The organism is Luteimonas sp. 3794 (assembly GCF_031456825.1).
Lineage (GTDB): Bacteria > Pseudomonadota > Gammaproteobacteria > Xanthomonadales > Xanthomonadaceae > Luteimonas.
The window spans coordinates 1-56,050 of the sequence record NZ_JAVDVJ010000012.1 but is presented as its reverse complement, the minus strand read 5'-3'; the positions used below and the strand labels follow the sequence as shown (position 1 = coordinate 56,050).

The window sequence follows — 56,050 nt, the reverse complement described above, 5'->3', positions numbered from 1 at the left end:
ACTACACCAATGCGGACGAGGTGCTCGGCGCACTGCTCGCTGCGGGCGGGTGGCGCGACCGCTGCTTCCTGGCGACCAAGATCGCCGCCGATGACCGTCCCACGATGGAAGCGCAGTGGACTGAGAGCCAGCGTCGCCTGCAGACCGATCACGTCGAACTGCTGCAGATCCATAATCTGCGCGCGCTCGACATCGCCTGGCCGTACGCGCAGCAGCTGAAAGAAGCCGGCGCGACGAAGTACATCGGCCTCACCCACTATCTGGAAAGCGGCCACGCCGCGCTGGTCGAGGCGATGCGCAGGCTGCGCCCCGACTTCGTGCAGGTGAACTACTCGGTGAATGCACCGCAGGCCGCACGCACGGTGCTGCCTGTCGCCCAGGAACTCGGGATCGCGGTGCTGATCAACCGCGCATTCGACGACGGCAAACTTTTCGCGCGCGTCAGCGATACCGTGCTGCCGGACTGGGCCGAGGCTGTCGGCGTGACCTCTTGGTCGCAGATGTTCCTGAAGTTCGCGATCAGCCATCCGGCCGTGACCGCAGTGATTCCGGCCACCGGCCGCCCCGACCGCCAGGCCGACCAACTGCGCGCTGGCACGGGCCCATTGCTGAGCGAGGCGCAGCAGGCCGAGCTCGTCGCGCAGTTCGCCTGACGGCCGGCCACGATGACCGCCGACAAGATCGCAGACCTGTTCAACCTGCGCCGCGGCGAGGCCGCGCCGGTGCTCGTTGCCGGCCTGTTCTTCTTCTGCATCCTGACCGCGCTGATGATGCTGCGACCGGCGCGCGACGCGTTGGGCATGGAGCGCGGTCTCGACAGCGTGCGCTGGCTGTTCATCGGTACGGCGGTGGTCACGCTGCTGGTCAATCCGGTGTTCGGCTGGCTGGTCGCGCGGCTGCGGCGACTGCAGTTCATCGCGGCGACCTACGCGTTCTTCGCGCTGAGCCTGGTCGGCTTCTGGGCGTTTCTGATGTTCGCGCCCGGCGCGGTCGGCGCGCGCAGCGGCCAGGTGTTCTACGTCTGGTTCAGCGTCTTCAACCTGTTCGTAACGATGGTGTTCTGGGCCCTGCTGGCCGATCGCTTCAGCAGTGACCAGGCCAAGCGCCTGTTCGCACTGATCGCGGTCGGCGGCACGCTCGGGGCGATCTTCGGCCCCTGGCTGGCAGCGCGATTGGCCGAGCCGCTGGGCACGCCGGCGTTGCTGCTGGTCGCGGCCGCGTTTCTGGGCGCAGCGATCGTGCTCGCCTGGTGGCTGGTGCAGCTGCGCAGCGACGGACCGCGCGACGCGCGGGCACGACCCCAGGGCGACATCCGCATCGGCGGTAGCGCGCTGGCTGGCATTCGCGCGGTGTTCGCCTCGCGCTATCTGATGGGCATCGCCGGCTACGTGATGATCATGACGATCGTCGCGACCTTCCTGTATTTCACCCGGCTGCAGATGGTGGCCGCGGCCGAGACCGACCTCGATGCGCGCACCGGCCTGCTCGGCAACATCGACATGTGGACCCAGATCGCGGTGCTGGCACTGCAGGTCACGCTGACCGGGCACATCATCCGCCGGCTCGGGCTGGCATTCGCGCTGGCGTTGTTGCCGATCGCGATGGCGATCGGCTTCATCGGGCTGGCGATTTACGGTTCCTTCCTGGTGCTGATCCTGCTCGAAGCGATGAACAAGGCGATCCAGCGCGGCCTGACCCGACCCGCGCGCGAGACCCTGTTCACCGTGGTCCCCCGCGAGGACAAGTACAAAGCCAAGGCCTTCATCGACACCTTCGTCTATCGCGTCGGCGACGTGGTCGGCGCGCAGACCGAGGGTGTGCTCGGGCGTCTGGGGATGGCGCTCGGGGGACTGGTCAGCGTGGTCGTGCCGCTGGCACTGGTGTGGGCCGCGCTGGGCATCTGGCTGGGCCGGGCGCAGCAACGGCAGGCGGACCTGGAATCGTCCCCCTCGGACACGGAGCGGACCGCCACACCACGCTGACCGGCGCCCGCCCGCAGCGGGCACCGGCGATGGATAATGCGCGCCCTTGCCGGCGCCCTCTCCGATGCAGCCCACGACGAAAGCCCACTGGCAGATCCACTTCTGCGTCCTGCTGTGGGGCTTCACCGCCATCCTCGGCAAGCTGATCACCCTGCCCGCGTTGCCGCTGGTGTGGTGGCGGATGCTGCTGGTCGCCGGCACGCTGATGCTGCTGCCGCGCGTCTGGCGCGGCGTGCGCGCCTTGCCACCGCGCCTGCTATTGGCTTACGCCGGCGTCGGCGCGCTGGTCGCGCTGCACTGGCTCACCTTTTACGGCGCGGTGAAGCTCGCCAATGCATCGGTCGCGGCGACCTGCATGGCGCTGGCGACGGTGTTCATCGCGCTGATCGAGCCGCTGGTCGCGCGCAGCCGGTTTTCCTGGCGCGAACTCGCGCTCGGCGTCGCCGTGCTGCCGGGCGTGGCGCTGGTGGTCGGCGGCATTCCGGACGGCATGCGCATCGGGGTGGCGGTCGGCGCCCTGTCGGCGCTGTTCGTCGCCTGCTTCGGTTCGTTGAACAAGCGCCTGGTCGAGCGCGCCGATCCGCTGACCGTCACCGCACTCGAACTCGGCGCCGGCACGCTGACGCTGACCCTGCTCGCGCCGCTGATGCCGCTGCTGTTTCCGGCTTTCGCCGGCAGCCTGCTGACCCTGCCGAGCCCGCACGACGGCGCGTATCTGCTGCTGCTCGCCTTCGCCTGCACCTTGCTGCCGTTCGCGCTGTCGTTGGTGGCGCTGCGGTACATGAGCGCGTTCGCCGCGCAGCTGGCGGTGAATCTTGAACCCGTCTACGCGATCGCACTCGCCATCGTGCTGCTCGGCGAGCAACACGAGCTCACCCCGCGCTTCTACGCGGGCGTGGCGATCATCCTGGCCGCGGTGCTGGTCTATCCACTGCTGTCGCGGCCGCGACGCATCGCCCACCCAGAGAACCTTGCAGGCGAATCGAAGCAGATCGCGGACTGACCTCCGGCTGCGGGATGGGGCGCGGTGAGAGGCGCCAAACTCCATGGTGTAGCCGCGTGCAATAGGCCGTCGCGCCTGCGTGTATCGATGGCCGACAACGACGGGGCGAAACGCCACGCCGGCACGCTCTGGCGATGCGCACACGCCACCGACTCAGGGCAGCGCGCAGACGCGATCCCGCCCCTCGTGCTTGGCCTTGTACAGCGCCTGGTCGGCGCGCGCGAGCAGCGAGGATGCGTCCTCGGCGGGCTGCAGCGTCGCCACGCCGATGCTGATCGTCACCGGCAGCCCGGTCGGCATCGCCGCCACCGCTTCGCGCAGGTATTCCGACTCGCGCGCGGCGTCTGTCAGGCTGCGATCCGGCAATAAACGCACGAACTCCTCACCGCCGAACCGCGCCACCCGGCCACGCGCCGCCTCGCCGGTGAGCAACATGGCGCCCAGCGCCTGCAGCACGCGGTCGCCTTCGGCGTGGCCGTGGAGATCGTTGATCGACTTGAAGTGATCAATGTCGACGATCGCCACCGACAAGGGCTCACCTGCCGTATGTGCCCGCGTGATCGCCGCCTCGAGCGTGCGCGAGAACGCGCGCCGGTTGGCCAGACCGGTCAGCGGATCGGTCGAGGACTGTTCTTCGAGATCCGCATTCTGGTGTTCGAGTTCGCGCTGGTAATGCAGCAGTTGCTGCTCGTACCAGCCGCGTTCTTCCAGCTGCAGACGCAAGGCCCGGCTCACACTGTGCAGTTCCATCAGGCGCGAAGCCTGCCGCGACAGGGCCTCCAGCGCGATGCGCTGGGGTGGTTCGAGCTGGCGCGGCCGGTCGTCGAGCACGCATACCGTGCCCATCGGCTGACCATTGGACGCACGCATCGGCGCGCCGGCGTAGAAGCGGACCCGCGGACCGCCGACCACCAGCGGATTGCCGCTGAAGCGCGGATCCTCGCGGGCATCGTTGACCACCATGGTCTCGCTCGGATCGAGGATGGCGTAGGCGCAGAACGCCATCTCACGCGAAGTTCCGCTGCCGTCGATGCCTCGCGCCGCCTTGAACCACTGGCGATCGCGGTCGACCAGCGAGATCACCGCGATCGGCACGTTGCAGATGGAGGCGGCGATCGCGACGAGATCGTCGTAGGCCTCCTCACGCTGGGTGTCGAGGATCCGATAGGCATCGAGCGTGGCCTGTCGGACATCTTCGTCGGCCGGCATCGGCGGGCGGATCATGGACGCAGGTCGCCTGATCGGGTTCGGCTTGCAGCCATCGCTGTGCTCCTCAATGGTCAGCGCTTACGTTAGCGCACCCCACCTGACCGCGCCCGCCACGGGATACACCGCTGACTCAAGGGCGCGTCGCCGATGCACGCAGTCCGGAACTCACGATCGCGGATAATGCCGGTCCGTATCACGAGACAGACCGATGCCCGCGCCAATCGATTTCCCGCTGGAACGCGACCACGTCGAACTCAACCAGTTGCTCAAGCTCGCCGGTCTCTGCGACAGCGGCGGCGCCGGCAAGGCGATCGTCGCCAGTGGTGCGGTGTTCGTCGACGGCGTCGTCGAGCTGCGCAAGACCTGCAAGATCCGCGCGGACCAGACCGTCGAACTCGACGGACAGGTGATCCGTGTCGTCGCGGCAGGCTGATTCAACGACGTAGACACACGAACGGCGCCCGAAGGCGCCGTCGGCAGTCCGATGCGGCGCCCGGCTCAGCGGACGCTGTAGCCCGATACGCGCCAGGTGCGGTCGTCGTCGAGGCGGAACGACACCAGCTCGCGCACCGGCTCGGGCTGGCTGGCGAACGTGGTGGGTGAGGCGACATTGATGTAGATGCCCGCGGGCACCGCTTCACCGGCCTGGAACTGCGAGCGGCTGACCACGGGCGAATCGCGTCTGGTCGGCGCGCCGAGGCGGTTGCGGTCGATGTTGAGCTGGCGTACGAACTCGTCGCGGGTCACCGCGCTCTTCATCGTCGCCGAAGCGCCGTCCCAGACTTCACCGGCGCGGTTGCTGTCGATCATCTGCATGATCTGCAGCGCCGCTGCGCCCATCTCGGCATCCTGGCGCGCGACCTGCGCCTGCTGCTCCGGCGTAAGCGTCGGCTGGGCGGCGGCCGGAGGCTGCGGGGCGGGCGACGGCGCAGGCTGCTGCGCATTCGCGGCGGACGCAAACGCGACCAGCAGAGCGGTCGACATCGACAGGCGTAGCGCGTTCATCATCATGACGTTCCTCGCAGAACTGCTTGAAGTGGACCGAGTGTACGCATTGCATCGTGCCCGGCAAGCGCCCTCGGGGGCGGCCGCGGCGCCCATGGCCATGTCGCGCGGTGGGGGTATCCTCAGTCGTTTCACTGCCTGCGTGGGCTGCATGGATCGAACCCCTGACTCTGCAGACCGCCGTCAATGACGTCTCTGTTCATTGCCGCGCTGCTCATGGCCGTGCTGCTCGTGTGGGCAGTGCGCGTGTTCAATCGTCTGGTGCGCTTGCGCAACCAAGTGCGCACGGCCTGGGCCGATATCGACGTCCAACTGGTGCGCCGCCACGACCTGGTGCCACAACTGGTCAGCGCGGTGCAGGCCTACGCTGCGCATGAGCGCGCCACGCTCGATGCGGTGACTGCTCTTCGCGCGCGCGCGATGGCCACCGCGGACGCGGCGACGCTGTCGGATCTCGAACAGCGCCTCGGCGCAGGTATCCAGCGCCTGATCGCGCTGCAGGAGGCGTATCCGGTCCTCGCGGCGAGCGACAACTTCGCGCAGTTGCAGGCCGACCTCGTCGAGGTCGAAACCCAGTTGCAATACGCGCGTCGCTTCTACAACGGCGCGGTGCGCGACCTCAACGATGCAGTGCAACGCGTGCCCGACACGCTCATCGCGCGGCTGACGGGCGTCGGCCAGGCCGGGTACTTCCAGGCCGCCGATGACAGCCGGCGACCCGCAGCCGTGGAGCTGAAGCGCTGATGCGGGGCGCGCTCCTGCTGCTCCTCGTCTGTATCGCGCTGCCCGCGTGGACGCAGGAGCGGATCCTCCGCCACGACGTCGATGTGCGGGTGCTGGCCGACGGCCGACTCGACGTGACCGAGCGCATTGAGGTGCGTGCCGAAGGCCGTACGTTCCGCCACGGCCTCGTCCGGGATTTCCCGGTCCGCTACCGCGATCCACAGGGCGATGTCGTGGTCACCGAACTGCAGGTGCAGGACGTGCGGCGCGATGGCCGTGTCGAACCCTGGCGCATCGAGCGTGCCGGGGGCGTGCTGAGGCTGTCCACCGGCGACGCCGGACATCTGAAGACGCCCTCGCAACCGGTCTACATGCTGCACTACCGCACCACGCGGCAACCCCTGTTCGGCGAGATGCAGGATGTGCTGTCGCTGGATGCCATCGGCGCCGATCAGGCAGTTCCCGTCGAACAGGGCTCGGTCACGGTCACCCTGCCGCGCGCGGTCGCCGTCGACACCCTGCACGCCCACGGCGTGACCGGCGCAGCCGGTCGCGACTTCCATGTTGCCCTGTCGGCTGCGGGGACCGCCCGCTGGACACTGGCGCGACCGCTGCAGCCGCACGAAGGCCTGCATGTGAGACTGGCGTTTCCCAAAGGCGTGATCGCGCCACCGACGCTGCGCCAGCGCAGCCTTTGGTGGATGCACGATCACGCCGGCCTGCTGGTCGCGCTGACCGGGCTGTTGTTGCTGGCGGGGTACTGCGTCGTGCGCTGGCGGCGTGTCCGGCAACCGCAGGTGCTGGGCGCCGTGCCGGATCTGCACGAACCACCGCCTGGCTTCTCACCAGCTGGCCTGCGCTACCTGCGGCGCATGCGCTACGACGCGCGCTGTTTCGCGGCGGACCTGCTCGCCAGCGCGGTCGACGATCACCTGTGCATCCTTCGCCAGCCACAGGGTACGCGTACCGGCTGGCGGATCCAGCGGACACACGAGGGCGCCCACACCCTGCCGACGATGGAGCAACGCGCGCAGTTGTCCGCGTTGCTGCCCGAGCCTCACGATGCGGTGGACCTGCGCAGTCGCGAGCACACGCGCATCGCACGTGCCTGCAAGGCGCACGAGACTGCCCTGCGCAGACGCTTCGTGCCCGCACTGTTCCGCACACACGGCGGCAGCATTCTCGGCGCTCTGGCCATCGCGATTCCAAGCGCGGCCGTGGCGCTGCGGCTGGCCTGGCATTCGCCTGCGTTGATGGCGACGCTCCTGGCTGTCGTGCTGATGGTGCCGATGCTGCTCGCCTTCGCACTGCTGGTACGCGCGCCGACGGCGGAAGGCCGGCAACTGCTGGCACACGCGGAAGCCCTGCGCCGGTATCTGGTTGGCGCTGCGCGCACCGGGCACCGCCACCAGGACATCCCTGATGTCCCGCCGCTCGACGCCACGCGCTACCTGCGCCTGTTGCCGTACGCGGTGGCCCTCGACGCGGAAGATGCGTGGACCAAAGGTTTCGCAGCGCGGGTCGGCACCCAGCGCGCGGTCGAAGCCGTCGCCGGCACTCCCTGGTACCGCGGACTTGTCGTCACCGACCTGGCGCGTTTCAGCCGCTCGATGGGCGACAGCCTGACCGCGCGCATTGCCGCAACGGCGCGCCCGAAGAAGAAGCGGCTCGCGGCGAAGTCCGCCCAGTCCTGAGCGTGTACGCGCGCGCCGGGTGAAGCGCTTGCGCAGCGCCTCGCGCACAGCCGAGGCCTGCCAGCGTCAGCCTTCGAGATACAGCGCGCCGGGTCCGCGTGCGCCGGCGACGTCGTCCGGGTTGCGCAGCGGACAGGCCTTCAGGGAAAGACAGCCGCAACCGATGCAGCCGTCGAGCTGGTCGCGCAGCCGCGTGAGCTGGTCGATGCGTGCGTCGAGTTCGGCGCGCCAACGGCGTGACAGGCGCGTCCAGTCGGCGGTCGTCGGCGTACGGCCATCAGGCAGCGTATCCAGTGCCTCGCGTATCGAGGCCAGCGGAATGCCGGCGCGCTGCGCGACCTTGATGATCGCTACCCGCCGCAACACCTCGCGGCCATAGCGTCGCTGGTTGCCGGCGTTGCGACCGCCGTGGATCAGCCCCTGACGCTCATAGAAATGCAGCGCCGAGACCGCCACGCCACTGCGCGCCGCCAGTTCGCCGACCGACAGTATTTCATCCCCGCGCCGTGCACGCGTCGCCATGGCTTGACCTCAACATTGGTTGAGGTCATAGCCTGCGCGCCAATCTTCCTGCTGTCCACGGCCGCCCGATGACCTTCGACGATCCCACACTTCACCCCGCCCCCGGTTCCGAAGACTTCAGCGTGACCGGGGCGGCGCTGGACGAGACCATGCTCGCCCTCGCCTTCGAGCGCTTCGGGGGGCCCGAGGTGCTGTCCCTGGTCGAACGACCGATTCCGCTGCCCGGCGCGGGGCAAGTGCTTGTACGCGTGCTGTCGGCGGGCTTCGGTCCCTGGGATGTGCTGGAGCGCGAAGGCGCGCTGGCGCCATTCGCCAGCAGCGCGCCGGTGTTCCCCTACGTGCCCGGTGCCGAAGGTGCGGGCACGGTGGTGGACGTGGGCGCTGGCGTGCAGCGTCTGCGCGAGGGCGACCGGGTGTGCGGCCTGCTGCCGCTGCGCAGCCCAAAGCAGGGCTTCCACGCACAGTTCGTCGTCGTCGACGCGGACCATCTGTGGCCGGTGCCGCCGCGCCTCACGTTGCCGCAGGCGGCCGCACTGCCGGTCGACGGCGGCCTGGCGATGCACGCGGTCGCGGTCGCATTGGCGCTGGGTCCGGGGGATACCGCGCTGGTGTTCGGCGCCAGCGGCGGCATCGGCCACATGGCACTGCAGTTCGCGCGGCAGCGTGGCGCACGCGTGCTGGCGGTGGCGTCGGGCGCAGACGGCGTGGCACTGGCCGAACGGCTCGGCGCGGACATGGCCATCGACGGCCGACGCCACGCACTGGCACCGGCCCTGCGGATCTTCGCGCCGGATGGTCTCGACGCTGCACTGCTGACCGCGAGCACGCCGGACGCCGGCACCATCGTCGATGCGCTTCGCCCCGGCGGTCGCATTGCCTGGCCGCGTGGCGTCTCGGCGCCGCCGGCGCGCGACGACATTGCCGCCTCGGCATTCGGCGCCGGCGCCGGCGCGCGCCAGGTCCATGCAGCCTGCCGCGCTGCAGCGCGCGGGCCGTTCCATCTGCACATCGAAGCGCGCTTCCCGCTGGCCGACGCCGCCGCGGCCGCAGCCGCGATCGGGCGCCATCACCTAGGCCGCATCGTGCTCGACGTGCCCTGATCGCACGCAGCGTTCGACGCGCATCGCGTCAACGGCGACCGCCATCGCCGACAATAGACAGTCTGTTCCCGCGCGCCTGCCGCGCCGCCACTGGATTCCCCATGCTTCGCTGGTTCGAAAACCGCATCGATCCCTTCCCGCCGTCGATCCCGACCCAGCCGCCAACCACGCTGTTCGCGTTCTGCATGCACTACGTGCGTGGCAGCGGCCGCTGGCTGCTGCTGATGGCCGCGTTCACCGCATTGATCGCGGTCGCCGAGGTCGTGCTCTACGCCTACGTCGGTTCACTCGTCGACCGGCTGACCTCGCATACGCCTGAGACCTTCATGGCGGCCGAGGGCGGGCGACTGGTCCTGATGGCCGTGCTGGTGCTGATCGGCCTGCCCCTGCTGACCTGGTTCAACACCATGGTCATCCACCAGACCCTACTCGGGAACTTCCCGATGCGGATCCGCTGGAACGTGCATCGCTATCTGCTGCGGCAGTCGATGAGCTACTTCCAGGAAGAGTTCGCCGGCCGCATCGCCACCAAGCTGATGCAGACCTCGCTGGCCGTGCGCGAAACGGTGATCAAACTGCTGGATGTCGGCAACTACGTCATCGTCTACTTCACCGGCGCGATCATCGTCGCCGCCGCGGCCGACTGGCGGATGATGCTGCCGTTCATTGGTTGGTTGCTGCTCTACGGCGCGCTGATGTGGCGCTTCGTGCCGCAGCTGAGCCGCATCTCGGAGAAGCAGGCCGACGCGCGCTCGGTGATGACCGGACGCATCGTCGACAGCTACACCAACATCGCAACCGTCAAGCTGTTCTCGCATTCGCAGCGCGAGCAGGCCTACGCACGCGAGGCGATGGACGGTTTCCTGCAGACCGTGCACCGGCAGATGCGCCTGGTGACGATCGTCAACGTCTGCAACTACGTGCTGAACATGTTGCTGGTCGCCTCCGTCGCAGGCCTGGGCCTGTGGCTGTGGCTCGGTGGTGCGATCAGCACCGGCTCGATCGCCGTGGGTCTGGCGCTGGCGCTGCGCATGCTCGGCATGTCGCAATGGATCATGTGGGAGCTGTCGTCGCTGTTCGAGAACATCGGCACGGTGCGCGACGGCATCAATTCGATCTCGCTGGCGCCGACCGTCGAGGACACACCCGATGCACCGCCGCTGGCGAAGATCGCCGGGGATATCCGCTTCGAACATGTCGACTTCCACTACGGCCAGAACGACCGCAGCGTCATCGAAGATCTCGACCTGCACGTGCGGCCCGGCGAGAAGATCGGCCTGGTCGGGCGTTCGGGCGCCGGCAAGTCCACTCTGGTGAATCTGCTGCTGCGCTTCTACGACCGCGAAGCCGGCAGCATCCGCATCGACGGCACCGACATCGCGACGATCGAACAGGATTCACTGCGCGCGCAGATCGGCATGGTCACCCAGGACACCTCGCTGCTGCACCGCTCGGTACGCGAGAACATCCTCTACGGCCGCCCGGATGCGAGCGAGGCGGAGATGATCGAGGCGGCCAGGCGCGCCGAGGCCCACGAGTTCATCCAGACGTTGAGCGATGCCAAAGGCCGCACCGGCTACGACGCCCACGTGGGCGAGCGCGGCGTCAAACTCTCCGGCGGCCAGCGCCAGCGCATCGCCATCGCTCGCGTACTGCTGAAAAACGCGCCGATCCTGGTGCTCGACGAAGCCACGTCGGCACTGGACTCGGAAGCCGAAGCCGCGATCCAGGAAAACCTCTATCGCCTGATGCAGGGCAAGACGGTCATCGCGATCGCGCATCGCCTGTCGACGATCGCGGCCATGGACCGGTTGATCGTCATGGACCGCGGCCGCATCGTCGAACAGGGCACGCATGAGGCGCTGGTCGCTGGTGACGGCGTGTATGCGCAGCTGTGGAAGCGGCAGTCGGGTGGGTTTCTGGCGGAGGGGTGACGCGTCGCAAATCGCGCTTATCGGCATACAGCGCGAACGTTTCCGAGTACGGGGCCCGAGCCTAGAATCCGAGCCAAAGATTAGAGCCCCTCTCCCTCTGGGGTGAGATGGCGCGCTTGCGAGCCACTGGCTCGCGTGCCGACGAACGCCATCGCGGCAACGCGGGGGCCGGGGCGCGGCGCGGGGGCTGGGGTGAGGGAGACGGGACGCGGAAATCTTCGAGCGCCAGCGCTTTGAGCCCCTCTCCCTCTGGGGTGAGGCGGCACGCATGCGAGCCACTGGCTCGCGTGCCGACGCACGCCATCGCGGCAACGCGAGGGCCGGGGCGCGGAGCGGGGGTTGGGGTGAGGGAAGCAGGTCGTGGATCACCGAAGGCGGCCCTAGGCCTTTTCACGGATGACTGGTCTAACCTCGCCCTCACCCGACGCGCTCCGCGCGTCGCCCCCGGATCAAGTCCGGGGCAGGCTCTTTCCCAAAGGGAGAGGTGCTCAGTTCATGGCGGCCGGTTCGCCCCTGAGCCTGCAGTCTTCAAGCAGTTCTTCGCGGTAGATACCGTTCCCACGGCGTGACTCCACAGCCACGCCTGGATCAGCGCGAACCCCGCGCGCCAATTACGGAACCGGCGCCTCCGCCTCCTCATCCGCCGCCGAATCACCCTCGTCCGCAGGCTCGCTCGCCGCCCCAGCCCGCGACTCGGCAGAGACCGCCGCAGGTGCCGGCGTCGGCGTCGCACGCGTCGGCGTTGCAGGACGTGCAGCAGGCCGCGGTTCGCCCACGGGCACGCCGAGAATGCGCAAGCGGCTGGCATTGCCGGCTGCAGCGGTCAGCGCGCCGACCAGATCGAACTCCGATAGCGGACTCTCGGTCGGGCACTGCTCGTCGGGGAAACCGAACTTGCCGCGCAGCTCGAGGCCACAATTCGCCATCTGTTCGACATCACGATCCGGCGCGTTGCAGGTAGTGTCGAAGGCGCGCGAGTACGCATCGCGGCGGGCGACGAAGTCCTGGCCGCATTTGCGCATCAGACGCAGGCGGTCCAGGTCGTCCTGGGCCGGATTCACGCCGTCGAGGCCATAGAGCTTGAGCTCGTCCGGGGTAAGGATGCGCAGGCTGCGATTGGGCACGGCCATCATCAGATCGGCAACCGCGACCGCTGCGCCATTGCGCTCCAGGTAATCGCGCACCCGGCCGTAGACCGCGCGCAGTTCGCGATTGAGCTCGGCGCGGGTCGAGGCGCTGGAACTCATGCGGATGATGCGGTGGATGCCGACGCGCCCGCCGATCAGACGGGTGTCGCCGCCGGCCAGCAGGAACACGCAGGAGCTGTGACACACCGCGCCTTCGCGCACCCAGATCGTCCAACGCGTTTCGGCGATCACGTCGCCGGCGCGGATGGCCTCCTCAACCATGCCGCCGCTGGAATCGATGTCGAGCACGCGCTTGTTGATCGACAGTTCCTCGGCCACCACGGCCAGCCGCTTCATCAGGCGGGTGAAGTCTTCCGTCACCCGGCCCTTGAAGCGCAGCCGGAACACGCCACGTTCGGCGCAGTCGTCCATCGCCTCGCGCAGCGCGTCCTGATCGAACGCGGTCAGCGGAGCGCCATCACCGGCATTGGCGTAATCGAGTTCGCAGCTGATCGAAGCGGTGGCTCCGGCCAACGTCATCGGCGACCAGTCCACCGCGCCGGTGTCGGGCTCGGCAACGGGCACGGCGGGTACGGCGTCCACATCCACCGGCGCGCTGCTCACCGCACCCCCTTCCTCGGGGCTTGCAACCTCCACCGTCTCGACCGGCGGCGTGGTGTCTTCCACGGTGCGCTGGCAGGCCGCCAATCCCAGACAGGCGATCAGCAACACGGGCAGTGGCAGGCGCCGGATCAGCATCGGAAAACAGGTCCTGTTGGGCGGAGCGCACGACGCGCGGTGTAGTGACCAGTCTAGGGGCTGCGCCCTGCCCCGGACGAATGCGGAATGAATGTCGAATCGGCCATGGCTGCAAGGGTCGGGTGTCGTCAGCGAGGCACGAGTCCGCGCAGCAGGGCCGCATGGAATTCGTGCGGCGCCTCGACCTGCGGGGAATGGCCCAGCGCCGGAAACTCGATCAACTGTGCATCGGGAATGGACTCGGCGGCCTTGCGGCCCAGTGCCGGGTAATCGCCCAGCCGCGCGGCCACCGCTTCGGGCGCGCGATTCGCGCCGGGCGCGGTGCGGTCCTTGCCCCCGATCATCAGCAGCGTGGGCACGCGCAGCGCCGGAAATTCGTGGACGACCGGCTGGGTGAACACCATCTCCGAGGTCTGCGACTGGTTCCAGGCGACGATCCCGCGATCCGGCCCGGCGTACATGCCGGCCAGCATGTCGACCCAGCGGTCGTAGCGCGGCGCCCACTGGCCGTCGTAGTAGAACTTCAGCTGGTAGGCCTTGATGCTGTCGAACGTGGTCTTGCGCTCACCCTCGGCCATCGTGTCGATACTCGCGTACGGCACGCCCTCGGCCTGCCAATCCTCCAGGCCGATCGGATTGACCAGCACCAGTTGCTCGACCGCGTCGGGATACTGCAGCGCGTAGCGCGTGGCCAGCATGCCGCCCATCGAATGCCCGATCAGCACCGCACGCTCGATGCCAAGCGTTTCGAGCAGCCCCTGCGTGTTCGACGCCAACTGGGCGAAGGAGAACTGGTAGCCGCGCGGCTTGGTGGACCCGCAGAAGCCGATCTGGTCCGGCACGATCACCCGCCAGCCGGCTTCGACCAGCACGGTGATCGTGTTGCCCCAGGTCGGCCCGCAGAAGTTCTTGCCGTGCAGCAGTACCGCCGTGCGTCCATTGCCCGCGTCCTCGGGTCGCACGTCCATGTAGGCCATCGACAGTGCCTGCCCCTGCGAATAGAACGCGTGTGCCTGACGCGGGTGCGGATAGTCGAAGCCCTGCAGCTCGCCGCCATAGGGCGATGCGGACACGGATGTGGCCGACAGGGTGGCGAGCGACAGGAGATACGGCGCAATGCGGCTCATCAGGGCGGTCTCTTGCAGGGGGCAGCGATCATGGCATTGCGCCGCCGGCGGACGACCGGCGGCGCGCGCCAGCAGGCAAGCGCAGCAGAACGTTGCGCAGGTGCTCAGCGCTCGGGCACGGTCCACAGGTAGATGCGGGTGCCGTCGATTTCCTGGGTCTGCTCGGGTTTCCACTGGTCGGCCATGTCGAAGGCGTGGCTGACGATACGCGTGCCGGGCTTGAGCTCGGCCAGCAGCTTGGGCCGCAGCTTCACGTTGAGGCTCTGCAGCAGATACAGCGTGACCACGCTGGCCTCGCTGATGTCTTCCTCGAACAGGTCGGCTTCCTTGAACGTGACCAGATCGGTGACACCTGCCGTTTCCGCGTTCGCGTTCGCCTCGCGCACGCGCACCGGATTGATGTCGATGCCGACGCCGCGCACGCCGAAGCGCTGGGCCGCGGCGATCGGGATGCGGCCATCGCCAGAGCCCAGGTCGTAGAGCACATCACCTTCTTTGACGCCGGCGAGGTTGAGCATCGCGTCGACGACAGGTTCGGGCGTCGGCACGTAGATCACATCGGGTTCGCGCGACGGCCTAGGCGCACCCTCGGCATACGGCGAATCGGGACCGATGGCGGCGGTGACGGTGTGCGTGGTGTTCATCGCCGCGTCGTCGTCCACCGCGGCTGGAGTCGTGGCGCTGCCGTCGACCGGTTCATAGGCGTTGACCGCCTGGTCGGCGCAGGCCAGCAGGAACGGGGCACAGATGGCGAGTGCGAGCAGGGTCTTCTTCGACTTCATGACGGTGTCTCCTCGGAAAGCGGGATCGGTTTGAACAGCAACAGCAGCAGGCCGCCCACCGCGAGCACGGCAACGCCGACGAGCGCCCCGCGACCGGTGTAGGCCAGACTGGAATACAGCAGATAGGCGCTGGTCGCGCAGAACAGCAGCGGCAGCAGCGGATACAACGGCACGCGGAACGGCCGCGGCAGATCGGGATCGCGCCGGCGCAGCACGAACAGCGAAATGCCGACCAGCAGGAAGAACAGCCAGAACACCGGCGCGGTGTACTCCACCGCCACCTCGAAGCCGTCGCGCGCGAACGCGCCGAGCGTGACCAGTGCAAGCGCCAGCACCCCCTGCGTCATGATCGCCGCGCGCGGCGTGCCACTGCGCGCGTCCCAGCGCCCGATGAAACCGAGCGCGGGGAAGTCGCGGCCGACGGCGTACACGCTGCGCGCGCCGGTGATCATCGTCGCGTTCGCCGACGTCAGCGCGGCAGCCACGACGATGGCGCTCATCAACACCGCGCCGGTCGGCCCGAACACGCGCCCCATGACCTCGGCCGCAACCGCGTTGTGCTCGGCCATGCCGCCCAGGCCCAGCACCCGCAGGTACGCCAGGTTCACCAGCACGTACAGCGCGGCGATCGCGATCAGGCTCAGGATCAGCACGCGCGGCATCCACTTCTTTGCATCACGCACTTCGGAGGTCACATAGACCGCCTCGTTCCAGCCGCCGTAGGTCAGCAGCACGAACACCAGAATCAGACCGATCGCGCTGTCACCGCCGCTGCCCGGAATCGGCGCGATGTCGGTCGGCGCGAACCACAGTCCGGCTACGATGATCACCAGCACGCCGACAATTTCGGTGATCGTCAGCCATGTCTGCACGGTGGCGCCCTGGCGTGTGCCGATCCAGTTGATCGCAGTCAGGCCGATCACCGCGGCGGCGGCGTAGAGCGCCGACGACCACGGCCCCAGGTCGAACAGCTGCGCCATGTAGTCGCCGACGATAAAGCACAGCAGTGCGATCGAACCGGTCTGGATCACCGACACGCGCGCCCAGGCGAACAGGAACGCGGGGCGCGGCCCATAGGCGCGTCTCAAGTAGTTGTAATCGCCGCCGGCCTGCGGATACGTCGTTGCAAGTTCGGCGTAGCACAGCGCGCCGATGATCGACAGGATGCCGCCGACGACCCAGGCCGCGAGCATGACGAATTCACTTCCGGACGCACCGGCGATCAACGAAGGCGTACGGAAAATGCCGGCACCGACAACGACGCCGATGGTGATCGCGAACGCGTCGCGCGCACGGAGTGTGGCGCGCGGTGGCACTTGGTCGGCCGTCGCAGGCCGGCGTTCGCGTATATCCATGGGGCTCCAGAGTGGCGCGGCACATCACTGCCGGTCGGCGAGCGATTCGGAACTGCTGGGCCTGCCGATTCAAGCATCCTTGCGATGCGGAGCACGTGAACGCGAGATGCGTGGACCCTGTAGGAGCGCGCTTGCGCGCGAAGAGGCATTCCCGGCCAGGCCCTTCGCGCGCAAGCGCGCTCCTACAGGCGCAGATCTGTGCGCCGGCAATCTGTCGCGCGGGTCGACTCAGTCGAAGGCCCAATCCGTCACCGGAGCGTCCACCGCGTCCGGCACGACCACCGTATCGACCGCCGCCTCGTCGCGCATCGCCTCCAGCACGCCGAACAGGCTGCGCAGATCCTGTGCGTTGTGCAGCCCCACGCGGCGCAGCTTGTCCGCGCTGCCGCCGCGCAGATAGTCCAGCCACGCCGCGGGCGCTTCGCTGCCCGGCAGGTCGTCCTCGCGCAGCACGCCGAGCAGTTCGCGTTCGACCGTCGCCAGCTTGCAGTTGGCCCACACGCCGCGATAGCGGCGCCGCACCGGATGCAGCAGGTCGACATGGCGCAGCTCGATCAGCGGATCGCGCAGGCGCGCGAGCCGATAGCGCGTCGTCAGCAAGGGCCGGTCGTAACTGCGGCCGTTGTAGCTGACCAGCACGGTTTCAGGGCGCAGCCATTTCGAGAACGTCTTCAGCATCTCGCGCTCGGCGCCCAGCGTGGTGATGCACAGCTGGCGGATGCGCAACCGCCCCTCGACGAAATCGGCGGCGCCGATCATGAAGGCCCGCGTGCCGGTGCCGCCGGCGAGGCCGGTGGTCTCGGTGTCGAAGGCCAGCAGATCGGTTCGCCGTGCCGGTTCGTGACGGATGTCGTAGAGCGCGAGTTCGCCATCGTCGTGCGGCCACGGCGCGCTCTGCTCGAGATAGCGCAGACCGGGGGCGACTTCCTCGCCGGGCAGCGCGCGATCGACCGGACCGGACGGGCGCTTCGCCGGCGTGGGCACGCGCAGCTTCATCAGTTTGCGCAATTGCGCGACGACCTCCTCCGGTGAACGTGCACCGTCGGCGCGTGGCCACTGCGCGCGTGTTGCAGTCGTCGGCATCGGCGGCGTCGGGGTCACCGACGGCAAGGCCGTCCCGGCCTGGCTGCGCAACAGGCCGAGGCGTTTGGCCAACGCGCTCATGCGGGCAGCTGCGGCGCGTGCGCCAGCAATTCGATCACCCGCGCAGCGAGCTGGCGCGGCGTGCGTTCGGCATCCTCCTCCGACGCGAGAATGGGACCGACGCAGGCCGGACAGCCGGCGCGGCAGCTGCAGGACGCGACCAGCGCCGCGGCCTGGACGAGCAGTTCGTCACGACGTTCGTACAGCGGCGACGACAGGCCCACACCGCCGGGGTAGTTGTCGTAGAGATACAGCGTAGGGGTGAACCGGGCGATGCCCTCGAAATCCAGCGCGGCGCCATCGCCATCGCGCAACTGGCCGCGGCCACGCTGGTCGGCGGTCGCGAACCAGGTGCCGTCGCCACTGCCGACGGCTTTCTGCAGATCGCGGCTCTCGGCCATCACCGCGACCTGCGCAACCAGATGCAGCGCATACGAAGCGCCGAGAAAACCATCGAGCGCCTCGTGGCGCGCATCGAAGGCGCGATCCAGCGCGGCTTGCGGCAACTGCCACCACACCGCACTCGTATGCAGTTCCTGGTCCGGCAGGTTCACCGGCCCGTAGCCGATGTTCTCGTGGGTGTGGAAGCGGATCTTCTTGTAGCCCGACACCCGCCGCACCACATGCACCTCGCCCAGGTGCGCACTACCCTGCCCCGCGTCGGCCTGCTCTTCGTCGTCGAGCACTTTCAGCTTGGTGTAGTCGATCGCGTCGGTGTAGTAGTCGACCTGGGTGCGGGTGACGTAGGCCTTGCGGCCTTCCCAGTCGAGGCGCTCCACCTGGAACGGCTCGGACTGGACCATGTGGATCGCGCCTTCGTACAGCGTGAGCGCGGCGGCGGAGTAATCGACCTCGGCAATGATCGTCTGGCGGCCGTCGGTGCGGTCGACGACGACGAAGTTGCCGTCGGCGACCGAGCGCAGGTTCACCGCCTGCGCCGGATAGCTGTCGGCGATCCACTCCCAGCGGTCGCCCTCGTGATGCAGCACACCGGATTCGGCGAGCACTTCCAGCCACGGCAATGGTGCGACCGGGCCGAAGCCGTCGCCGTCGACGAACGGCAGCTCGAACGCGGCGCAGCGAATGTGGTCGAGCAGGATCAGCGGCTGGTCGGGCTCGATGCGCGCGTGCTCGGGATTGGCGTCGGCGAAGAATTCCGGATGCCGCACGACGTACTGGTCCATCGGCTCGGAGCTGGCCACCAGCACGCCGACCGAGGGTTGCTGCCGGCGACCCGCCCGACCGAAGCGCTGCCAGGTCGCCGAGATGCTGCCCGGATAGCCGTTGAGCACGACGACATCGAGGCTGCCGATGTCGACGCCGAGCTCCAGCGCCGAGGTGCTGACGATGCCGTCGATGTTGCCCGCGCGCATCTCGCGCTCGGCCGCGCGGCGTTCGGTCGGCAGATAGCCACCGCGGTAGGCGCGAATGCGCTTGGGCTTGCGCGGGTCGTGGTCGAAGACTTCCTTCAGATACTTCGTCAGCACTTCGACCATCAGCCGCGTCTGACAGAACACCAGGGTCTTGAGCCCCGCGCGGATCGCCATGCGCGCGATGCGGTTGGACTGCGACCGCGCCGAGGCGCGCAGGCCGAGATCCGGATTGACCACCGGCGGGTTCCACAGCAGCACGTGCTTGTCGCCGCGCGGCGCGCCCGATTCGAGGATGGCGTCGAGCGCATCGTCGTCCACTTCCACCAGCGCCCGGCCGTGCTCGCGGGCATTGCCGATCGTCGCCGAGCACAGGATGAACTGCGGCGTGACGCCGTAGAACGCACACACGCGCTTGAGCCGGCGGATCACGTTGGCGACGTGCGAGCCGAATACACCGCGGTAGGTGTGGATCTCGTCGATCACCACGTAACGCAGGTTCTCGAAGAACTGCGCCCACTTGGTGTGATGCGGCAGGATCGCCTGGTGCAGCATGTCGGGATTGCTGACCACGATGTCGCCGTTGATGCGGATAGCCTGGCGCGCATCCCCGGGCGTGTCACCGTCGAAGGTCGCCGCGCGCAGGCCCAGCTCGCCGGCCTTGTTGAGTTCCAGCAGTTCGGCCACCTGGTCCTGCGCCAGTGCCTTGGTCGGAAACAGGTACAGCGCCTTGCTGCGCGCGGTGATCGCCGCCGACAGCACCGGCAGCGTGTAGCACAAGGATTTTCCCGAAGCGGTCGGGGTCGCGACGACGAGATGGCGACCGGCCTGCGTCGCGGCCCAGGCCTCCGCCTGATGGCGATACAGCCGGTCGATGCCGCGGCTGCGTAGCGCGCGCGCCAGCGCCTCGGGCACGTCGTCGGGCAAGGGCGCGTAGTCGCCGGCCTGGCCGGGCAGCAGCAAGGTGCCGGTCACGCGCCCCGGGTATTTCGCCGCGAGCTTCGTCGCCAGGGCGCTGCCGGACACGGCGTCGCCAGTGGTCGCCAGTGCCTGCACAGGCTTGAGAATCGCGTTCAAGGGCCTGCTCCGGCGCTTTCGATATCGGGGCGCAAGCGTGGCCGCGGCGCGTCTCACCAGACGAGACTGAAGACTCACACGCGGCGAACGGCCGCTTCACGGCAGGGGGACTCGGCCTCGCCCAGCATCGTCGCTCCATTCCCCCGGAGACACCCGATGCAGAACCTCGACGGCAAGAAGATCGCCATCCTCGCCACCGACGGCTTCGAACAGTCCGAACTCGAGCAGCCGCTCAAGGCGCTCAAGGAGGCCGGCGCACATGTCGATGTCATCTCGCCCGGCGATGCCAGCTCGATCAAGGGCTGGGACCAGAAGAACTGGGGCCGCAGCGTCGACGTCGATGTCGCCCTCTCCAAGGCCGACTCCGGCAGCTACGACGCACTGGTGCTGCCCGGCGGCCAGATGAATCCGGATGTGCTGCGCGCCGACACCGACGCCGTGGCATTCGTGCGTGCATTCGGCGATGCCGGCAAGCCGGTCGCGGCGATCTGCCATGGCCCGTGGCTGCTGGTCGAAAGCGGCCTGGCAAAGGGCCGCAAGGTGACATCGTGGCCATCGGTGAAGACCGATCTGGTCAATGCAGGCGCACACTGGGAAGATTCGGAAGTCGTCGTCGATGGCAACCTGATCACCAGCCGCAAGCCGGACGACATCCCGGCGTTCAACGCTGCGATCGCCAAGGCGGTCGCAGGCTGACACCCACCGAAACGGAGCAATGACGATGACGATCGAACTACAGATGCTGGGTTGGGCGATCGTCCTCGGCTTCGTCCACATCGGCATCGCCGCCGCGTTCGCCACCGCGCAACGCGGCGTGCGATGGAATGCGAGCAATCGGGACAGCGCGGACATCCCGCCGCTGACAGGCGCCGCAGTCCGCACTGCGGCAGCGAGCCGCAATTTCCTCGAAACGTTTCCCCTGTTCGCTGCCGCGGTGCTTGCGGTGGTGGTGGCCGGCCGCGCCGATGCCGGCACCGCACTCGGCGCGCAGGTGTACTTCTGGGCCCGCGTCGCTTACCTGCCGATCTACGCTATCGGCATTCCCTATCTGCGCAGCGCGGTGTGGGTGGTGTCGTTGTGGGGCACGATCCAGGTCATCAAGCCGCTGTTCTGAGTGCACTGCAACATTTCGGCCGTCTGAATTGGCGCATGCCGTCCTGTGAGAAGGGTTGCATTTCGCGCAGTGCATCGCGCAATGCAGCGACCCACAGCGCCCGCTGCTGAACACGCACGCCAGATATGTGCGTTGTCATCGAAATCGACAATGTGGTTCACGGGAACGAGACGAAACAGGTCTTAGCCTGCGCGCTCCTAACCGGCAGCATCTCCCCATGAAGCACGACTCGGACCGCACCCTGGTGATCTCGCTCGGCCGCAACGGCCGCGCGTCATATCCGGAACGCCCGTGGGAGGACATCGAGCCGGTGCTGCGTCGCATGTGGGAGTTCGATGGCCGCCTGCGTGCATGGCAGGACGTCCGCGCCGCCGTGCAGGCCGCCTGGCGCGCCAGTGACGATGTTGTGCCTCCGCGCGAGCGGCGGGCGCTCGAGCGCAGCCGCGCTGCCTGAAGCGTTGCGCTTGCGGGATTCCTGTTCACAGTTCGGCTTGCGATGACGGCTGTCAGCGCTGCGAATTCGATTTTTATTCGCGTGACATCGGCCGCACTGTAGACCTCGCAACGATCCACGTAGTGGCGGAGGCCTGCCGTCACCGGACATCGCACAAGGCTCACACCGCTTTGGCGCCGGCATGACGCAAGCGGGTGCAGCCTGCAGTGCCGCCCGAGGAGACCACATATGAGCAAGGCGAACCCCACCCGACCGGCCGCGCCGGAAGACGAAAAGGCGTTGCGCGATCACGAGGACCTGCCTCAGACCGATGGTCCCGCATTGCGCGATCCGCGATCGCAGTCTGCGATCGACAACATCGGACTTGATGATCAGGCCGACCTGCTGGATCCGGAGCTCGACGATCAGCCGGGCGATCGTGACGCAAGTGGCCGGTCATTCGCCGACGATGTCCGCAGCGATACCGGCGTGGAGAACGGCGAGCCCAAGTAAGGCCCCGCCGACCCATACATGCAGAAACGGGCCGGCATTGCCGGCCCGCGCTGTGTCAGCGGCGATACACCGCCGCGTTGATGCAGGCGAAGATGCTGACCACGAACCAGCCGAACGGCAGCAGCGACACCGTGAGCAGCCAGGTGATCACGAACGCGATGCACGCGGCGGCGAACCAGAGGATGGCCGAGAGAATGCGGCCCTGCACCAACTGGCCAAGGCCGGGAACGAAGAAACTGCAGATGGCGGCAATGACGTTGCCAGCCGAACCCTGTGCGCTCATGGCGGTGCTCCGGAGAATCGATGAAGGCGGCGATCCTCTCGCACCTATCTGAATGGGCACGTGAAGGCGTCGCGTACCCGCCGCAACCCCACCTGCAGCGCACGCCCGTTGACGACACCACTCCCCAAGGATGTCGCCATGCCCCGTCTCCGCTCATGCCTGTGCGCCCTGCTCTGCCTGGCTGTCCTGCTGCCGACGATGACGACGGCCCAACGCCTGCCCGATCTCGTCGCGCCGGCGCTGATCGTCGCCGATGCAGGCGAATCTCCAGTGCGGCTCGAGTCCGCTTCGATGCGCGTGGACGCCGGCGCGGGTGTCGCGCGCACGACGATCGATCTGGTCTTACGCAATCCTACGCAACGCGTGCTCGAAGGCAATCTGCAGTTTCCGCTCGCGCCGGGCCAGCAGATCGTCGGCTTCTCGCTGGATATCGACGGCGCGCTGCGCGACGCGGTGCCGGTGCCGAAGGACCGGGGCCGCGAGGTCTTCGAGACCATTGTCCGCGAGGGTGTGGATCCGGGCCTGCTCGAGCACACCGCAGGCGATGCGTTCCGGCTGCGCGTCTATCCGTTCGCCCCCGGCGGCACGCGACATGTGCGACTGGTGTTGATGGCGCCGCTGCAGCGCGAGGGACGCACCGACATGGTGGACCTGCCTCTCGCGTTCGCACGCGGACTCGATCGCATCGAGCTGACGCTCAAGACCACCGGTCGCCCGTCGCTGTCCGGGCTGGTCGGTACACCCCCGATCACGCGGTCCGGCGAAGTGCACCGCGTCACGCTGCACGCTGGCGATGTGGCGGATGCGGGCATTGCGACGCTGCGGGTGCCGTCAGAACGGCGTCCTTTCGTGCAATTGCAACGACGCGACGGCGCGACCTGGTTCGTGGCCGATGTGCCGGTGGACGCGGCCGACGCGCCGCGTGCGCTGCCGCAGCGCATCGGACTGCTGTGGGACAGTTCGATGTCCGGGCGAGAACGCGCGCATGCGCTGGAGTTCGCGCTGCTGGATGCGTATTTCCGCGCCGCCGGCGATATCGAGGTCGAACTGTTGCGCTTGCGGGACGTCGCGGACGCGCCGATGAGATTCCAGGTGCGCGACGGCGACTGGCGGACGCTGCGGCGCGAACTGGAATCGACGGTCTACGACGGCGCGAGTGCAGCCGGTGGCTGGACGCCGTCAGCGGACACCCGCGAATTCCTGCTGTTCGGCGACGGCCTGTTCAACCACGGCGCCCAATCGTTCCCGGCCTTCGACGACGGCCAGCGTCTGTACGCGGTGCAGTCCGCGAACGGTGACGCGACACGACTGGCAGCGCTCGCGCAGGCCCGTGGCGGGCGTGCGATCCCGTTGCGCACTGTCGCTGCATTGCCCGCTGCAACCCGCGCACTGCTACGTGATGCACCCAGGCTCGAAGCGATCGACGGCACCGGTGCGCGCGACCTGGTCGCCGAATCGAACGTGGCGGAGAACGGCATCCTGCGCATCGCCGGCCGACTGGATGCGCCGCATGCCGATCTGACGCTTGTCGTGCATGCAGGAGGCCGCACGCAGCGGATTCCGCTGCCGATCGACGCCGCGCGCACGCCGCAGGGCGAACTGGCCGCGCTGCAATGGGCGCGCTTCCAGTTGGCGGCGCTGCAGGCCGAACCCGAGCGCAACCGCCAGCGCATCGCCGCGCTCGGTCAGCGCTTCGGTCTGGTGACGCCGGGCACCTCGTTGCTGGTGCTCGAACGCATCGAGGACTACGTGCGCTTCGACATCGAAGCGCCGGCTTCGATCGCCGAAGCGGTGGCCTCCGCGCGTGCGCAGGCCGAGAGCACGCAGGAGGATGAGCGGCAGACACGACGCGATGCGGTCGCGCGCGGATGGGCCGAACGGATCGCGTGGTGGGCGCGCGTGTTTCCAAAGGACGCCCCACCGAAACAGATCGCCGCACCGCAGGGCGTGGACGATTCGAGGCGCCCGGCGCCACCCGCACCGGCGCCCATGGCTGCGGCCGCGCCGATGGTGATGGCCGAAGCAGCATCGTCTCCGATGGCGCTCGATCGCACGCAGACGACTGCTTCACGCGCGCGCGCCGGCAATGTGGCCGATGCATCCAGCGACGCGCAGGCGCCCGCCGCAACGATCCGCCTGAACCCCTGGCAGTCCGACGCCCCGCTCGCCCGGCGTCTGCGTGAAGCACCGGATGGCGAAGTCTATGCGCGCTATCTCGATGCACGCGATGCCGAAGTCCAGGGCACCGCGTTCTATCTCGATGCCGCCGATGTGTTGCAACGTCGCGGCGAAACCGCGCTTGCCTTGCGCGTGCTGTCGAACCTCGCGGAGCTGGATCTCGACAATCCGCATGTGCTGCGTGTACTCGCCTATCGCCTGCGCGAACTGCAGCGCGATGATCTCGCGGTACCGGTGCTCGAACGCGTCCTCGCGATGCGGCCGGAGGAGCCGCAGAGCCTGCGTGATCTCGCGCTTGCCTATGCGGCGACCGGCGAACGCCAGCGCGCGGTCAATCTGCTCGCAGACGTCGTGGATGGCGACTGGAACGGCCGCTTCGCCGAGATCGAACTGACTGCGCTGGCCGAGCTCAACGCGCTGGTTGCAACCGCAGCGACGCCGCTCGATACGTCTGCGATCGATCCGAGACTGCTGCGCAATCTGCCGCTGGATCTGCGTGCGGTGCTGAGCTGGGACAGCGACGACAGCGACATGGACCTGTGGGTCACCGATCCGGATGGCGAGAAGGCGTACTACGGCAACCGCCTGACCCGTCAGGGCGCGCGCATGTCGCCGGATTTCACCCGCGGCTACGGCCCGGAGGAATTCGCACTGCGCGATGCCAAGCCGGGCACGTACCGCGTGGAAGCGAACTTCTTCGGCCAGCGCCAGCAAGTGGTGACCGGGGCGACCACACTCACGCTGTGGCTCAGTACCGGCTTCGGCACTGCGGCACAAACCGACCAGCGCGTCACGCTGCGGCTCTCCGATGCACGCGAGACGGTGTTCGTCGGCGCGTTCGAGGTCGAATGACGCGCAGGTCCGCACACGTCCTACATTCCCACGTGCAGGCCCGGCCACAGCGCGGGCGCCAGCAGCATCCAGACCGCCATCGCGACCATCATCAGGTTCTCGGTCAGCGACACGAACCCCAGCGGCACGTTGCTGCCGCCACCAACGCAGGCGCACTTGAGCGTGCGCTTCTCGAGGTAGACCGCCTTGAATACCGAGACCGCGCCGATGCCGCCTATGACCAGCGCCAGTGGCGCGGAGAACCAGGTCAGCGCGCCGGCGACCATGAGCACGCCGGCCAGCCCTTCGGCGAATGGATACAGCGTCGCGTACGGCACCCAGCGCTTCGCCAGCAGGTCGTAGTTGAGGAACATGCTGGAGAAGGTCTGCACGTCCTGCAGTTTCAGCAGCGCCAGCACGCACATGCTCAGGGCGACGAACCACTCCGCTGCGTGCACCGTCAGTACGGACCCGTGCACCGCGTAAGACAGTGCGAGCGCCATCAGCGCGGTCATCGCGAACAGCGCGGCGACCGGTCGATACGTCGTCGCCTTCGGATCGCGCACCTTCAGGCCGAGGAACCTGCGCAGATCGTCATGGCCGCCGATCCGCGCGCCGTCGATGAACACCTGCGGCGTGGTCTTGACGTCGTGGGCGGCCTTGAACGCATCGGTCGCCTCACGTGTTTCCAGCCAGTGGTCCTCGACCTCGTACCCATGGCTGCGCAGCAGATGTCGCGCCTTCAGGCCGAACGGACAGACATGGCCGGTCATCACCATGCGATGGAGCACCGCGCGCGGTCGGGTGGTGGACGTCGTCATCGCAATCTCCTCGGGTGGACGCCTTGCCGGCATCGGATGCCGTCCTGTATACCGGCCGTACCATGGTACGGAGTCAAGCGTGGACACCATGACCATCTCCGCATTGGCGGATGCAGGCGGTGTCGGGGTCGAGACCGTGCGCTTCTACCAGCGCCGGGGCCTGCTGGACACGCCGGCGCGCGGGGCGGGCATCCGTCGCTACGGCGCAGCTGATCTGCGCCGGCTGCGTTTCATTCGCAGCGCGCAGGCGGCCGGCTTCACGCTCGAGGGCATCGCCGAACTGCTGGCCCTCGATGCCACGCATGACCGCGCGCGCGTGCGCAGTCTGGCCACCGAACGCATTGCCGCGCTCGATGCGCGCATCGCCGAACTGCAACAGGCACGCGACGCGCTGGCCACCCTCGCACAGCGCTGCGGCCACGGTGGCCGGGGCCCCTGCCCGATCCTGGGCGCGTTCGATACGCAGATGGGTGACGCCTGAGGGCTTCCGGGCGCAGGAACGACTGAATACGCGGCGGCCGCATGTCGAAACGCGCTGCCCTGCGGCGTCGTTCTCCAGGAAAACTGCAGCACGGTGCTGTAGTGCACCCGCGCATTCGCGCCCCGACAGGAGTTCCGCCATGTCCTACATCGATGGTTTCGTCATCGCCGTGCCGACGGCCAACAAGCAGAAGTTCGTCGACCACGCCGCCAGCGGCGATGCATTCTTCATGGAGCTGGGCGCCACGCGTGTGCTCGAGTGCTGGGCCGACGATGTCCCCGACGGCACGCTCACCGACTTCCGCAAGGCCGTGCAGGCCAAGGACGACGAGACGGCCGTGTTCTCGTGGATCGAATGGCCGGACAAGGCCACGCGCGATGCCGCGTTCGCGAAGATGATGGACGGCAGCGATCCGCGCATGGATCCCGAGAAGAACCCGATGCCCTTCGACGGCAAACGGATGATCTACGGTGGCTTCAAGCCCGTGGTCGAGCTCGGCGGCAAGGGCTGAGGCGCAGCATGCGCACGCATGCCGACATCGCGCGCGCTTGCTTCCAGGCCTATGCAGACGGTGACCGCGCCGCGCTCGACGCGGTACTGGCAGCAGACCTGCACTTCACCAGTCCGCTGGACAACGGGGTCGATCTGAACACCTGTCTCGAGATCGGCTGGCCCAAGCAGGCCAATATCGTCCGCTTCCGCTTCGTGCGCGTCGTCGAGCACGGCGCCACGGTGCTGCTGACTGACGCGCAGACGCGCAGCGACGGCAGCGTGGGCCGGAGCACCGAAGTGCTGACGATCCGCGACGGACGTATACACGCGGTCGAGGTGTATTTCGGTTGGCTGGTGCCCATCCGGCGGCGCCGGGCATGCATCTCGCGGCGGGATGACCAGACCGCACGATGTAGACCCATGCTGCGTTTCCCCAAAGAAAAAGGGCGCGCCAACGGCGCGCCCTCGTCTGCTCTGAAACGAAGCCAACTTCAGCCGACGCGGAACTTGTCCGTATCGTCGCGGCCGCTGTTCTCGCGGATGTAACTGCCGCCGCTGTACCGATCGTGCGAGACGTACGCATCCTGCACGGCCGCCTTCGCGCGGTCCCAGTCCAGCGGCGAATCGCCACGGCGGTTCGCCCAGTCGCTTTCCAACTCGGCCGCCAGGCTGTCGTCCCATGCGCGGTCCGCATGACGCGTACGTGCGTAGGCGCCGTAGCGATAGGCCGGTTGATACTGGGTGTAGTCGGCGTCGGCATCACGGTAGGGCGCGCTTTCGAAGGCGTCGGCGTAGTACGCGTCGCTGCGCTCGTAGAGATCGTAGGTCCGGTCCGTGCGGTCCCAGGCGTCACGCACCGCTGGTTGCGCATCTTCCCAGGCCAGACGTGACTCGCCACGCGCCGACTCCCACTCCTTGCGCAGCGATGCCTCGGATTCGCCCCAGTCGCGGGTGCGATCGGCTTCGCGTGCCTGCAGCCCGAAGCCATAGGCGGGTGCGTAATCGCGATCGTAATCGTGGTCGGTCTTCACGTAATCGCGTTCGCGATGCGCGTCGCGCCAGTATTCGGTTTCACCTGTGGGGTCGATCCGCTCGGCGACGCCCTTGCCGACAGCCGCACCCGCGATCACGCCGATTGCTGCGCCGATCAGTGTGCCAACCGGTCCGAACACGGTGCCTGCCGCAGCGCCTGCCGCCACGCCGCCCGCAGTACCGCCGACGCCGACGCCGACCGGGTGGGCACCGGGCGTCTTGCTGATGGGATCGCGGTTGAGGTCGCGGCCGCCGTCCTGAATGTCGTCTTTCCTGCTCATCTGGAGAATCTCCACGTGCGTTGGGTTCGAACCCACACCGTGCGGGGCATCAGATGAAACCGCCGTCGTTAAAACCCGAATACGCGCCGAAATCATTCAGTCCCGCGCGCACGCCGGCATCACTCATCGGGCTTCATGTCATCAGAGGCGGACAGATCCTTGCGCTGCAGTCTCGGCACTGCGCCGACGACGAGCAGGGCCATCACGGTGGTCGCGAGCGCGACCATCTCCTGACCCATGCCAGCTGCCATGCCGATCGCCGCGGTCATCCAGACACCCGCCGCCGTGGTGAGGCCCTGCACACGTTCGCCCTTGTCGAGCTTGAGGATGGCGCCCGCGCCGAGGAAACCGATGCCGGACACGATGCCCTGCATCACACGCGTTACATCGCCGCCGTCGATGCCGCTGAGCAACGGCGCGAGCACGAACAGTGCCGAACCGATCGACACCAGGATGTGCGTCTTCAGTCCTGCCGCGCGACGCTTGTGCTCGCGCTCCCATCCGACTATTCCGCCCAGGAGCGCGGCGACCAGTACGCGCACCACGATGGTCGTCGTCGTCTCCACGTCCGGCAGGGCGAGCTCCCGCATGACCGCGGCGCCGATCTGGTCGCGCACGCTCATCGCGGTGCCACCGCGGCGCGGCGCAGGGAAACACGGGTGATCGATTGCAGCATCACGGGCCCTCGCAGACAGGTGGCGGGACGCTAACGCCTGCGTGGTTGGGTCACGGTGATGACGGGCAGATGACAGTCCGCACGCATTCGCAACGAAGCATCCCGTGCTCCTTACCGCCGCCGCGCTTGAAAAGCGGACCCGCACCCAGCAGGTCAGGCGCTCACCGATTGGAACCTCCCCCTGATGCCCACCCTGTTCGATCCCCTGACCGCCGGCGCGCTGTCGCTCGCCAATCGCGTCGTGATGGCGCCGCTGACCCGCAACCGCTCGCCCAACGCAATTCCGCCGCCGCGCACCGCGCTCTATTACGCGCAGCGCGCGACGGCCGGCCTGCTGGTCACCGAAGCTACCGCCATCACCCATCAGGGCCAGGGCTACGCCGATGTGCCTGGCCTGTATGCGCCCGAGCAGCTCGAGGGTTGGCGCCGCGTCACCGACGCCGTCCATGCCGAAGGCGGCCGCATCGTGGTGCAGCTGTGGCATGTCGGCCGTATCTCGCACACGTCGCTGCAGCCGGATGGCCAGGCGCCGGTCGCGCCCTCGGCGATTGCCGCCAAGGGCAAGACCTTCATCCATGACGCCGACGGCAACGGCGCCTTCGTCGACACGTCCACGCCGCGCGCGCTCGAACTCAACGAACTGCCCGGCATCGTCGAGGACTATCGACGCGCCGCGCGCGCGGCGATCGATGCCGGTTTCGACGGCGTCGAGGTACATGCCGCGAATGGCTACCTGATCGACCAGTTCCTGCGTAGCGGCAGCAACATGCGCAGCGACGCCTACGGTGGGAGCATCGAAAATCGCGCACGTCTCCTCGGTGATGTCATGCGCGCGGTGGTCGAAGAGATCGGTGGCGATCGCACCGGCATCCGGATCTCACCGGTCACGCCGGCCAACGACGCGCACGACCCGGATCCGCAGCCGCTGTTCTCACACGTGGCCGAGGTGCTGGCACCACTGGGTCTCGCGTTCGTGCACGTCATCGAAGGCGCGACGGGTGGCGAGCGCGACTACACCCAGGGCGATGCACCGTTCGATTACGCCGCGCTGAAGGCGGCGTATGCCGGGGCCGGCGGCCGTGGCGCGTGGATCGTCAACAACGATTACAACAAGGCCGACGCCGAAGCGGCGATCGCGTCGGGTCATGCCGATGCGGTGGCATTCGGCCGCCCCTTCATCGCCAATCCGGATCTGGTGCGACGCCTGCGCGAGGACGCGCCGCTCAACACGCCGGATCAGGCGACGTTCTATGGCGGCGGTGACGCCGGTTATACGGACTACCCGACGCTGGACTGAAGTGCGCATACGCGCCGCCGTTTGCCGGCGGCGCGTCGGACGGACTTAGAGCGGACGCGGTGTCGGCGTCGTCTGGAACTCCTGACCGGTCACCGGATCGCGTGCGCGGCCGGGGACCACTTCCTGCGCGCCCGGCACGATGCGGCCTTGGGCGTCCCGAACCTGGGTCGGCATTGCCCGCGGCGTGACCGGCGCGGTCGCCGGCGTCGCCGGTTCTGGTCGCATCTGCGGTGCGGGGCCGGTGGACGGAATCGTCCCCGGCGGCTGGCCGCGCTGCGAAGGCGTCGCCGGCACTGCGGGGCTGGCAGGCATCGCGGCGGGTTGCGTGGCGGGACGCGCAGGCGTCGTCGGCTGCTGCAGCTGCTGTGCGAACACGGGCGCCGAGGCGAGCGCGAGCAGCATCGGTACACCGAGCTTGAAGATTGGACGGGTCATGACGCCTCCGGGGCGCGAGTGAAGCCCGACCCTATGCCCCGCCTTATGCAGGGCCCATGAAGGTCCCGCGGTCATCGCCCGGCGTCGCGCCGGGCGATGCGCGTCGTTCAGTCGACGCAGATCGTCGAGGCGACGCCGTCACGCACACGCTGCTGGCAGCCGAAGGGATTGGTATCGACGCTGCAGGTGCCGCCGACCTGGGTCCCGTCCACACTGCCTTCGGGGGCAAGACACTGGCCTTCGCACTGCTCCGATTCGGTGCACGCCTTGCCTGCATCTGCGGTCTGGCGCAGGCACTGCTTGACCGGCGCGCGGCCAAGCTGCATCCACTGTCCGCCCACCCTGGTGCACTCGGCTTCGTTGGTGACGGTGGCCCTGTCGGGGCCGCCGGTCGGCATGACAGTGTCAGCGCGCTCGACAGGGGCACTGCAGGCGGCGAGCAGGCCGACGAGAAGAACGGAAGCGAAGCGCTTGATCATGGCGAGAGGTCCGCGGATGGAGTGGCGGCGAGTCTAGCCACGCCGATGTGAACCCATGCGCATGGCCCCGTCGTTGCCCATACCCCCGTGCTGCGCGCGCATACGTCGCAGCGTCGCACATGCGACATGTCGATTTCGAGGAGACGTGGGCGTCGTCATGATGAAAGCGCCGCGCGGCGGCGGCTACGCAACCGGAGACACGCATGCGCAAACTCATTGTGGCCGCGTTCGTCAGCCTCGACGGCGTGATGCAGGCGCCAGGCGGGCCCGAGGAAGACACCACCGGCGGGTTCATCCACGGCGGCTGGACCGTGCCCTTCGCCGACGCGGTCTTCGGCGAGGCGATGGCCGCGCTGTTCGCGCAGCCCTTCGAGCTGCTGCTCGGCCGCCGCACCTACGACATCTTTGCCGCGCACTGGCCGCGCGTGCCTGACAACAATGGCGATGCCGACCTCGCGACGCTGTTCAACGGCGTGACCAAACACGTCGCCACGCACCGACCCGAATCGCTGGACTGGCAACACAGCCGCGCACTCGGCGGCAACATCATCGGCGCGCTGCGCAGCCTGAAAGCACAGGACGGGCCCGACCTGCTGACCCAGGGCAGCGGCGCGCTCGTACGGCAACTGCTGGCCACGGATCTGGTCGACACCCTGCAGCTGATGACCTTCCCGGTGCTGCTGGGTGCCGGCAGAAAGCTGTTCGGCGATGACGCGCAGGCGGCGGCGTTCTCGCTGGACACAACCATCGTGTCGCCGACCGGCCTCGTGGTGTCGCGCTACGTGCGGGTGGGCGAGGTGCAGACCGGATCGTTCGCGCTGGACTAGCGCCGGTATCGGACATGCCGGCCCGGTCGGTCAGCGCGGTAGATCCACCAGCAGGCCGGGCGCCGCGTTCGGATCGATCCACAGCGCGCCGATGCGCGGCGGCTCGGGATCGCCACGCTCGAGTTCCGCCACCAGCGTCGGCAGCGACAGAGTCTCGCGCTGCGCGAGCGCATCGAGCACGAACTGGAACTGGTACCAGCCGTACTGCATCGGATCCCGACCGAGCGCCTCGTAGTTGTCGTTGAAATAGGCAGCTGCCGTGGTTCCTGTCGGCACCGGGTCGGGCAGCATCGCGTGCGCCTTTGCCACGATCGGCGCCATTGCATCGAGAAACGCGACGCCCTCCGACGTGCGCATCCAGTAGGCCACTGCGAACGCGTTGGCCTCGGACTCGTTGCGGTAGTGATCCACCTGGTCGAAGAACGCGTCGTTGTCGCGCAGCCCGGATGCCCGGAACTGCAGCCAGTGAGCGGCTTCGTGTACGACGAAGAACTGCTGGAACAGCAGATCGAACAACTGACGGCCCGCGGCTTCATCGCCGGACAACTGGGCGAACACTGCCTGTGTCGCCGGATCCATGTCGTCCCACCACGGCACGAAGATCGTGCGCCGGTCGAAATCGACGAGGATCAGGCTCGGCGTGGTCTCGACGACAACGGGCACGCCGGTGAAGCCGGGCCGGCCGCTGGCGCGGACCGCGTCGACGAAACCGTCCACCATCGACTGTGCACCGGACTGCAGCGCGGCCTTGTCGGTGTACCGGCACGCGCAGTCGGCAGCGAAGGCCGCAGCGCTCACACCTGCCCACAGCAGCAGCACGATCAACACGCGCGGCAACGCGCGCAGCGGAAATCCGGACATGGGGAATCTCTTTGCGATGCGGCGGGACCAGGCGCCTATTCCTTTCAACGCCAGACAGGCCGTCGGCCGGCCAGCGCCCTTTCAACGCATCGCGAGGAGGCGGCGCTCACCAGACGTCGCAATGACTTCCCACCTATTGACTACAGCTGTAGTCAGGCGCAATCTGCCTACAGTTGTAGTCAACCAGGACCACGCCATGCGCAACAAGACCGTCGGGGATCAAGAATTGGCCCTGCTGCAGCACATCTCCGCACACGACGCCGCCTCGGTCGGCGAGGTCGCGGTCAGCTTCGGCGAACCGCGCGGACTGGCCCGCTCCACGGTGCTGACGATGATGGAGCGCCTGCGCGCGAAGTCGTACCTCAAGCGCAAGCAGGGCGATGGCGGCGTGTACCGCTACTCGGCCACCGCGCGCCAGGACGACGTCGTGCGCAACGCGGTCGGCAGTTTCGTCGAGAAGACCCTGCAGGGCTCGGTGTCGCCGTTCGTCGCGTGGATGTCGGAGCGCAAGGACGTCAGCGCCGACGAACTGGCCGAACTCGAGGCGCTGGTCGCCAATCTGCAATCCAAGCGCAAGGAGCGTTGAGATGGCCCTGGAACTGATCAGTGACCTCCTGCTGCCGCGCCTGCTGGCCGCCAGCGTGCAGTCCACGATTCTGGTCGCCGTGGTCTGGGCGCTGTGCCGGTGCGTACCGCGCCTGTCCGCGGCCACCCGCTGCTGGTTGTGGTGGCTGGTTGCGCTGCAACTACTGGTCGGTCTGGCATGGTCGAGCCCCATGGCGTTGCCGTTGCTGCCCGCAGACGCCGTGCAGCCCGCGCTGCAGGTCGCGCAGGTCGCACCTACCATGGCCGCGGACGCGTCCATCGTGTTCGCGCCGACGCAGGCGTCCGCCGCATCGCCGGCGTGGTCGTGGGCACTGGCGCTGGCCGTCGCGTGGCTGCTGGGCCTCAGCGCGATGGTCACGCGCAGCCTGCGCGGCTACCTCGCAACGCGCCGCCTGCTGCGCATGTCCGCGCCCTGCCGCGACCGCAGCCTGCTGCATGCATTGGCCCTCGCCGCCGAGGCGCACGGCCTGCGTGCGCCGCCGCGGCTCCGCCTGTCGGATGCGATCGATTCGCCGCAGCTGATCGGCCCGTGGCGTCCAGTGCTCCTGCTGCCTGCGCACCACGCTGACGCGATGCAGCCCGATGAACTCGACATGGCGCTGACCCACGAACTGGTGCATCTGCAGCGCCGGGATCTGTGGCTCGGCCTCGTGCCGGCGCTCGCGCAACACCTGTTCTTCTTCCATCCCCTCGTCCATCTGGCCGCGCGCGAATACGGCCTGAGCCGCGAAGCCGCCTGCGATGCCGCCGTGCTCGAAGGCAACCGTCACTGCGCACGCCAGTACGGGCAGCTGTTGCTGCGCCTCGGCGTTGCGCCACGTCCCTGCGCCGGGCTGGCCAGCGCCTCGCCCGACTTCACCCTGCTCAAGCGGAGACTCACTATGCTCCAGACCACATCGTCCCTCCCGCGCGCCGTCGCGGTGCTGATGACCGTCGCGATCGGCGTCGTCGGCGTCATGCCCTATCGCCTGACGGCTGCGACGCCCGTCGCGACGGCGCAGACCGCTGAACCCGCCGCGCGTCCAGCGCCCGCAACGACACCCACACCGCTCTCGACGCAGGCGTCGACGACGACGGCCACCCGCAATGGCGTGGCCGTCGACCCGGCCGACATGCCCGCACCACCCGCACCACCCGCACCGCCTGCACCGCCTGCGCCTCCAGCGGCTGTCGTCCCGCCGGCACCCGTCGCAGCGCCCGAACAACCGGCCGGCGCACTGCGGGGCACGTTCACCCTGGGCACGCAGCCGGTCGAGAACGCATTCGTGCTGATCGACGACGACCACAGCATCGCCGTCAGCGCCACGTCCGATCTGCGCGAAGCCCAGGCGGCACGTCGTGGCGACGCACCGGTGCTGTGGATGCGCCGCGGCGACGCGCGCTATGTGGTCCGCGACCGGGCCACGATCGAGGCGATCCGCGATGCCTACGCTGAAGTCACCGCGCTCGGTGCGGCGCAGGGCGAACTCGGCGCGCGTCAGGGCGCTCTCGGCGGACAGCAGGGCGCGCTGGGCGCACGCCAGGCGCAGATCGCCCTGCAGGCCGCACAACGCGCACTGGCAAACGTCGACGTCCGGGCGCAGGTGGACGCGAACGTGACCGCGGCACTGCAGACCCGGCAGGCCGGCATGCAGGACGAGATGCAGCGCCTCGCGGCCCAGCAGGTCGTGCTGGCCCGCGAACAGACCGCACTGGCGACACGACAGCAGACCGCCAGTGCGCGCGCCGAGCGTGAAGCACGCGCCCTGATGGACGCCGCGATCCGCACCGGCCTGACCGAGCGGCTCTAAGCCGGAGGATGCCTCGCACCGCAGCAGATCGCTGCGATGCGACCCGGCACGCCATACGCCACCGGCCCAACATCGCAGGCCGGTGGTGATCACTTGCGTGCAGGTCGATGGGCCGCGCCATCGGCACGCGCATCGATCTGGTGAGCAGCGCCAGGGAAGGTCTGAACAATTCCGCTTCTGGCCGTCATGCCCGCGGGGCATCAAGCGTCTCTGGTTTTCCAAAGGCTTGAAGTCACTGGATCCCCGCCTGACCGGACATGCGTCCGTTGAAAGCCGCGGGGATGACGGCAGTTATTCAGACCTTCCCTGGAGGTCTCAGCGTTCCGGCCAGTACCACGCCGGCGCGTCCAGCATTCCCTGCCCCTCGATCGTCGTCTGGCTGTCGCGTTTGACCAGCTGGATGGGGTTGCAGTCGGGGCTTTGTTCCAGCGCAGCGATCAACCGCGTTGCATGCGAGACCACCCAGACCTGGGTGCGCTTCGATGCATTCGCGATCAGGCGCGCCAGTGCTGGCAGCAGATCGGGATGCAGGCTGGTCTCGGGCTCGTTGAGCACCATCAGCGGCGGTGGGCGCGGGGTGTGCAGCGCGGCGATCCACAGCAGATAGCGCAGCGTGCCGTCGGACAGTTCGGCGGCCGACAGCGGCCGCAGCAGGCCGTGCTGACGGAACTGCAGCGAGAAGCGTCCGCCTTCCACCAGTACTTGGACGCGCGCGCCGGGAAACGCATCGGCGACCGCAGCATCCAGCGCCTGTACATCGCCGATCTCGCGGATCGTCGCCCAGGCTGCTGCAAGATCGTGGCCGTCGTGACTCAGCACCGGGGTACGTGTGCCCAGTTGCGGCAGCCGCGCCGGCGCATCGGCATCGGCGCGGAAATGATCGTAGAAGCGCCAGCCGCGGATCGTTTCGCGCAGCTGCAGCACTTCCGGCGCGCTGCGTGGATCGGCGATCTGCGCGAACAGGCTCTCGAAAGGATTGAGATGCTCTCCAGCCACGCGCCAGTCGCGGCCGTCGCGCACGCGCACCAGCGCGCCGCGGCGATCGACCAGCGTGTTGCCCTGGCGCAGGAACGGCCCGCCCCAGATCACCTCACGCTTGATCTCGGGATCCTGCGCGAACAGCGACTGCGTCGGCACCGGCAATCCGAGATCGATCGCGTAGCCGAATTCCTCGCCGGCGAATCCGAGTTTTAGCGAAACGGGCTGCTGCCGCGGCCCGCCCTCGATCGGCACCTCGCCGCGACGCATGCGCGCACTGAGGGTTTCCGGCCCGGCCCACAGCGTGGACTGCAGCCCGCCCTCGCGCGCCAGTGCCGGCACCACGCCGCCCTGCGCGGTCTCGGCCAGCAGGCGCAGCGCGCGATAGAGGCTGGACTTGCCGCTGCCGTTGGCACCGGTGACGAGGTTCAAGCGCCCCATCGGCACCACCAGCGTGTGCAGCGAACGGTAGTGGGCAATGGCGAGCGTGGTGAGCATGGAAACAGGACATCCGGGCGCGCCGCGTCTTGTACTACCGCGGCGTCGCAGGCCCTGCGATCTGCAGACGTACGCGCGCAAGGATGCTGTTGGACGTCAGATACAGCGTGCGGCCGTCGTCGCCGAAGCCCACGTTGGCGACCGGGCCACCGGTCTCGATCCGGCCGAGCCGCGTGCCGTCCGGCGCGAACACCAGCACGCCGCCGGGGCCGGTGGCGAAGATCGTGCCGTCGGCGGCCACGGCCATGCCGTCGGGCAGGCCGGGCGCGTCGTCGCCGACCAGATCGCCGGCATCGGCGAACACACGCCGTGACGTCACCGCGCCCTCTGCGTCGAGTGCATAGGCCATCCAGATCGCGCGTTCGGGATCGGAATTGGCGACATACAGCGTGCGCCCGTCGGGCGACAGCGCGATACCGTTGGGGCGCGTCAGGCCGTCATCGAGCAGATGCACGCGGCCGTCGGTGTCGAGCCGGTAGACGCCGTTGAACGGCAGCTCCTTGACCGGCGATGCATCGAAGTCCTTGAGGCCGTACGGCGGGTCGGTGAAGAAGATCACCCCGTCGCTGCGCCGCACGACATCGTTCGGGCTGTTGAAGCGGCGCCCGTCGTATTCGCGCACCAGGGTCGTCTTGCGCTTCGTCGCCAGGTCCAGTCGCTCGACGCTGCGATTGCCGGAATCGGCCAGCAGCACGGTCCCGTCGGGTTCGGCGAACAGCCCGTTCGCACCGGCCTCGCGCAGCACGTCGAGCGGCGGCCCCGCGTAGCCGGACGGCTCGAGGAACACGGAGAGGCCGTCCGTTTCCGACCAGCGATGGATGCGGTTCTCCGGCACGTCGGTGAACAGCACATACCCGCCATCGGCAATCCACGCCGGCCCTTCGGCCCAGGTGAAGCCTTCGGCCAGCTGTTCGATGCGCGCATCGGAGGCGACCACCGCATCGAAGCCGGGCGCGTACTGGCTCAGGCCGCCGATCGCGGGACGCGCCTCACCGGACATGGCGGCGCCACCCGCGCAGCCGCCGAGCAGTGCCGCACACAAGACGGCGGAGAAAGGACGGAAGGACTGCATCGGCGTGCCTCGCATGGACTCGGGCCGTACAGCCTGCCACGAGCCGGCGTGCAGGTCGCGCGTCGATCAGATGCGCAGCACCGATTGCATCGCACGCGCGATCCAGCCGCTGAACTTCATCGGCGCATCGGACGCGAACACGCAGATGCACGGCACGCCCGGACTCGTGACCGGCTGATGTTCGGTATCGAGATCCAGATCGGCCACATCCCCCGGCCCGAAGTGGCCCAGCACGTCGTCGTAGGCGCCACGCAGGATCAGGGTCAACTCGTTGTTGCCATGGCTGTGCTGCGGCATGCGCCGGCCCGGCGCCGTGCGCAGCATCATCAGCTGTGCACCGGGCGCATCGCCCTGCGCACGCAACAGATGGATGCCCGGCCCGACCGTGCGCCAGCGCAGCGTCGAGTAACGGTCGCCGAACCAGGGCCGGAGCGGCGTGGGCAGCAGATCGGGATCGGACTGTGGCTGCGGCTGCGGCGCCGGCGCGCGCGGCGGCTCGATGGCTTCGCCCTCAAGGCGCGCGCGGAAGGCCTCGCGCGCCGGGGACGACAGCGGCGCTCCCTCCTGCTGCTCGATCAAGCGCGCGCCGATTGCATCGGCCACCGCCAGTTGCGCACGGCAGGTCGCGCACAACTCAAGATGACTGGCGACGACTGCGGCGAACGCGACCGGCAATGCACCAGCCGAGTACCCGACCAGGGTCGCGTGGTCGAGATGACGTACCGGTCCGTTCATGCCTCGCCTCCGAGGCCGCGACGCAACTTGGCGAAGGCGCGGCGCAGGGTCGATTTCACCGAGCCCAGCGGCATGCCGAGTTCGTTCGAGATTTCCGAGTGACTCTTCGATTCCAGGTACGACATGCGGATCAGCCGCGCCTGGGCCACCGGCAGCGCATCGATCGCGCGGCCCAGGCCGACGTGGTCGGTGAAGGCTTCAGGCCCGCTCGTGCCCAGCTCGCCGTCCTCATCGTCCTGCAGCAGTTCGACATCGTCGGGCCATGCGGTCGCCGACGCCCCACGGCGCAGGGAATCGATATGCAGGTTGCGCGCGATACGGAACAGCCAGGTACCGAGACTGGCGCGGCTGCCATCGAACGACCGCGCGCGGCGCCACAGCCGCAGCATCGCCTCCTGCACCAGATCCTCGGCCTGCGCCGAGGCGATGCCCTGGCCCAGCAGATAGCGTTTGAGCCGGGGCGCGAAATGGTCGTAGATGCGCATGAAGCAGTCGACATCCGCATCCGCAGCCACCCGGGTCATCTGTTCAGACCAGAACGCCGCGTCGGGAGCCGGATCGGCGAGAAACTTGGACATGCGAAGCGGCCCGTGCAGGGGCGTGACCTTCGTGACGGCGGTAGCGGGCAGCTTGGGCATGGCGCCGTGTTCGAGGTGTGCAGGCGGAGACAGGGGGTGATACGGCGCAGGGGCGCGATTGGATGCCCTGCCGTCGCAAGGATAAGTGGACCGGTCGTGATGCGGCGCGCGGGGTGCCCGTTGCGCAACGATGCTTCGCTGGCGTGGCGGTTTACCGCCGCCGCCGGCAGGCCTAGCCTGTCCGCATCGTGGCCGCGCCCTTCCCCCTGCCGCTTCAGGAACACGCCGATGACCCGCATGCCCGCCCTCTACATCTCGCACGGCTCGCCGATGACCGCGCTGGCGCCCGGTCTGGTCGGCGCGCGCCTGGCCGAACTGGCGCGCGCCCTGCCGCGTCCGCGCGCGATCGTCATCGCCTCCGCGCACTGGCTGGCGCGGGCACCGCTGGTCGGCGGCGCGGCCGTGCCGGAGACCATCCATGACTTCGGCGGCTTTCCCCAGGCCTTGTTCGACATCCGCCACCCGGCACTGGGCGATACCGCACTGAGCGCGCGCGCGGCCGACCTGCTGCAGGCGGCCGGACTGGCGCCGCAGCTCGATCCGCAACGCGGTCTCGATCACGGGGTCTGGGTGCCGCTGCGCCTGCTGTACCCCGACGCCGACATTCCGGTGGTGCCGCTGTCGATCCAGCCCGGCCTCGGCCCGGCGCACCAGTTCCAACTCGGCCGCGCTCTGGCGCCCCTGCGCGACGAAGGCGTGCTGGTGATCGGCTCGGGCAGCATTACCCACAACCTGCACGACTGGCGCAGCTACGACGAGGCCCGTCAGGCACCGTACGTACAACCCTTCATCGATTGGGTGGAGCAGCGGCTTGCGGCGGAGGACGTGGAGGCCTTGCTCGACTACCGGAAACAGGCCCCATTTGCCGAGCGCGCGCATCCGACCGACGAACACCTGTTGCCGCTCTACGTCGCGATGGGCGCCGCCGGCATGCCGATGCGCGCGCAACGCATCGATGCCGGCATCGACATGGGCTTTCTGGCAATGGACATCTACCGGTTCGACGGCGAGCCGTCGAAGGCATGAACCCTCGCGTGCACCCCAGGGAGCACGCGCCAACGTCTCCGCGCAGCCCAAAGAAAAAGCCACCCGCGCCGACGTAGGCGTGGGTGGCTTCAAGGATCACGCCGCAATCAGCCGCGCTTGGCGACCCGCTCGCGCATATGCGCTTCGTCGTCGAGCCAGTTCTGGTCCTTGTTCTTCAGGAAGAAGACGTAGACCACCAGCGAGACCGCGATGATGGCGGTGGCGTACACCGCGAACGTGATCACCTGGTCCGACTTCAGCGCTGCCTGGTAGAGCAGCGGCGCGGTACCGCCGAAGGCCGAGTTCGCCAGCGCATAGCCCAGGCCGACGCCGAGCGCGCGGATGTGCGTCGGGAACAGTTCCGCCTTCACCACCGCGTTGATCGACGTGTAGCCGGTGAGGATGATGAAACCGATGCCCAGGATGATGAAGGCCGACAGCGCGCTGGTCTGCTGCGGCAGCGCCGTCACCAGGAACCAGGTGTAGAGCACGCCGCCGATGCCGAAGAACACCAGCAGGCTCTTGCGGCCCACACTGTCCGACAACCAGCCACCGAGCGGCTGCAGCAGCATCAGGAAGGTCAGCAGGCCCAAGTTGATCAGCGTACCCACCATGACGTCGTCGCCGGCGAACGCGGTCTGGATCATCTTCGGCCCGTTGACCGAATAGGTGTAGAACGCGACCGTGCCGCCGGCAGTGATCAGGAAGCACAGCAGCAGCGGACGCCACTGGTTGACGAACAGCTCGCGAATCGAGCCCGAGGCCTGCGCGCCGCCGGTCTTGGCGGCCTTGATCGAATCCGACTCCAGCGACTCGTCCATCGTGCGACGCAGCCAGAACACCACGATCGCCGCGAGGCCGCCGATGCCGAAGGCCACGCGCCAGCCCCACTCTGAGATCTGCGAGGTGTCGAGCATCAGCAGCATCGCCAGCAGCGTTGCCTGCGCCAGCACGTGGCCGCCGACCAGGGTCACGTAGTGGAACGAGGACAGGAAACCGCGACGGCCGGGAATGGCGGCCTCGGACATGTAGGTCGCACTGGCGCCGTATTCGCCGCCGGTCGCGAAGCCCTGGATCAGACGCGCAATCAGCAGCAGCACCGCGGCCCAGATGCCGATCTGCTCGGCGGTCGGGCTGATCGCGATGAGAAACGAACAGCCGGCCATCACCGACACCGAGACCGTCAACGCCAGGCGCCGGCCGTAGCGGTCGGCGAAGCGGCCGAAGTACCACGCGCCGATCGGGCGCATCAGGAAGGTCGCGGCGAAGATCGCCCACACGTACAGCGTGGAATTCTTGTCGTCGGGCGAGAAGAACTGCGACTCGAAGTACACGGCGAACACCGAGTAGACGTAGACGTCGAACCACTCGACCAGGTTGCCGGCCGAACCTTTGAGGGTGTTCGACACGGACCGGCGCAGGCTGGCCGGCCGGGCCGCGTTGGGCGCGGCGGGTGAAGCGACGGAACTCGAAGCAGTCATCGGGGGGAGCCTGCGTGGGGGCAAGGGTGGCGAGTATAGGCACCGGAGCGGGGAGGATCGGCGTCAATAGCGAAGAGGTATTAGATGGCTGCCGCCTTGCGCACCCGTGTGCCTCCGGCTACCCAGACAGATCCTCCCGCTAACCGGTCTTCTCGCCGGGGCAGTGGCGTGCGTCGGCGCCTGGACAATTCGCGCATATCGGCCTCTGTCGTCGCGTGTTCTCCGCATTCACGAAGGCGCGCATCAGCAATCGATGCGCGGGCCCCGCGCCGCCGCGCTGCTGCGCATCCGCTTCGCATCGCCCCCGACCGCCCCACGGCGCCGACGCCCGCAAGCGCACATCACGCCACGACGATCTCCGCGTCACGTTGCCCTGTCATCGAGCTGCGTCAGATGTGCGCACCCCCATTGCAACAGGACGACACGATGAAAGCGCTCACCTATCACGGCAGCAAGGACGTCCGCGTCGATACCGTGCCCGACCCGGTCCTGCAGGATGCCGACGACATCCTGCTGCGCGTCACCGCCACCGCGATCTGCGGCTCGGACCTGCACCTGTTCCGCGGCAAGATTCCCGAGTTGCACAAGGGCGACATCCTCGGCCATGAGTTCATGGGCGTCGTCGAAGACATCGGCGCAGACGTCAAGAACGTCAAGCGCGGCGACCGCGTCGTGATCCCGTTCGTGATCGCCTGCGGCGACTGCTTCCACTGCCGCCTGGCGGAGTTCTCCGCCTGCGAAACCACCAACGACGGCCCCGGCGGCTCACTCAACGCCAAGGGCATGCGCCCGCCGGCGGCGCTGTTCGGGTTCAGCCATCTGTACGGTGGCGTGCCGGGCGGTCAGGCTGAATTCGTGCGCGTGCCCAAGGGCAATGTTGGCCCTATCGTCGTGCCCGACGCGCTGCCGGACGAGCAGGTGCTGTTCCTGTCCGACATCCTGCCCACCGGCTACCAGGCCGTGCTCAACGCACGCGTGACCAAGGGCTCGACGGTCGCGATCTTCGGCGCTGGCCCGGTCGGCCTGATGGCCGCCGCCTGCGCGAAGATGCTCGGCGCCGAGCGCATCTTCATGGTCGACCGCTACCAGTACCGTCTCGACTTCGCGGTCGCGACCTACGGGGTGATTCCGATCAACTTCGAGGACACCGACGACCCGGCAGAAGAGATCATTTCGCAGACCAACGGCCGCGGCGTGGATGCGACGATCGATGCGGTGGGTTTCGAAGCCAAGGGCAGCAAGGCCGACACCATCGCCACCCAGCTCAAGCTTGAGACCAGCAGCGGCGCCGCGCTGCGCCAGTGCATCGCCGCGACCCGCCGCGCTGGCACCGTCAGCGTGCCGGGCGTGTATTCCGGCTTCATCCACGCCTTCATGTTCGGCGATGCGTTCGACAAGGGCCTGCGCTTCGAGATGGGCCAGACCAATGTGCAGAAGTACATGCCGGAACTGCTGGAGCACATCGGCGAAGGTCGCCTGCAACCCGACGTCATCATCTCGCACCGCATGGCGCTGGCCGACGCGGCCAAGGGCTACGAGATCTTCGACGAGAAGGAAGACGCCTGCCGCAAGGTCGTGCTGACGCCCTGACGTCAGACGGCACTTTTGCTACCCGCACGCCGGCACCTTCATGGGCGTCGGCGTGTCGCATTGTGGTGACAGAAACGTCGACGCGGATCCGCCGCAGCCAGCGGCCGCTGGCGAAAATCGAGGCCTTCGAGACCGACTGACGGCGCGCGCTCAGGCCAGTGGCAGTGCCTGCGCCGCGCACGCGACTGCGTCGTGCATTGCCATCACCTGCCCGGCCTTCGGATCGATGGTGCCTGTGCCAAACGCGCGCAGGTAGCGGCAGGCTGCAAATTCTTTCGACTTCGCTTCGTAGTCCGCGACCCAGTCCAGCCGCTCCGGCAGCCGCGCCTGGCTGCGCGACCACGCCGCGCTGCGCGGCTTGATGCGGCGGTGCATGTCGAGGCGCCAGGGCTTGGGCGTGAGCCGGGCGCGGAAGCAGTGCTGCAGCCGGCACATCGTGGTATAGAGGCTGTCCGCCTGCAGCGCCTGGAACAGCCGGTCCACATCGGGCTCCAGCGGATCGAACGTCCGGTGCATCACCAGCACGCGCAGCCCGGCCGCGGTGCGGTAGGTGCGCAGATGCCAGTCCGGATTGGCCTCGGAGAACGCGGCGACCCGGGCCAGCGCCCGTGCCTCGGCGCCACCGTCGCGGTCGAAACGGTGCCGGCGCCAGCCGAGCATCACCAAATTGGCCACCACCAGCACCGCAATGGCGACCGCCGCCGCCAGACGCCAGTCCATGGCCAGCACCGCCGCCGCGAACGTCGCGCCGCCCACCAGCACGCCGGTCGCCAGCGGCATCACGCAACCCGACGGGCGCGCCTCGAAATCCATGTCGGCGAACAGCACGTCCGGCGTGTTGAGACACAAGGCGCCGTAGCTGTTGCGCGTGATCACCAGATCGCCCGCGCGCTCGACGATTTCCTCGCGGATCGGTACGCCCATCACGCCGTAGTTGGTCAGCGGCTCGCGGCGCGGCAATGCCTCGCCGGCCAGCACCGCGTCGAACGCCGCCTGCACGCGCAGTTCCGCGTGCGCCTGCGCCGCGTCCTCGCTGTCGTCGGACCAGCCGAACCGGCGCACCGTCACGCTGCGCCCGCCATGCCGCGTCTGTCGCCGGGCCTCCGCCCAGTATTCGGGAACGATCACGCAGTCTCCCCATTCCGTGATGAGCGGGGATTGTCACCGACGGCGGCGTTCCCGCCCATCCGCCTGATCGCCGCCCGTCCGGATCAGGCGCGCACTGCGCTTATGCCGGACCCGCTTCCGCACCGCCACGCTGCAGCGGATCAGGCAGATCCTCGTCGGCGTCGACGAAGGACAGCGACACCGAATTGAGGCAATGGCGCTCGAACGTCGGCGCCGGGCCGTCGGGGAAGATGTGGCCCAGATGACTGCCGCAGCGCGCGCAGACTTCTTCCACCCGGATCATCCCGTGGCTGGTATCGCGGATGCGTTCGATATGCGCCTCGTCGTACGGCGCAAAGAAACTCGGCCAGCCGGTCCCCGAGTCGAACTTCGCACTCGACTGGAACAGCGGCAGCCCACACAGGCGGCAGCAGTACGTGCCCTCGCGCTTGTTGTCGAGGAACACGCCGCAGAACGGCGCCTCGGTACCGTGCTGCAGCAGCACCCGGCGCTCGTCGGCGGACAGGTCGGCTTCCAGCGCGGTGCGCTGCTCGGCCGAAGGCGGTGTGAGATCGAAACGGATCATGGGAATTCCGGCAGTGGCGCGGGACCCACAAGATGGCGACGCGAACCGCGCTGCACAACCCGCACGGTCAGGCCGCGGCGGGCCCGCGGGACCGGCGCCAGATGCGGCGTGCAAGCGCATAGACGCCCAGGCGGGCGAACGCCGACAGCATTGCCACGATGCCGCCGATCAGCAGCGGCAGCACCGCACCAAATACGAAGGTCATCCCAAGCACGAAACCCAGCAGGCACTCCGCGCGATACGCCGGCATCAGCAGACCCAAGCCGAACGCGGCCAGCAGCACCGCGGTTGCGGCATCGTCCTGCCCGCTGACGAAGGCGATTGAAAGCGCCACGCCGAGCGCCGCCGCGATGCCGCATCCGGTCCAGGCACCACGCACGGCCCCGCGCCGGTCCGCACGACGCGCGATGCGACGCGTGACACGGCCCGAAACCCACCACGCCATGAGGGGCAGCAGCACCAGCCCCCAGCCATTCCAGACCGCAGGCAGATCGGGCCGCGCCAGCCGGTGGTGGCTGACGATGCCGCCGTGCAGATGCTCCCAGACAAGATGCGCCGCCTCCGCCAGCAGCACCGCGACGGTCAGTGTGATGCGTCAGCCGACTGAGGCGCGCGCGCCGGCGCATGGCATCGGCCAGGGTGACTTCCGGCCGCGACGCCCGACTGGCCTGGCTCAGGCTGCGGGCGCGGCATCCGGCGCGAGGATCGCACCCACGCGCAAAGCCAGCGCATCGACGGTGAACGGCTTGCCGATCAGCTGCACGCCAGGCGCGAGCACGCCGTCCTGGACCAGCGTGTTGCGGCTGTTGCCCGAGGCGAACAGGACCTTGAGATCCGGGCGTCGCTGCAGCGCTGCATCCGCCAGTTGCCGGCCGTTGACCTCGGGCATCACCACGTCGGTGAACAGCAGCACGATGTCCGGGTGCGCATCGAGCAGCTGCAGCGCGTTGGCCGCGCCGTCGGCCGCGAGCACGCGATAGCCCAGTTCGGTCAGCGCATCGGTCGAGAACTGTCGCACCGCCGGCTCGTCGTCGACCACGAGCACCAGCTCCTGCCGACCATGCGGCGCCGCGACGCCCTGGTCCGCCGGCGGCTTTGCTTCGACACCGCCGACCAGTCGCGGCAGATACAGCTTCACCACCGTGCCCCGCGCCACTTCCGACAACATGCGCACGTGGCCCGCCGATTGCCGGACAAACCCGTACACCTGCGACAACCCGAGCCCGGTGCCCTTGCCGACCTTCTTGGTCGTATAGAACGGATCGAAAGCCTTGGTCATCACCTCGGGCGACATGCCGCTGCCGTCGTCGGACACGCTGATCAACACGTACTCGCCGCGCGGCACGCCGTGCAGCGCGACCGCGTCGTCGGCGTCCAGCGTGCAATTGGAGGTGGCGATGGTGAGTCGGCCACCGCCCGGCATCGCGTCGCGCGCATTGACCGCCAGATTGAGGATCACGTTCTCCATCTGGTTGGCATCGACGTGGGTGCACCACACCTCGTCCTGCAACTCGGTGACCAGGCGCACGCTGCTGCCCAGCGAGTGCACCAGCAGATCGCGCATGCCGACGATCAGCCGGTTGGCATCCACGGCAACCGGCTGCAGGGGCTGCTGACGGGAGAACGCGAGCAGCCGCTGGGTGAGCTGCGCGGCGCGGTTCGCGCCGTCGATCGCCATGTCGATGTAGCGCTTCGTGCGCGGATCGGGGTGGTCCTTCAGGCGCGAGGCCAGCAGGTCCAGCGGGCCGATCACCGCCGCGAGCATGTTGTTGAAATCGTGCGCGATGCCCCCGGTCAACTGGCCCACCGCTTCCATTTTCTGGCTCTGGCGCAGCGCCTCTTCCACCCGCGTGCGCTCGGCGACCTCCTCCAGCACGCGGCTTTCCAACTGCTCGTTCAATTCCTGCAACCGCGCGTCGGCGCGCTTGCGCGCGGTCACGTCGATCGCCACGCCGAGCACGCGCACGCAGCGGTCGCCCTCGAACAGCCCCCGTCCCTTCGCCGCGACCCAGCGTTCGATGCCGTCTTCCTTGCCGATGGTCCGGTATTCCACGTCGTAGAGTGCGCGCCGGGCGGGATCAGACGCCGCCTCGAACGCGGCGGCGGTGGCCTCGCGATCCTGCGGGTGCAGGCCGTCGTAGAAATCGCGCATCGTCACCGCGGCCTGGGGCGAAATGCCGAACATCCCCTTGGTGCGCGGCGACCAGATCAACGCGTCGTGCACCAGATCGACATCCCAGAAACCCAGGTCACCGGCGTCGGTCGCCAGCCGCAGCCGTTCCTCGCTCTGCGCCAAAGCCGCCTCGGCAGCCCTGCGCGCCGACAGGTCGAGGATCGCGCCGATCATCCGCACCGGTTCGCCCGCGCTGCCGCGCAGGACAGTGCCGCGATCCAGGACGGTCGCGTAGCTGCCATCGGCACGGCAGAACCGGTACTCGTCCGACCACACCGAGCCGGTGCCCCGGATGACCGCGTGGATGCCGTGCTCGACGCGCTCGCGGTCGTCGGGGTGGATACGGTCGAGCCACCACTGGGCGTCGGTTTCCACCTCGCGATACCCGAACAGCGTGGCCAGTGCCTCGTTCCAGACCACCTGGCCGTCGGCGATGCGCCAGTCCCAGATCGCATCGTTGGTCGCGCGGGCGGCGAGCCGGTAGCGCTCCTCGACTTCCAGATGGCGCGCCTCGGCGGCCTTGCGATCGGTGATGTCGAGCGAGGTGCCGACCAGTCCGATGACATTGCCGTCGGCATCACGCAGCGGCGCCTTGGTCGACAGCCACCACGCACGCCGGCCACCGGGGAAACTGACCGCCTCCTCGACCTGCTCCGACTGGCCGCTGGACATGATGCGCTCGTCGGTCGCCATCACCGCGGCGGCCTGGGCGGGGTCGCCCAAAAACTCGGCATCCGTGCGCCCGACGTAATCCTCCAGCGGCCGCCCGATCAACTCGGTCGTACCGCGATTGCCGATCAGCATCCGGCCCTGCCGGTCCTTGGCGTAGACCACGCCCGGCGCGGCATCGATGAACGAGCGCAACAGCGTCTGTGCCTGGTCACGCTCGGCTTCGATCCGTCGGCGTTGCTCAATGTCGATCAGCACACCGGGAAATCCGACCGCAATGCCGTCCGCGTCCAGATCGACCCGGCCGATCGCTTCGATCCAGCGGTACTGTCGGTCCTTGCCCAGCGTCCGGTAAGCATGCGCATAACGGCCGCCGCGCCCGATGGCATCGGCGATCGCCGCCGACACACCAGGCCGGTCGTCGGGATGCACGTATTCGAGGATTTGCTCCAGCGGCAGATTGTCGCGCGAGACCGACGGATCCAGACCGAAGGCATCGGCCAGCGCGTCGTCGATCGTCACCCGGTTCCGCGGAATGTCCCAGAACCAGGTGCCGACAATAGCGCCGGCGGCCAGGGCCATCTCGACGCGTTCGGCATCACGCACGCGATCGAGGTCGTCGGGTGTCGAAGCATCCAAGAGGGGCTCGGGTGAAATCGGAGAGAGCCGCATTCTCCCAAATTGCCGCGACAGTGGCGTCTACAACCCGCAGAATCTGCCGCGCGGACGAGCTGCCGGCATCCACGCGCGTGGCTTCCATCGACCGCCTCTGGCGGCGCCTTCGAGGTGAAACGGCGTAACGGCTTCGGACGTGCGTGCGCAAAGCACGCGCACCCGGCGACGCGAACACGCAGGGCATGTCGCCGCGCCCGGCATACGCGCAACGGCGCCGGCGCCTGGACACCGGGTCGACACCCCGTGCATGGTGTCGCCCCTCTGCAATCGCCCAAGGACCGTGACCATGCGCCTGATGCCCCTGCTGGCAATGACCGCCGCCCTCGCCGCCTGCGCACCGGATGCCGCGCCGCCCACGCCCGCCGCCGATGCCGGTGATGCGCACGCCCACGCATCCCACGCCACGACGACGGCCGAAGAAGGCACCGCCACCGCCTCCACGCTGGCCTACCAGCGCATCAACGAGACCATGCATGCCGGCATGGGCGCCGGTTTCACCGGCGACGCCGATGTCGACTTCATGCGCGGCATGATTCCGCACCACCAGGGCGCCATCGACATGGCCCACGTCGCGCTCGAGCACGGCACCGACCCGGAGGTGCGCGTCCTCGCGCAACAGGTCATCGACGCGCAGGAAGACGAGATCGCGCAGATGCGGCGCTGGCTGCAGGCGCGCGGCGTCGCCGTCGAGGCGCCCGCAGCAGATGCCGGCGCGCACGACCATCACTGAAGGCACGTGCGTGCGCTGCGTTCTTGAACGACAGGCCTGCAGCTCGTGAATCCAGAAACGCCCATCACGACAGACGGCACGTCATGACCCACGACATCTGCTCAATGCTGCGCGATCGCCTCGGCCTCGCGCCGCCTGTGCCCGTCGCATTCGAACGCGGCGAGGTGACCGGGTTCGATGGCTACACCCGACAGCGCATCGAGTACGGCGGGCTCGAGGGCGACACGATTCCCGCCTTCCTGTTCACGCCGACGGCGCAGCCCGCCCGAGGCGGCGTGGTGGTTTTCCACCAGCACAACGGGGAGGTCCACTTCGGCAAGAGCGAAATCGCCGGCGAGGTCGGCAGCCCGTTCCAGGCCTTCGGCCCAGCGCTCGCGCGTCGCGGACTTGCCGTGCTCGCACCGGACGCCCTCACGTTCGAAGATCGCCGCGGCCAGGTCCACGGCGTGGAACCGCATGACTACGACTGGCTGCAGCACTACAGCGCCATGAGCTACCGCCTGCTCGACGGCGACACGTTGATGCGCAAAGGCCTCGACGACGCCCAGCGTGCAGTGAGCGTGTTGATGGAAGCGGCCGAACTGGACGAACGCCGCGCCGGCATCGCGGGCCATTCGTATGGCGGCTACACCGCGCTCTACCACGCCGCCGTCGACCCGCGCTGCCGCTTCGCCTGCATCAGCGGCGCGGTCTGCAGTTTCGAAACGCGCCGCCGCGAGGAGACCGGCATCACCCTGTTCGAAGCGGTGCCCGGCCTCGCGCAGCTGATCGACACACACGACGTACTGTCGGCCATCGGCCCGCGCCCGACGTTGGTCGTGTCGGGGAGCGAGGACAAGTACTCGCGGGATGCGGATCAGGTCGTGGCCAAGGTCCCCGGGGACTTCATCACCCAGTTGCGCGTCGAGCGTGGACATGCGCTCGACCATGAACGATTCGATGCGATCGTCGAGTGGATTGTTGGGCGCGCAGCCGAGTAGCGTCGCCGATCCTTGTACGCCCGGATGCAGAGAACGCTCGACTGCCGTGCTCGCAATTCAAGAAGATCACGCGCGGCGGGTGACCGTGGCACCGTGATTTCCGCGCTTCTGTCCTGACCGAGCCGACAGCACCGTTCCCCTGCAGGCGAGACCCGAGGCGATACGCCCGGGTTCCGCCTGTTGCGTGTCGGCCCGTCGGACATCCGCACGCCGCCCCTGCGGCGGAGCATGACACCGCGGGTTCCGCTCGGAAACACACGGCGTCGAGTGGATGCGCCGTGCTCGACGCTCGTCACAGGCTGTGACCGGCCAGAATCCATCCACACGACGAAGCGCACGAGGCATGCCCGCGATGCGCGCCGGTGGCCCACGCCTGTGTCCGCTCCGCAGGCGGGTGCGTCGTGTCCGCGGGTGCCGCAGACGGCGCCTCAAGTTCACGACGGCGCTGCCGATAGCGGCTTGAAGCGGCAAAGCCGCCATCGCCGCCGTGCAGGCCGCGGTCCATTGCTGCTCGCCCCACCCCACTGGAGCGTCATGAACGAACGTGTTGCCACCGCGGCGGCCGAGGCCAGCGTCGACGACCATATCCGCTCCGTGGCCGGCATTTCCGATGCGCTGCTGCGCCAGTTGCGCCAGTCCCTGCAGCGCATCGACGACATCAACCGGGTGACGCGGATCATCTCCATGAACGCCCGGATCGAGGCCGTGCGCATCGGCGCCGCCGGGCGCAGCTTCGGGGTGATCGCGCAGGAAATGGACAGCCTGTCGCGCAACGTCAGCGACACCGCCCAGGAGATCGACCGCATGGCTGGCCAGACCAGCCTGGACCTGCAGGCTCGGCTGCAGCAGTTGCAGAACGACGTGCGGCACACGCGACTGACCGAACTCGCGCTCGGCAACATCGACCTGATCGACCGCAACCTCTACGAACGCAGCTGCGACGTGCGCTGGTGGGCGACCGATCCGTCACTGGTCGATGCGGCAGTGCGCCCGGACGCCGACACGCTCGCCCACGCAAGCCGTCGCCTCGCGCAGATCCTGGACTCGTACACGGTGTACTTCGATCTGGTCCTGGCCGGGCTGGACGGCCGCATCATCGCCAACGGGCGGGCCCATCAATACGCCTCGGTCGGCACGAACGCCGCTGAGTCCGACTGGTTCAAGAGCGCGATCCGCACCCGGACGGGCGAGGACTACGGTTTCCAGTCGGTGCACGCCAGCGCGCTCGCAGGCGGCGAACGCGCCCTCGTCTACTCCTGCACGGTGCGTCGTGGCGGCCGTGTCGACGGCGCCCCGCTGGGAGTCCTCGGCATCGTGTTCCGCTGGGATGCCCTGGCCCAGACCATCGTCGAGCGCACGCCACTGTCGGACGCCGAGTGGCAGCGCAGCCGGGTCAGCATCGTTGACGGCAGCGGCCACATTCTCGCCGACTCGGGCATACATGCGGACCGCTGCACCCTCGAGTTCGACGGCCGCGACAGGCTGTTCGCGCTGCCGCGCGGCGCCCTCGAAACATCGCATCTCGGCCGCCCGCATTGCATCGCGCAGGCCGCCTCACCGGGCTACGAGACCTATCGGACCGGTTGGCACAGCGTGATCATGCAGGCGCTCGGCTGACCCCTTCGGCGCGTGGGTCGTCTTCAGCCCGTCCAGTCGCTCACCCGCAGCGACGCCGTGGGCGACGAGTTGCGCGGCAGCCACACTTGGCGCCATTGCCGCGCTGGACGGCGCAACAACGCAGGCCTGCGCCGGGTGCATTGCAAAGCACATGACGAGACACGGGATTGCGAGAACCGCAAAGCCCGCCTGTTTTCCACTTCGGCCGTGCACGATCGACATCAAGGTCTTCATACCTGACTCGGCGACACCGCGCGTGGCGGGGATTCAACTGCACCCATTCAACTAGACCTGGCACCGTGACTCGCTGACCACCCGTTCAATATTCACAGCCATGTCGGGCCATCGAGGCTGCGATCTGCTCGGAACTTTGGGGCGCGCGTGACGCTTCCTGGCGCAGCTCTATGCAGATCAGGCTCTGTGTCACCCGCTGGAGGGTCGCACCGAACGAGCGATCGTGGAACTGGATGCGCATCCTCTGAGGCGGCGCTTCGCGGGCATAGCGTGTCCCCACCTCGTTTGACCGAAACTCTATTGGAGCGGTCGGCAAGGACAGATCGATTTGCCTGTGTCCATCAAGCTCGGGGACATGAGGTGCTGCATCAAGCGCTTCGCCTTGCGGGCGCTGCGGCATCCGCGTCTCCCGACGCACGACTTCAGCCGTGACCCTGGGCTCCGGTACTGGCAGGACCAGCTCGTCGGCATCAGGCGGTTGCTGGCGGTCGATCCAGACAACGCGCATCGGCACGCTCCTTCCGTCTGGCCTTTGTTCCTGTGAGGACTGGATGGACATCAGCCACGACATCACCCAACACACAAGCCCGGCCGCCGCAGCGCCAGCAACGATGCGGTCCAGACGCTCGCCGGCAGGGATGGTGATGGACAGCGCGATCATCCTCGTCAGTCACTCGCGAAACGGCGAGCAGATGATCCGCCCGGCGTCAAGATCTTGTACGTCTGCAGATGCCTCGACACAGGCATCGCTCTGAACGCGGCAACAGCGACGCGCCAATGACAATGACCGTGTCGCACCGAACGCGCTAGGTCCTCTAGCCATGATGCGATCGTCGAATGGCGTGTCGACAGGGCGGCCGAAGACCACGCAATGCAACTGAGCCTGCAACCGTTATCCCTGAGGAACACCGGAACCCGGCACCTGCCCGACTGGGCGTTGCGCTAGAGCGCGGCGCGTGATGCCAGCATCCGCAGCCCGGCGTAACCGAACAGGACCGCCAACGCGCCTTCGAACCAGCGGCGCGTGCGCTGGTAGACACGTCTCGCAGCAGCGGTGGAAAAAACGAGTGCATAGCTGCAGAACACCACCACGCCGATGGGGATGCAACCCGCGACGATGCGCAGCGCCTGGTTACCCTCGGCCCCCGGAGGCAGCGCGAGCGCCACGATCGACAGCCAGACGAAGATCGCCTTGGGATTGGTGAGATGCAGCGCCGCGCCGCGCAGGAAGAGACCGCGGGCAGTAGAGCGCTTCGACGCAACCTGCAGGGTCGGCCGACTGGACCGGCACGCCGACCGCGCAGACTTGAAGGCCAGCCACAGCAGATAGAGCCCGCCCAGCACCTTCATCACCACGAGCGACCTGGAGTATCCAGCCAGCAACGCGCCGAGCCCGAACGCTGCGAGAACGCCCCACAGCGCGGAGCCACACACCACCCCCAACGCCACGACGAGGGCGGCACGTCGTCCCTGGTGCATGGCGGTCGCCATCACCGCCAGATTGCTGGGGCCAGGACTGGCAGTGCCAAGCGCGTAGGCGCCGTACGCCAGGATGACGTTGGTCGTGAGAAAGGCAGGTTCGATCACCGGACGCTCCGCATCGTGCTGCAACACCGGAACCAGGCCGCACCGCGCAACAGCTTCGGCCTGGATGACCGTTGAACCCTATCCCAGATCGGGCGTCCGCCGGACATCGGACACCTCGAGGGATCAGCGCGCGCCGCCTCCATGCGGCCCATCCCTCCATCCGTGGATTACATCTCCACGACTGCGGCGGCGATCTCGCTGCACTGTCCAGCACAGCCCGGTTGGCGTCAGCTGATACAGCAGCCCACTACAGCCACGTCGTCTCGCCCAGCACCACTTTCCTGTAGTAACTGACGTTGGCGCGCACCGCGTACAGAGCAGCGAAACCGTAACCCATCGCACGCGCGAGCTCGCCGAGCCCCATCACTTCGAACAAAACGATCAGCGTCACCGCGCAGATCAGGTACACGACGGACTGCCGCCACAAGCCTTTGATCAGGAAATAGATCGGGCCGAAGAGGAAGCCGAGAATATTAAAGTTCACGCGCAGCCGCTCGCCGGGCCGTAGATTCCGGAACCCCGGCAACTTCGGCCCGCCAGCCTTTTCAATCAGTCGGAACTTGCGTTTCCACGATTCCGAAACATCGAGACCAGCGATCGGATCTGGCTTGGCGCTGGCCGTCAACACCGGATCAGGCCGTGCAGCTGGAGGCGCGTACGGTCCCGCAGAGTTGTAAGGGTCGGTCACGTTGATTCCTTTCAGAGTGTTTGGTTGGACAGCCGCGACGCCAGGCAGGCGCAGTGAATCAGCAACAAGCTGGTAGAAGAAACCGTCGAATTCGGAACACGCAGCACCACCTTCCATCTTCGACCGGGCTGGAGCACTTACATCAGCCAAGTGCACCGGAGGCCGTGCGTCCCCTCAGCCGGAGAGACCCTCAACGCCAGAACGCCCACCAGGGCTTCGTCTGCGGAACGACTGGCGCGGAAGGCAGTGGCGGGGGCGCGAATGGCACGGGCCATGTCGGGCTCGTATTCGCGGTGCCAACGAGTTCGAACGCGTCGTAGGCGCGCATGTCTTCGGACCAGAGTCCGGTGATGTTACGCAGCGCCTTGTCCATCCGCAGTGCGCCCTCGGCAGCGACCTGTTCCAGCTGCTGCAGCGCCTCGCGCAGTTGGGACTCGAGTTCGCCTTCCTCCCCCATGCAGTCCAGCTCTTCGGTCCGGACCAGCACATTCTCGTAGGGCTCATCCGCCATGCGCGTGCACCAGGCCTCGTAGAGCGAGAACTGCGGCCCACCCAGCGAGGCCCGCATCAGAGGCGCACGAGCGTGCAGCCGCGCGACACCGGACGCCCGGTCGCAGATCAGATACGCATAGCTGCGCGCCTCTTCCTCGCCGTCGATCCCGTCATCGTCGAACGTGGCGAACCGGATGTCGTCTGCGGAAAAAAGCATCAGCCAGAAGAGCGGAATGCACGCGCCGGCTTCGTACTCGACACCGGACTGCGCGAAGAACGTATCCCACTCGTCCGACTCCGGTAGGGCCTGAAAACTGGTGCAGTGGAGATAGACGCGACTGGACATGTCAGTGGCCTGATTGGGTCCGCCACCCCATTGGCGCCGGATTGAGCATTGCTGGCGTTGCGATTCGATGCAGCATCCGCTGGACAACAAACAATCTGCCGGAGCAGGAAAACCTGGATCAGCGGGCTCACCTGCCGCACCAGCCTTTCAAGCTACAACATTAGGCCATGCGGCCAATCGCCCTCCAAAGCCAAACCTCCGATCTCCGCGTCCGCTCACAAGAATCAAACCCGGTAAGTGAACGTGGCACCGTTAGCTCCCCTTTCGCGACATCAGCCGAACCGGGCATTGATGTGTGGAAACGGATTAAGTACCTCCGCCCCCTTCGGCTGGCTGCTTGAATTAATTGCTAGGCGTGCAGCTTGGCTTCCGAGCAACCTGCGCCCGCCGAACTTCCATCTGCTTGGTGATCCGGCGATCTAAGCGCTGCAGCTCTTCTCGCATGGTCAGCTCGGCCTCCTCAAATATCATTTCCCTGAAACTTATCTCTTGGATGAAATGCTTTCCCATGCCACTCTCAATCTTTCGCCTGTACATGTTCAGTCGCTGCAGTGCTTTGTAGTCATACTGGTAATCCCCGGCCAGCTTCAATTTTTTGCCCGAGATATCAGCGAACAGATCGTGCACCCGATGCCCGATGTCATTTCTAATATTGATAATGTCTCGCAAGTCATCACTTTCAGCCGTAGTCAGGATGCTCAGCTCGACGAACTGGAGTGGCCCGGCTAATTCGGACACCTGATAACGGGGACAATGGTCCCGGAGGTGTTCCATGGTCAAGCGTCAGCAGTTCACGGCCGAGTTCA

Annotated in this window: 54 protein-coding genes and 1 pseudogene (1 of these 55 cut by a window edge); 25 read left to right on the top strand and 30 right to left on the bottom strand. The window is 67.9% G+C overall.

What is annotated here, in order from left to right; translation table 11 throughout:
* From J2X52_RS14350 to J2X52_RS14340, 3 genes are all read left to right on the top strand, one after another.
* A protein-coding gene (locus J2X52_RS14350; RefSeq protein WP_310154725.1) for an aldo/keto reductase crosses the window boundary here: on the top strand, positions 1-653 show its 3' portion. Its footprint begins 319 nt before the window's first position; 653 of the gene's 972 nt are visible here — the last part of the coding sequence; the start codon falls outside the window, past its left edge; the stop codon is at positions 651-653.
* Between the two features lie 12 nt (positions 654-665).
* A complete protein-coding gene (locus J2X52_RS14345) occupies positions 666-1,982 on the top strand; it encodes an MFS transporter (RefSeq protein ID WP_310154724.1) in 1,317 nt (438 codons plus the stop codon).
* 64 nt (positions 1,983-2,046) lie between these two features.
* Positions 2,047-2,985 (top strand): DMT family transporter, encoded by a 939-nt coding sequence (locus J2X52_RS14340; RefSeq protein ID WP_310154721.1) that lies wholly within the window; start codon positions 2,047-2,049, stop codon positions 2,983-2,985.
* A 153-nt stretch (positions 2,986-3,138) separates the two neighbouring features.
* On the opposite strand, the gene J2X52_RS14335 is transcribed toward J2X52_RS14340, so the two are convergent.
* On the bottom strand, positions 3,139-4,209 hold the full coding sequence (locus J2X52_RS14335; protein ID WP_310154718.1) for a sensor domain-containing diguanylate cyclase: 1,071 nt from the start codon (positions 4,207-4,209) through the stop codon (positions 3,139-3,141).
* Positions 4,210-4,402: 193 nt separating this feature from the next.
* Between J2X52_RS14335 and J2X52_RS14330 the strand changes: the two genes are divergently transcribed.
* Positions 4,403-4,627: an RNA-binding S4 domain-containing protein gene (locus J2X52_RS14330; RefSeq protein WP_310154715.1), complete on the top strand. Its 225-nt coding sequence runs from the start codon at positions 4,403-4,405 to the stop codon at positions 4,625-4,627.
* Between the two features lie 65 nt (positions 4,628-4,692).
* Here J2X52_RS14330 and J2X52_RS14325 read toward each other — a convergent pair whose 3' ends face one another.
* On the bottom strand, positions 4,693-5,202 hold the full coding sequence (locus tag J2X52_RS14325; RefSeq protein WP_310154712.1) for a DUF4019 domain-containing protein: 510 nt from the start codon (positions 5,200-5,202) through the stop codon (positions 4,693-4,695).
* Between the two features lie 183 nt (positions 5,203-5,385).
* Between J2X52_RS14325 and J2X52_RS14320 the strand changes: the two genes are divergently transcribed.
* Positions 5,386-5,943: a LemA family protein gene (locus J2X52_RS14320; protein WP_310154709.1), complete on the top strand. Its 558-nt coding sequence runs from the start codon at positions 5,386-5,388 to the stop codon at positions 5,941-5,943.
* A complete protein-coding gene (locus J2X52_RS14315; protein ID WP_310154706.1) occupies positions 5,943-7,616 on the top strand; it encodes a DUF2207 domain-containing protein in 1,674 nt (557 codons plus the stop codon). The genes J2X52_RS14320 and J2X52_RS14315 overlap by 1 nt, the downstream gene beginning before the upstream one ends.
* A 66-nt stretch (positions 7,617-7,682) precedes the next feature.
* Here J2X52_RS14315 and soxR read toward each other — a convergent pair whose 3' ends face one another.
* Positions 7,683-8,138 carry a redox-sensitive transcriptional activator SoxR gene (gene soxR, locus J2X52_RS14310; RefSeq protein WP_310154703.1) on the bottom strand — a complete coding sequence of 152 codons (456 nt, stop codon included), beginning with the start codon at positions 8,136-8,138 and terminating at the stop codon, positions 7,683-7,685.
* A 68-nt stretch (positions 8,139-8,206) separates the two neighbouring features.
* Between soxR and J2X52_RS14305 the strand changes: the two genes are divergently transcribed.
* Together J2X52_RS14305 and J2X52_RS14300 are read left to right on the top strand one after the other, a co-directional pair.
* Positions 8,207-9,238 carry an NADP-dependent oxidoreductase gene (locus tag J2X52_RS14305; protein ID WP_310154700.1) on the top strand — a complete coding sequence of 344 codons (1,032 nt, stop codon included), beginning with the start codon at positions 8,207-8,209 and terminating at the stop codon, positions 9,236-9,238.
* 101 nt (positions 9,239-9,339) lie between these two features.
* The gene (locus J2X52_RS14300) at positions 9,340-11,172 is read left to right on the top strand and encodes an ABC transporter ATP-binding protein (protein ID WP_310154697.1); all 1,833 of its coding nucleotides are present in this window, start codon (positions 9,340-9,342) and stop codon (positions 11,170-11,172) included.
* Between the two features lie 611 nt (positions 11,173-11,783).
* Here the strand turns inward: J2X52_RS14300 and J2X52_RS14295 are convergent.
* From J2X52_RS14295 to J2X52_RS14270, 6 genes are all read right to left on the bottom strand, one after another.
* Positions 11,784-13,058: a hypothetical protein gene (locus tag J2X52_RS14295; RefSeq protein WP_310154695.1), complete on the bottom strand. Its 1,275-nt coding sequence runs from the start codon at positions 13,056-13,058 to the stop codon at positions 11,784-11,786.
* Between the two features lie 128 nt (positions 13,059-13,186).
* Positions 13,187-14,185: an alpha/beta hydrolase gene (locus J2X52_RS14290; RefSeq protein ID WP_310154693.1), complete on the bottom strand. Its 999-nt coding sequence runs from the start codon at positions 14,183-14,185 to the stop codon at positions 13,187-13,189.
* A gap of 104 nt (positions 14,186-14,289) precedes the next feature.
* Entirely contained in the window at positions 14,290-14,967 is a 678-nt protein-coding gene (locus tag J2X52_RS14285) for a class I SAM-dependent methyltransferase (RefSeq protein WP_310154691.1), read from the bottom strand.
* Positions 14,964-16,322 (bottom strand): amino acid permease, encoded by a 1,359-nt coding sequence (locus tag J2X52_RS14280; RefSeq protein ID WP_310154689.1) that lies wholly within the window; start codon positions 16,320-16,322, stop codon positions 14,964-14,966. Before J2X52_RS14280 ends, J2X52_RS14285 begins: the two co-directional genes overlap by 4 nt.
* Positions 16,323-16,550: 228 nt before the next feature.
* Positions 16,551-17,486 carry a ribonuclease H-like domain-containing protein gene (locus tag J2X52_RS14275; protein ID WP_310154686.1) on the bottom strand — a complete coding sequence of 312 codons (936 nt, stop codon included), beginning with the start codon at positions 17,484-17,486 and terminating at the stop codon, positions 16,551-16,553.
* Positions 17,483-19,903, bottom strand: a complete 2,421-nt coding sequence (locus J2X52_RS14270; RefSeq protein WP_310154825.1) for a DEAD/DEAH box helicase — start codon at positions 19,901-19,903, stop codon at positions 17,483-17,485. The genes J2X52_RS14275 and J2X52_RS14270 overlap by 4 nt, the downstream gene beginning before the upstream one ends.
* Before the next feature lie 165 nt (positions 19,904-20,068).
* On the opposite strand from J2X52_RS14270, the gene J2X52_RS14265 reads away from it, so the two are divergent.
* The 4 genes from J2X52_RS14265 (at position 20,069) to J2X52_RS14250 (ending at position 21,972) form a co-directional block, all read left to right on the top strand.
* Complete coding sequence (locus tag J2X52_RS14265) at positions 20,069-20,608, top strand: type 1 glutamine amidotransferase domain-containing protein (RefSeq protein ID WP_310154683.1); 540 nt, start codon at positions 20,069-20,071, stop codon at positions 20,606-20,608.
* Between the two features lie 19 nt (positions 20,609-20,627).
* Positions 20,628-21,026 carry an MAPEG family protein gene (locus J2X52_RS14260; protein ID WP_310154680.1) on the top strand — a complete coding sequence of 133 codons (399 nt, stop codon included), beginning with the start codon at positions 20,628-20,630 and terminating at the stop codon, positions 21,024-21,026.
* A 217-nt stretch (positions 21,027-21,243) separates the two neighbouring features.
* A complete protein-coding gene (locus J2X52_RS14255) occupies positions 21,244-21,480 on the top strand; it encodes a hypothetical protein (protein ID WP_310154676.1) in 237 nt (78 codons plus the stop codon).
* Between the two features lie 228 nt (positions 21,481-21,708).
* On the top strand, positions 21,709-21,972 hold the full coding sequence (locus tag J2X52_RS14250; RefSeq protein WP_310154673.1) for a hypothetical protein: 264 nt from the start codon (positions 21,709-21,711) through the stop codon (positions 21,970-21,972).
* A gap of 55 nt (positions 21,973-22,027) precedes the next feature.
* Here the strand turns inward: J2X52_RS14250 and J2X52_RS14245 are convergent, their stop codons facing one another.
* Positions 22,028-22,255 (bottom strand): hypothetical protein, encoded by a 228-nt coding sequence (locus J2X52_RS14245; protein WP_232148123.1) that lies wholly within the window; start codon positions 22,253-22,255, stop codon positions 22,028-22,030.
* A gap of 138 nt (positions 22,256-22,393) precedes the next feature.
* Between J2X52_RS14245 and J2X52_RS14240 the strand changes: the two genes are divergently transcribed.
* Positions 22,394-25,285, top strand: a complete 2,892-nt coding sequence (locus tag J2X52_RS14240) for a VIT domain-containing protein (RefSeq protein ID WP_310154669.1) — start codon at positions 22,394-22,396, stop codon at positions 25,283-25,285.
* A gap of 20 nt (positions 25,286-25,305) precedes the next feature.
* Here J2X52_RS14240 and J2X52_RS14235 read toward each other — a convergent pair whose 3' ends face one another.
* Positions 25,306-26,085: a MauE/DoxX family redox-associated membrane protein gene (locus J2X52_RS14235; RefSeq protein ID WP_310154665.1), complete on the bottom strand. Its 780-nt coding sequence runs from the start codon at positions 26,083-26,085 to the stop codon at positions 25,306-25,308.
* Between the two features lie 88 nt (positions 26,086-26,173).
* Between J2X52_RS14235 and J2X52_RS14230 the strand changes: the two genes are divergently transcribed.
* The 3 genes from J2X52_RS14230 to J2X52_RS14220 all read left to right on the top strand — a co-directional run bounded on the left by J2X52_RS14230 (position 26,174) and on the right by J2X52_RS14220 (position 27,604).
* Positions 26,174-26,566, top strand: a complete 393-nt coding sequence (locus J2X52_RS14230; RefSeq protein ID WP_310154821.1) for a MerR family DNA-binding protein — start codon at positions 26,174-26,176, stop codon at positions 26,564-26,566.
* 139 nt (positions 26,567-26,705) lie between these two features.
* Entirely contained in the window at positions 26,706-27,077 is a 372-nt protein-coding gene (locus tag J2X52_RS14225; protein WP_310154663.1) for a DUF1428 domain-containing protein, read from the top strand.
* 8 nt (positions 27,078-27,085) lie between these two features.
* On the top strand, positions 27,086-27,604 hold the full coding sequence (locus J2X52_RS14220; RefSeq protein WP_310154661.1) for a hypothetical protein: 519 nt from the start codon (positions 27,086-27,088) through the stop codon (positions 27,602-27,604).
* Here J2X52_RS14220 and J2X52_RS14215 read toward each other — a convergent pair.
* Together J2X52_RS14215 and J2X52_RS14210 are read right to left on the bottom strand one after the other, a co-directional pair.
* On the bottom strand, positions 27,550-28,371 hold the full coding sequence (locus tag J2X52_RS14215) for a hypothetical protein (RefSeq protein WP_310154658.1): 822 nt from the start codon (positions 28,369-28,371) through the stop codon (positions 27,550-27,552). The genes J2X52_RS14220 and J2X52_RS14215 overlap by 55 nt on opposite strands.
* A gap of 119 nt (positions 28,372-28,490) precedes the next feature.
* Positions 28,491-28,994: an MgtC/SapB family protein gene (locus J2X52_RS14210; protein WP_310154653.1), complete on the bottom strand. Its 504-nt coding sequence runs from the start codon at positions 28,992-28,994 to the stop codon at positions 28,491-28,493.
* 237 nt (positions 28,995-29,231) lie between these two features.
* Here J2X52_RS14210 and J2X52_RS14205 point away from each other — a divergent pair, with 237 nt between their 5' ends.
* On the top strand, positions 29,232-30,344 hold the full coding sequence (locus J2X52_RS14205) for an alkene reductase (protein ID WP_310154650.1): 1,113 nt from the start codon (positions 29,232-29,234) through the stop codon (positions 30,342-30,344).
* 45 nt (positions 30,345-30,389) lie between these two features.
* On the opposite strand, the gene J2X52_RS14200 is transcribed toward J2X52_RS14205, so the two are convergent.
* Positions 30,390-30,779 (bottom strand): hypothetical protein, encoded by a 390-nt coding sequence (locus J2X52_RS14200; protein WP_310154648.1) that lies wholly within the window; start codon positions 30,777-30,779, stop codon positions 30,390-30,392.
* Positions 30,780-30,886: 107 nt separating this feature from the next.
* Positions 30,887-31,258 (bottom strand): hypothetical protein, encoded by a 372-nt coding sequence (locus J2X52_RS14195; RefSeq protein WP_310154646.1) that lies wholly within the window; start codon positions 31,256-31,258, stop codon positions 30,887-30,889.
* A 203-nt stretch (positions 31,259-31,461) separates the two neighbouring features.
* On the opposite strand from J2X52_RS14195, the gene J2X52_RS14190 reads away from it, so the two are divergent.
* On the top strand, positions 31,462-32,085 hold the full coding sequence (locus J2X52_RS14190; protein ID WP_310154643.1) for a dihydrofolate reductase family protein: 624 nt from the start codon (positions 31,462-31,464) through the stop codon (positions 32,083-32,085).
* Between the two features lie 30 nt (positions 32,086-32,115).
* On the opposite strand, the gene J2X52_RS14185 is transcribed toward J2X52_RS14190, so the two are convergent.
* A complete protein-coding gene (locus J2X52_RS14185; protein WP_310154641.1) occupies positions 32,116-32,946 on the bottom strand; it encodes a hypothetical protein in 831 nt (276 codons plus the stop codon).
* A gap of 196 nt (positions 32,947-33,142) precedes the next feature.
* On the opposite strand from J2X52_RS14185, the gene J2X52_RS14180 reads away from it, so the two are divergent.
* Entirely contained in the window at positions 33,143-33,532 is a 390-nt protein-coding gene (locus J2X52_RS14180) for a BlaI/MecI/CopY family transcriptional regulator (protein ID WP_310154638.1), read from the top strand.
* 1 nt (position 33,533) lies between these two features.
* Positions 33,534-35,342, top strand: a complete 1,809-nt coding sequence (locus J2X52_RS14175; protein ID WP_310154635.1) for a M56 family metallopeptidase — start codon at positions 33,534-33,536, stop codon at positions 35,340-35,342.
* Between the two features lie 315 nt (positions 35,343-35,657).
* Here the strand turns inward: J2X52_RS14175 and J2X52_RS14170 are convergent, their stop codons facing one another.
* The 4 genes and pseudogenes from J2X52_RS14170 to J2X52_RS14155 form a co-directional block, all read right to left on the bottom strand.
* Complete coding sequence (locus tag J2X52_RS14170; protein ID WP_310154632.1) at positions 35,658-36,818, bottom strand: AAA family ATPase; 1,161 nt, start codon at positions 36,816-36,818, stop codon at positions 35,658-35,660.
* A 34-nt stretch (positions 36,819-36,852) separates the two neighbouring features.
* A pseudogene (locus tag J2X52_RS14165) lies at positions 36,853-37,755 on the bottom strand (SMP-30/gluconolactonase/LRE family protein); the annotation flags it as partial.
* Between the two features lie 201 nt (positions 37,756-37,956).
* The gene (locus J2X52_RS14160) at positions 37,957-38,625 is read right to left on the bottom strand and encodes a ChrR family anti-sigma-E factor (RefSeq protein ID WP_310154629.1); all 669 of its coding nucleotides are present in this window, start codon (positions 38,623-38,625) and stop codon (positions 37,957-37,959) included.
* Positions 38,622-39,203 carry a sigma-70 family RNA polymerase sigma factor gene (locus tag J2X52_RS14155; protein ID WP_310154625.1) on the bottom strand — a complete coding sequence of 194 codons (582 nt, stop codon included), beginning with the start codon at positions 39,201-39,203 and terminating at the stop codon, positions 38,622-38,624. The genes J2X52_RS14160 and J2X52_RS14155 overlap by 4 nt, the downstream gene beginning before the upstream one ends.
* Before the next feature lie 288 nt (positions 39,204-39,491).
* On the opposite strand from J2X52_RS14155, the gene J2X52_RS14150 reads away from it, so the two are divergent.
* Positions 39,492-40,289 (top strand): class III extradiol ring-cleavage dioxygenase, encoded by a 798-nt coding sequence (locus J2X52_RS14150; protein ID WP_310154622.1) that lies wholly within the window; start codon positions 39,492-39,494, stop codon positions 40,287-40,289.
* A 107-nt stretch (positions 40,290-40,396) separates the two neighbouring features.
* On the opposite strand, the gene J2X52_RS14145 is transcribed toward J2X52_RS14150, so the two are convergent.
* Positions 40,397-41,770 (bottom strand): MFS transporter, encoded by a 1,374-nt coding sequence (locus tag J2X52_RS14145; protein WP_310154620.1) that lies wholly within the window; start codon positions 41,768-41,770, stop codon positions 40,397-40,399.
* A gap of 426 nt (positions 41,771-42,196) precedes the next feature.
* On the opposite strand from J2X52_RS14145, the gene J2X52_RS14140 reads away from it, so the two are divergent.
* Entirely contained in the window at positions 42,197-43,360 is a 1,164-nt protein-coding gene (locus J2X52_RS14140) for a zinc-dependent alcohol dehydrogenase (RefSeq protein WP_310154617.1), read from the top strand.
* Positions 43,361-43,510: 150 nt separating this feature from the next.
* On the opposite strand, the gene J2X52_RS14135 is transcribed toward J2X52_RS14140, so the two are convergent.
* From J2X52_RS14135 to J2X52_RS14120, 4 genes are all read right to left on the bottom strand, one after another.
* The gene (locus tag J2X52_RS14135) at positions 43,511-44,488 is read right to left on the bottom strand and encodes a hypothetical protein (protein ID WP_310154614.1); all 978 of its coding nucleotides are present in this window, start codon (positions 44,486-44,488) and stop codon (positions 43,511-43,513) included.
* A 100-nt stretch (positions 44,489-44,588) separates the two neighbouring features.
* Complete coding sequence (msrB, locus tag J2X52_RS14130) at positions 44,589-45,053, bottom strand: peptide-methionine (R)-S-oxide reductase MsrB (RefSeq protein WP_310154612.1); 465 nt, start codon at positions 45,051-45,053, stop codon at positions 44,589-44,591.
* A gap of 67 nt (positions 45,054-45,120) precedes the next feature.
* Positions 45,121-45,627, bottom strand: coding sequence for a hypothetical protein (locus J2X52_RS14125; RefSeq protein ID WP_310154607.1), 507 nt, complete (start codon positions 45,625-45,627; stop codon positions 45,121-45,123).
* A 99-nt stretch (positions 45,628-45,726) separates the two neighbouring features.
* Positions 45,727-48,534, bottom strand: coding sequence for a PAS domain-containing protein (locus J2X52_RS14120; protein WP_310154603.1), 2,808 nt, complete (start codon positions 48,532-48,534; stop codon positions 45,727-45,729).
* 322 nt (positions 48,535-48,856) lie between these two features.
* Between J2X52_RS14120 and J2X52_RS14115 the strand changes: the two genes are divergently transcribed.
* From J2X52_RS14115 to J2X52_RS14105, 3 genes are all read left to right on the top strand, one after another.
* The gene (locus tag J2X52_RS14115; RefSeq protein ID WP_310154600.1) at positions 48,857-49,300 is read left to right on the top strand and encodes a DUF305 domain-containing protein; all 444 of its coding nucleotides are present in this window, start codon (positions 48,857-48,859) and stop codon (positions 49,298-49,300) included.
* Between the two features lie 83 nt (positions 49,301-49,383).
* Positions 49,384-50,280, top strand: a complete 897-nt coding sequence (locus tag J2X52_RS14110) for a prolyl oligopeptidase family serine peptidase (protein ID WP_310154598.1) — start codon at positions 49,384-49,386, stop codon at positions 50,278-50,280.
* Positions 50,281-50,814: 534 nt separating this feature from the next.
* Positions 50,815-51,897: a methyl-accepting chemotaxis protein gene (locus J2X52_RS14105; protein WP_310154596.1), complete on the top strand. Its 1,083-nt coding sequence runs from the start codon at positions 50,815-50,817 to the stop codon at positions 51,895-51,897.
* Positions 51,898-52,216: 319 nt separating this feature from the next.
* Here the strand turns inward: J2X52_RS14105 and J2X52_RS14100 are convergent, their stop codons facing one another.
* The 5 genes from J2X52_RS14100 to J2X52_RS14080 form a co-directional block, all read right to left on the bottom strand.
* Entirely contained in the window at positions 52,217-52,792 is a 576-nt protein-coding gene (locus tag J2X52_RS14100) for a hypothetical protein (RefSeq protein WP_310154594.1), read from the bottom strand.
* A 281-nt stretch (positions 52,793-53,073) separates the two neighbouring features.
* Complete coding sequence (locus J2X52_RS14095; RefSeq protein ID WP_310154592.1) at positions 53,074-53,718, bottom strand: LysE family transporter; 645 nt, start codon at positions 53,716-53,718, stop codon at positions 53,074-53,076.
* Between the two features lie 247 nt (positions 53,719-53,965).
* The gene (locus J2X52_RS14090; RefSeq protein ID WP_310154590.1) at positions 53,966-54,406 is read right to left on the bottom strand and encodes a DUF2628 domain-containing protein; all 441 of its coding nucleotides are present in this window, start codon (positions 54,404-54,406) and stop codon (positions 53,966-53,968) included.
* A gap of 190 nt (positions 54,407-54,596) precedes the next feature.
* On the bottom strand, positions 54,597-55,244 hold the full coding sequence (locus tag J2X52_RS14085; RefSeq protein ID WP_310154587.1) for a hypothetical protein: 648 nt from the start codon (positions 55,242-55,244) through the stop codon (positions 54,597-54,599).
* A 342-nt stretch (positions 55,245-55,586) separates the two neighbouring features.
* On the bottom strand, positions 55,587-55,982 hold the full coding sequence (locus J2X52_RS14080) for a hypothetical protein (protein WP_310154583.1): 396 nt from the start codon (positions 55,980-55,982) through the stop codon (positions 55,587-55,589).
* Positions 55,983-56,050 lie beyond the last annotated feature (68 nt).

Excerpts from the sequence above, each read along its gene's own strand:
- J2X52_RS14110 (WP_310154598.1), top strand. The coding sequence starts at position 49,384 with ATGACCCACGACATCTGCTCAATGCTGCGCGATCGCCTCGGCCTCGCG.
- J2X52_RS14170 (WP_310154632.1), bottom strand. The coding sequence starts at position 36,818 with ATGCTCACCACGCTCGCCATTGCCCACTACCGTTCGCTGCACACGCTG.
- J2X52_RS14190 (WP_310154643.1), top strand. The coding sequence starts at position 31,462 with ATGCGCAAACTCATTGTGGCCGCGTTCGTCAGCCTCGACGGCGTGATG.
- J2X52_RS14185 (WP_310154641.1), bottom strand. The coding sequence starts at position 32,946 with ATGTCCGGATTTCCGCTGCGCGCGTTGCCGCGCGTGTTGATCGTGCTG.
- J2X52_RS14210 (WP_310154653.1), bottom strand. The coding sequence starts at position 28,994 with ATGAGCGTGCGCGACCAGATCGGCGCCGCGGTCATGCGGGAGCTCGCC.
- J2X52_RS14335 (WP_310154718.1), bottom strand. The coding sequence starts at position 4,209 with ATGATCCGCCCGCCGATGCCGGCCGACGAAGATGTCCGACAGGCCACG.
- J2X52_RS14105 (WP_310154596.1), top strand. The coding sequence starts at position 50,815 with ATGAACGAACGTGTTGCCACCGCGGCGGCCGAGGCCAGCGTCGACGAC.
- J2X52_RS14305 (WP_310154700.1), top strand. The coding sequence starts at position 8,207 with ATGACCTTCGACGATCCCACACTTCACCCCGCCCCCGGTTCCGAAGAC.
- J2X52_RS14215 (WP_310154658.1), bottom strand. The coding sequence starts at position 28,371 with ATGAGCAGGAAAGACGACATTCAGGACGGCGGCCGCGACCTCAACCGC.
- J2X52_RS14180 (WP_310154638.1), top strand. The coding sequence starts at position 33,143 with ATGCGCAACAAGACCGTCGGGGATCAAGAATTGGCCCTGCTGCAGCAC.
- J2X52_RS14340 (WP_310154721.1), top strand. The coding sequence starts at position 2,047 with ATGCAGCCCACGACGAAAGCCCACTGGCAGATCCACTTCTGCGTCCTG.
- J2X52_RS14280 (WP_310154689.1), bottom strand. The coding sequence starts at position 16,322 with ATGGATATACGCGAACGCCGGCCTGCGACGGCCGACCAAGTGCCACCG.
- J2X52_RS14330 (WP_310154715.1), top strand. The coding sequence starts at position 4,403 with ATGCCCGCGCCAATCGATTTCCCGCTGGAACGCGACCACGTCGAACTC.
- J2X52_RS14140 (WP_310154617.1), top strand. The coding sequence starts at position 42,197 with ATGAAAGCGCTCACCTATCACGGCAGCAAGGACGTCCGCGTCGATACC.
- J2X52_RS14275 (WP_310154686.1), bottom strand. The coding sequence starts at position 17,486 with ATGAGCGCGTTGGCCAAACGCCTCGGCCTGTTGCGCAGCCAGGCCGGG.
- J2X52_RS14255 (WP_310154676.1), top strand. The coding sequence starts at position 21,244 with ATGAAGCACGACTCGGACCGCACCCTGGTGATCTCGCTCGGCCGCAAC.
- J2X52_RS14195 (WP_310154646.1), bottom strand. The coding sequence starts at position 31,258 with ATGATCAAGCGCTTCGCTTCCGTTCTTCTCGTCGGCCTGCTCGCCGCC.
- J2X52_RS14260 (WP_310154680.1), top strand. The coding sequence starts at position 20,628 with ATGACGATGACGATCGAACTACAGATGCTGGGTTGGGCGATCGTCCTC.
- J2X52_RS14285 (WP_310154691.1), bottom strand. The coding sequence starts at position 14,967 with ATGAAGTCGAAGAAGACCCTGCTCGCACTCGCCATCTGTGCCCCGTTC.
- J2X52_RS14160 (WP_310154629.1), bottom strand. The coding sequence starts at position 38,625 with ATGAACGGACCGGTACGTCATCTCGACCACGCGACCCTGGTCGGGTAC.
- msrB (WP_310154612.1), bottom strand. The coding sequence starts at position 45,053 with ATGATCCGTTTCGATCTCACACCGCCTTCGGCCGAGCAGCGCACCGCG.
- J2X52_RS14115 (WP_310154600.1), top strand. The coding sequence starts at position 48,857 with ATGCGCCTGATGCCCCTGCTGGCAATGACCGCCGCCCTCGCCGCCTGC.
- J2X52_RS14295 (WP_310154695.1), bottom strand. The coding sequence starts at position 13,058 with ATGCTGATCCGGCGCCTGCCACTGCCCGTGTTGCTGATCGCCTGTCTG.
- J2X52_RS14150 (WP_310154622.1), top strand. The coding sequence starts at position 39,492 with ATGACCCGCATGCCCGCCCTCTACATCTCGCACGGCTCGCCGATGACC.
- J2X52_RS14175 (WP_310154635.1), top strand. The coding sequence starts at position 33,534 with ATGGCCCTGGAACTGATCAGTGACCTCCTGCTGCCGCGCCTGCTGGCC.
- J2X52_RS14230 (WP_310154821.1), top strand. The coding sequence starts at position 26,174 with ATGACCATCTCCGCATTGGCGGATGCAGGCGGTGTCGGGGTCGAGACC.
- J2X52_RS14145 (WP_310154620.1), bottom strand. The coding sequence starts at position 41,770 with ATGACTGCTTCGAGTTCCGTCGCTTCACCCGCCGCGCCCAACGCGGCC.
- J2X52_RS14250 (WP_310154673.1), top strand. The coding sequence starts at position 21,709 with ATGAGCAAGGCGAACCCCACCCGACCGGCCGCGCCGGAAGACGAAAAG.
- J2X52_RS14200 (WP_310154648.1), bottom strand. The coding sequence starts at position 30,779 with ATGACCCGTCCAATCTTCAAGCTCGGTGTACCGATGCTGCTCGCGCTC.
- J2X52_RS14100 (WP_310154594.1), bottom strand. The coding sequence starts at position 52,792 with ATGATCGCGCTGTCCATCACCATCCCTGCCGGCGAGCGTCTGGACCGC.
- J2X52_RS14155 (WP_310154625.1), bottom strand. The coding sequence starts at position 39,203 with ATGTCCAAGTTTCTCGCCGATCCGGCTCCCGACGCGGCGTTCTGGTCT.
- soxR (WP_310154703.1), bottom strand. The coding sequence starts at position 8,138 with ATGGCGACGCGTGCACGGCGCGGGGATGAAATACTGTCGGTCGGCGAA.
- J2X52_RS14325 (WP_310154712.1), bottom strand. The coding sequence starts at position 5,202 with ATGATGAACGCGCTACGCCTGTCGATGTCGACCGCTCTGCTGGTCGCG.
- J2X52_RS14290 (WP_310154693.1), bottom strand. The coding sequence starts at position 14,185 with ATGAGCCGCATTGCGCCGTATCTCCTGTCGCTCGCCACCCTGTCGGCC.
- J2X52_RS14205 (WP_310154650.1), top strand. The coding sequence starts at position 29,232 with ATGCCCACCCTGTTCGATCCCCTGACCGCCGGCGCGCTGTCGCTCGCC.
- J2X52_RS14300 (WP_310154697.1), top strand. The coding sequence starts at position 9,340 with ATGCTTCGCTGGTTCGAAAACCGCATCGATCCCTTCCCGCCGTCGATC.
- J2X52_RS14225 (WP_310154663.1), top strand. The coding sequence starts at position 26,706 with ATGTCCTACATCGATGGTTTCGTCATCGCCGTGCCGACGGCCAACAAG.
- J2X52_RS14235 (WP_310154665.1), bottom strand. The coding sequence starts at position 26,085 with ATGACGACGTCCACCACCCGACCGCGCGCGGTGCTCCATCGCATGGTG.
- J2X52_RS14345 (WP_310154724.1), top strand. The coding sequence starts at position 666 with ATGACCGCCGACAAGATCGCAGACCTGTTCAACCTGCGCCGCGGCGAG.
- J2X52_RS14085 (WP_310154587.1), bottom strand. The coding sequence starts at position 55,244 with ATGTCCAGTCGCGTCTATCTCCACTGCACCAGTTTTCAGGCCCTACCG.
- J2X52_RS14315 (WP_310154706.1), top strand. The coding sequence starts at position 5,943 with ATGCGGGGCGCGCTCCTGCTGCTCCTCGTCTGTATCGCGCTGCCCGCG.
- J2X52_RS14245 (WP_232148123.1), bottom strand. The coding sequence starts at position 22,255 with ATGAGCGCACAGGGTTCGGCTGGCAACGTCATTGCCGCCATCTGCAGT.
- J2X52_RS14320 (WP_310154709.1), top strand. The coding sequence starts at position 5,386 with ATGACGTCTCTGTTCATTGCCGCGCTGCTCATGGCCGTGCTGCTCGTG.
- J2X52_RS14265 (WP_310154683.1), top strand. The coding sequence starts at position 20,069 with ATGCAGAACCTCGACGGCAAGAAGATCGCCATCCTCGCCACCGACGGC.
- J2X52_RS14220 (WP_310154661.1), top strand. The coding sequence starts at position 27,086 with ATGCGCACGCATGCCGACATCGCGCGCGCTTGCTTCCAGGCCTATGCA.
- J2X52_RS14240 (WP_310154669.1), top strand. The coding sequence starts at position 22,394 with ATGCCCCGTCTCCGCTCATGCCTGTGCGCCCTGCTCTGCCTGGCTGTC.